Here is a 54692-nt window from a genome sequence, read left to right on the forward strand (position 1 = left end):
TGAATCCTTTGAAGTTGAAAAAACGGTTGAGGAATTTATAAAACTTGAAATTGAGGTTATTGGCATTCCATGTGATATGACCCGTAAAGAGGAAATCGAAAATTTGATATCAGAATGTAAAACAAAATTTGGTACAATTGATATTTTAGTTAATTGTGTTGGAGCAGCACCAATTGGGGGATTTCTGGACATCACAAAAGAAGATTTCGAAAAAACAATGGGTTTAAATCTGCAAGCCGCCATCTATTTGACCAAATGGGTTATACCAGAAATGCAATCCCAAAAAGATGGCGTTATCATATATTTAGCAAGTATAGCTGGAGTTCGAGGCAATAAAAATCTAGGGCTATATGGGGTTTCGAAAGCTGGCTTAATAGAAATGGCACGAAATCTAGCAGTTGAATTTGGTCCTGATAACATAAGAGTAAACGCTATTTCCCCTGGAATGATAAATACGCCTTTTTCTGAATCTTTGATACAAAACGAAGAATTTATGAAAAAGAGATTGCTGCAAACACCCCTTCGAAGGGTTGGAGAAGTAAATGAAATTGCAGGAGTTGCGGTAATGCTCGCTTCAAAAGCAGGAGGATTTATCACAGGTCAAAATATCATAGTGGATGGTGGAACGACGATAAGCGATGGGAATTAGATATTCTTTATTGGTTGTCCCGATAGCTATCGCGAGGTTACTGGTTTATTTGTAAAAGTTTAGGTCTATTCTCCATGAAGAAGTTCTCTAATAACCAGTTCACAAATAACAAATAATCAAATTATGAAAAGATTCGAAAATAAAGTTTGCTACGTAACTGGAGCGGGTTCTGGAATTGGAAAAGCTACTGCAATATCATTTGCAAAAGAAGGTGGAAAAGTGGTTTGTTGTGACATAAACAAACAAAATGCCGAAGCAACAGTCTCAGAAATAGTAGGTTTGAATGGTATCGCTATGGCCATAGAGGTAAATATTGCTAATCGAGAACAAGTAGAAAATTCAATTACTAAAACTGTGGAGGTTTTCGGACGATTAGACTGTGCGGCAAATTGTGCTGGAATTGCAGGCCCTGTTTCCTTAAAAATACATGAATACCCAGAAGAGTATTGGATGCAACAAATTGCCGTGAACTTAACAGGAAATTGGTATTTACTTAAATATCAAATAGCTCAAATGCTTAAAAATGGGGGTGGAAACATAGCTATCCTTTCTTCTGCCGCTGGATTGATAGGTCAACCCGCAAACTCACCCTATGCTGCATCAAAGCACGGAATTGAAGGTTTGATGAAGACAGCTGCCATAGAATATGCAACCCAAAACATTAGAATTAATTCTATCTGCCCGACTGCCATCGAAACGCCAATGATTATGCAAGGCAGACGTAAGTTGGCTGAAAATGAAGAAGCCAAACAACAAGCCATTAATTTTCAAAGAATGAAGCGTATGGGGACTCCTCAAGAAGTTGCAGATGTTGCTCTTTGGTTATGTTCTGACCAATCAAGCTTTATTACTGGAAGTTCTATTAAGGCAGATGGTGGAGCTTTAGCTTAAAGTAGATTTAGTGTAATTCAGAATATTTTTTTCTGGTTATTGACTTCATAATTAAAAATATTGATTGATAATGAATACTAATGGATTATTTTCGATTAATATCATTGCTTTCTGACTATTAGTTTTGTACTATTAAATAAAAGTATTTTTACAAAAAAACTTGTAACATGGCAAAGAATCCTCATTTTCTTTCTCAGATGGCTCACGTAGAGGTTCTGACTACAGATTTGGATAAATCTGTTGAATTTTTCCGTGACGTAGTTGGTATGGACGAAACAGGAAGAGAAGAAAATTCAGTTTACCTTAGAGCATGGGGTGACTATTTTCATCATACATTGAAACTAACTAAAAACGAAAAATCAGGACTAGGACACATAGGTTGGCGTTCAGATAGCCCAGAGGCTTTGGAAGATTGTGTAGCATATTTGGAGCATATCGGTGCAGGTCGTGGCTGGGTGGAAGGAGATTTAGGTCATGGAAAGGCATATCGTTTTCAGTCGCCAGACGGACATACGCACGAAGTATTTTGGGATGTTGTTTGGTTGCGTGAACAAGGAGAACGAGGCAGCGTGTATGCTGATCGTTACGCAAGTAACCGTAAGTTGGGAGCTAATCCACGCCGTTTCGACCACGTTACCTATATGGTTGCGAAAGGAAAGTATGCCGCCGAAAAGGAATTTTGGAAAAATATGGGACTTAAAAATCCCGATGAGATCAGAATTTCTGACGACATGCCGCCTATAGGTGGATTGCACACTATTGCCAATCTTTCTCATGATATCGCAGTATTTACTGACCCAAACATCGGTGAAAATGAAGGTGTGTTGAATCATATCTGTTGGAATGTAGATAGTAGAGAAGAAGTATTGATAGCTCTCGATTATTTCATTGAGAAAGGCTACAAGAGCGTGATGGGTGCTCCAACGCGTCACAAAGCAGATGAAGGTTTCTTTATTTATATCATCGACCCAGGTAGCGGAGTTTTGTTTGAATATTATGCTTGTGCAAGGTTGGTTTTTGCTCCTGATCATTTGGACGTTCATTATCTAAAAGATAATCCAAACGATGCTTGGGGTAGTGCAAATCCATTTGCAGAGATGGGGAAAGGTAAAAAAATGGGCCTTTCGGAAGACGGAACGGTGAAGCCGGCGGACGTTTAGTTGATTAGTTATTTGTGGATTAGTATATTGGTCGATTAGTAAAGTAATATTAGTTTTTTAGTTTTATTTATTTGTTAGTTTGTGTTTCGAAACTTTCAAAATATTCTTTAATTTTCGTCAGGCGGATTTGCGGATTTTTTGAGGTAATTGATATACCCGTTAAGCAATTTCCCGCAATTTTCAATATGTAGTTTAAATGAGTCTAATTGAGTTTCAGAGATATAACCTTCGTCAAATGCAGTGATTAAGTGTTCTAATGTTTCGGATAATGAACCTCGGGAAATACGACAAAACTGAATGTTCTCTTTGAAATAATATCGACCATACCCTTCGGAAATATTGGCAGTTATACTTCTAGTACTTCGAATAATTTGGTCTGAAAGCCTATATTTTTCAATGTCCGGGAAATGTTTTTTGACTAGTTGCGATATATGTTTTCTAAGCAACCGACATTCTTTATAAACGTTCAATTCTGTAAAAGATAAATTGGCCATTTGAAGAAAAAAAGTTTAAGTTATGGCAATAAATCTATTAACAAAAAACCATTTTACAAATACACAAATTATTAAAATATAAATTGAATAATAAAAAGGACAAATAAACCAATGACAAAAATACTAATAACAAATAATCAGTAACAAATACACTAATAACCAAATAAATGTGGCATTTTTATCCTGGGCAGTACATGCCCTCATATCAAGTAAATAGAGCATTGAGCCAAGCCCATTATGGGGGTGGTGAATTTGCCGAAATTATAGAAGTTGCTCAAAAAATTGATCCTGAAAATAGGGAGAGTTTTAATGTTGCTTGGCTCGAAAAAGGCAACCAAGTTTTTGGTTGGGCGGAAGATTTTGAGAAAAACAATGCTCCTGTTTCAGCAAGAAGAACCTATTTGAGGGCATTTAACTATTTGCGGACTGCCGAGTTTTTTATGAATCTGCAAGACAGCCGAAAACTCGATACTTACACCAAAGCTCGTGAAGCTTTCATTAGAGCTATACAATATTTCGACGAAAAACCGTTGCGAATCGAAGTTCCGTTTGAAAATTCATTCTTGCCTGCTTATTTATTCAAACCAGCAGGAGTGAAAAATCCACCCGTTATGGTGATGTTTGGCGGATTGGATAGTCTGGCTGAAGAACTTTATTTTGGAATCGGAAATCACTTAAACGAAAGAGGAATCGCACTTTTGGCGGTCGATGGGCCTGGGCAAGGAGCTGCATTACGCTTGAATCACATTCATTCTCGTCACGATTATAATGTAGCTGGAACGGCTGTATATGAGTATGTTGTAGAAAACCTTCAAAGTGAAGTTGATATAACTAGAATAGGAATAGCAGGCGTTTCTATGGGTGGCTACATGGCTGCTCGCTGTGCGGCTTTTGAGCCTCGTTTCAAGGTTTGTATGGTTTATGGTGCTGTTTGGTCATATTATGCAGTTTGGGCTGGTCGCACGGCTAAACATCCTTTGGCAGAGATAGTAATGCACATCATGGATGCCAATAGCTATGAGGAAGTGCTTGAAAAATTAAAAGGTTTTACCCTAGAAAATGGCGTAGCCGAACAAATTTCGATGCCTACTTTTATTATGCACGGTGGAGATGACAAACAAAATTTTGTAGAACACGCTATCACACTTGAAAAGCATTTGACTTGTGAACATAAAATGAAAATTGTTCCGTCAGGCGAAAGTGGTGCTCAGCATTGCCAAGTAGATGATTTTATGCCGACTTTGGAAATGTACGATTGGATAGCAGAAAAAATAAAAGCATAACCCATTTAATTTTCAACCCTAAATAAAAATGAGTAGTATAAAAAAAATCTTAGTAGTCGGAGCCGGCATAGGCGGCCAATCTGCAGCCATAGGTTTAAAAAAAGCTGGTTTTGAGGTAGATGTAGTAGAAATACATTCTGAATTTAATGTTTATGGTGTTGGTATCATCCAGCAAGCCAATGCACTTAGGGCATTAGATGCCATTGGGGTGGCCGACGAGGCTATGCGGAGAGGGTCGCCCTACGGAAAAGTGAAATTATGCTTGCCACATGGGGTACAAATAGGGGAGGCAGGAACACCGCCCATTGGTAGGTTTCCAAGTCACAATGGTATTTCCAGAAAAATATTACACGATGTTTTGTTTGAAGAAGCTCAAAAAGTGGGATTAAAATACCGTATGGGTGTTTCAGTAGAAACTATTGATAATCAGCCTGATATTGTAAATGTTACGTTTACGGATGGTACGACAGGTAGCTACGATATAGTTATAGCAGCTGATGGGGTAAACTCAAAAGTTCGGAAACTGATTTTTGGAGAATTCAAAACTACTTATGTAGGACTTTCAGTTTGGCGGTATGCATTCAAACGCCCAGCTGATTTGGATACGGGCTATATTTTCTTTAATAAAAAACACAAAATGGGGGTTATTCCAATGACTGCAGACTTGTGTTATATTTTTTTAAACTCTGCTGAAGGCGATCATCCTATTATTCCAGAAGACCAACTGGTGGAAAAACTTAAAACCTACATGTCGGCTTACCCAATACCGTTGGTTCAAGAGTTAATACCTCAAGTGACTGATGCCAAATTGGTAAATTATAGAATACTAGAGACGCTCAAAATGCCGGCACCTTGGTATAAAAACCGCGTGGTAGTTTTGGGTGATGCCGCTCATACTACCATTCCGCAGTTGGGTTCTGGAGCGGCCTTAGCCATCGAAGATGCCGTGGTCCTTATAGAGGAATTGCAGAAAGCAGGTGAGGTGAATGAGATATTCGATAGATATATGACTCGACGATACGATCGCTGTAAGATGGTAGTAGATGTATCAGAAACTTTAGGCTCTTGGGAATTACTAGAATACAACGATCAACCGCTTCCAGAAGGTGCAAATATGGGTATGTTGATGGGTAAGACTGGGATGGCTTTAACGGAGGAAATATAGTTGATTAGTTACTGGTAAACTGGTTATTAGGAAAGCGAATTAAAGAATTATCTCTCAAACCAGTAACCAATTCTCCAATCAACCATTAACCGATTTCCCAATAACAAATAACCAAATATGAAATTAGTAACATTCTTAAATAAAGACCAAGAAAGCCGAATTGGCTGGTTGCAGGGTGATAGTGTGATAGATATGCATTTGGCAAGTGAAAAACTGCCGACTGATATGCTCACTTTTATAGATCATCATGAAGATTACTTTCAGATTATCAAATCATTGGGTGCTGTAGAGCCACATTATACTTTAGGAGAAGTAAAACTTTTGGCACCTTTGCCCAATCCTCGAAGTATTAGAGATTATATAGGTTTCGAAATGCACATGCTCAATGCTTCTAAGTCATTTGGACATACGGTAGGGGAGGCTTGGTACGAATTGCCCATCTTTTATTTTACGAACCACCACAATGTGTTTGGACCAAATGATCAAATCAAAAGACCAGCAAATGAATCTAAGCTGGATATCGAGTTGGAAATAGCTTGCATAATCGGCAAAACAGGCTCTGATATAAAGAAGGAAGAAGCCAAGAATTACATTTTTGGTTATACCATTTTCAACGACTGGACAGCAAGAGCAACCCAAAAAGTGGAAATGACAATCCCACTCGGACCGCATAAAGGAAAAGATTTTGCAAATGCTTTTGGTCCTTGTATCGTTACTGCTGACGAATTTGAACAACATGAAGTACCTTTTTCTGAAAGCTATTTTGAAGCACCTTTAAAAGTTCCAAATGTGCAAGATGCAAGGTTTGATGTGAAAATGACTTCAAGAATCAATGGTGTAACCATCTGCCAAGGAAATTATAAAACTGTTCACCATACTTTTGGGCAAATGCTCGAAAGAGCTTCTGAAAATGGGGTAAACATAATGCCGGGAGATATTTTAGGCTCAGGAACTGTAGGTTGGGGGAGTTTGATTGAGAATAATTTCTCGGTTCATAGACCACTAGAGCCTGGCGATGTAGTGGAACTAGAAATTGAAGGGATTGGAATATTGAGAAATACGGTCGTTTAGAGATTTGAAGAAAATAAAAAACCACCCTAATCTAAGGTGGAATTTTTTAATTAACCCTATTAACCACTATAAAATATACGCTTTTTAATAAAAATAGATACGTGTAATTAGTACTTTTGAATCGCATTATTTCTTAATTCCCTTTCAAAAACCTTTAAACTATTTATAGATTTCTTCCAAAATAAAGACAAATCTTTCTCTGATTTGGGCTGAAAACTTAATGTAATTATTTCGTAAATTCCAATCATTAACAATAAGGCCAGTAATATCAATTGAATGTTCATGTCTTTATTTTTTTGATTATTATAAAATTCTAAATCCTATGGTTGCTTGGGTCCACGCATTTTTGTATCGTGGATTGGTTGATGTACCATCGCCATTGTTGTTTTGTATGTCCCAGCCAGCTCTAGCTCCAATTACCAATTTATTGATATTGATATCTAAGCCTCCTGTAAATCCGAAAATATTCTTGCGGATATTGTCGTTCTTAAATTCATTTTCCTGCTCTATTGTCGCAAGTGGATTTGTAAATACGTCTTTTTGTTTCACCAAATAAGAAAACTGTGGCCCAGCTTGAATGGTAAGGAATTTTACTGGCTTTATAGAAACCAGTAGCGGAACATCAATGTAATCCGTAGTTCTGGTCAAGTCGTAGGTGCTACCAAGAAACTGTCCGGTTTCTTTATATCCTTTTTGAGAATAGAGCAATTCAGGTTGTATCCCTAAAAACTTGCCAATTGGTATTCCTAAGAATATTCCTCCTGCAAAACCGACTTTACTTTCTGAAACAAATTCCTCTCCTTCAGAATCGTAATTGTTGGAGTAATTTATGCCTCCTTTTAGTCCGAATTTTACCTTACCTCTATCGTCTTCTAGTGTTTCTTGAGAAAAAGCTGTGTAACTTAATAGCGTTATTATCGCTAAAAATATGTGTGATTTATGCATTGTGAATTTATTTTTATTAGTTAAATGGACACTTAGAAGTATTATTTGACATTTTTAACAGTCAAGTCTTTGAACGCAGCTCCTAACTCGTCCATGTCACGAGAAAACTCAACTTTGAATTTTTCCCAGTTTTCTTTACTGTCGGCTTTGTAATTGTCCATTTTCATTTTGAGGTCTGAGTTTTTTGCTTCTAGCTCAGCAATTTTCTTTTTATATTCCTCTCTTGCTTCTTTCTTTTCGCTGGCAACTCTAAGATTAAACTCTTTAATTGACTTTTCATTCTCAGCGATTTTTTCAGCAGTTTCTATTCTGTACTTGTCCACTTCTACTTGATAATCAGTATTGGCTTCTTCCAAATCTTTACCGGCTTCTACCACATCAGCTGTTGCTTCTTCTACTTTTTCTGTTTCGCTTTTACAATTTGTTGCTGTAAAAAGGATGGCGATAGCCGCCAATGTTAAATATGTTTGTTTCATTTTGTATTTGTTTTGTAATTTTTTATAAACTTGAAATAAGCGTATGAATTTCTTCTTTTGTTTTTCCTAGCTTGACTTGTAATCTTCCCAAAAGCTCATCTTGTTTTCCTTCTGCAAGCATCAGGTCATCATCCGTCAACATCGCAAATTGTTGCTTTAACTTTCCTTTTGTTTCGTTCCAATTCCCTTTAAATTCCGTAAGATTTGCCATAATTAGTGTTTGTAATATTGTTCTTAATTGATAATCAAAGGTCACCTTTTTTATGCTAAGGAGTATTACAAAATTTATACTAAAGTTTATGAAATTCCCACATTCTAGAAATATAATTTGGAGATTAATGAGTTGATTTAAAATCCGTTATCTAATTTATTTTATTGTGATATTTTGAATGTAGCATGATTGAACGGACTATTCATCAATTACTGCTGTTCTATCTTTTGAAAATCTAGATCCAATTTTCCTAATTAAAACATCTCCAATGGCTTCTATTCTTCCAGATTGATTCGATACGAATTTTGCAACAATAAACTGGAACATTGAACCCATAACTTTTTTGACAGGATTGCTAGAAGATCCAAACATCAATCTTTTTGTGATATATCCCGAAGAAATTCCTATGGCATCATTTAGAATATTTTGACCTATGTTTTCTGGTGATATTTCGCTGCCGCCAATTACCTTTTTAATGAGATTCATTGGTGTCAAATTTTCAACAATTTCTTGTAAATCTTCTTTAAGTAAAAGTAGATTTTCTTTTTGTTGGACTTCGAGTTCCGAAATTCTAAACTCTAACTGTTCTCTCAGATTTTTCATATTTTTTCTCCCTTTAGAATTTTGATAAGAAAGAAATTATTGATTTTGTATTCGATGTTACGGTAAAGAAATGTTTTGATGATTAAGGCAGCGATTGCATAGAATCCAGCCAATGCAAAGAATCCATAGTAGGTTTCGCCCAAGATTTCGCCCAGCCATATGGACAGGCCAATGTTTAAAAATAAAACAAACAAACCTACCACAACAAACATGATTATTTTCATAACCAGAAAAGTAGCCATATCTGCAGATTTACTGTAAACTTTCAGTTTTATTATTTCTTGTTGATTGCTAACCAGGTCCTCAATTTTTGCGTAAACCATCTCAATTTTCCCTTCTTTAAAATCCATCGTTTAAGTATTTACAAAGAAATAGCCGATCCAATGAATCGGCCATTTCCTTAATGATTATCAAGAATTTTGATTTTTTGTATCATCCAATTTGTTCTTTCCGTTTGCCATAGCTTGGTCTACTTCCAGCATTGCTTGGTTGTACTTATTTTTTCCTTTTGCTACTAGTGCATCCACTTCCTGCATCGCATTGTTGTATTTTTTGGATAGTACTGCTGTCATTTCATCATATTTTTCTTTTAGACCATCGGCATAATCTTCACCTTTGTCCACGATTTGCTTTCTTGTTCTAGAACCCTTATCTGGGGCGAACAATATTCCGGCTATAGCTCCAACGGCCGCTCCAGCCAACACCCCTAATAATACTTTTCCTGATTTCATTATCTTGATTTTAAATTGTTTATTGATCTTTATTTAATTATGCTTTTGCCTTGAATGATTCTCAAGATGATGGCTATTACTGCTATAACCAGTAGAACATGGATGATGGCACCAAAACTATATGCGAAAAACCCAATGGCCCAAATAATGATTAATATCACGGCTACTAAATATAGTAAATTGCTCATTTTATTAGTTTTTAAAGGTTATCAAAACTGAATTTTCTCTTTGCAAAGGTCGCGTCCTTAGGTAAGAATTGTCTTACACAATTTGCCCTAAAACTTACAAGATTCACACTAAAGTGTTTCTGCAACTTCGTATTTGATAGCGATTTTCTTTGGTTCTTTTGGCTGTATAATGTTTTCTAAAATCCCTTTTTCCATGGTCAATCGAGCCATCAGATAGCTCACAGTAGACTCCGCTCCTTGGTTGATGTTGATGTAAGTATCTTCTAAACCATCATAACAACCACCAGTACTTGGGTTGTAAATGATTTGATGCAAATGATTGTTACCCAAAAACCAGCTAAAAGCAATTTCCATTTTAAGTTGATATTGTTCGTCTTCAAATACATTCGTGAATTTTTCCAAAGCCATTATAGTGTAAGCAATATCAATAGCCTGCTCGCCACCTACAGTTACACGTTTGGTTTCTTCACCTCTATGGAGCCATCCATTGTTTGAGATGACATTGATGGTGTTTTTTGTAAAAATTTTCGAAAGTAGAAAATCGAAGCTTGTTTTCGCAATTTCTCTATAAATCGGTTCATCAGTGATCAAATAAGCACACAATAAAGCCTCTGGCAAAATGCTGTTTCCATAGGTGAGATATCCCTCAAACCAGTTCCATTGTGGTTCTGACTCATGCAAAAACATCTGAACAAGTCTGTTGGATAGTTGAGAAATCAATATTATGTCTGAAAGGTTTTTGTTTTTTTTGTTTCTGTAGTAAAGCCCTTTTATAGTAAAAGCCATCGCCCTTGATGAGTAAATTTCCAGAACATTAGAGATGGCAAACTCCAGTGCGTTTTCTGCCTCTAAAACCAATTCTTGAGGCAGTATATCTGAATGAGAAGTCAAATAGCCCAATGCCCAAATGGCTCTGCCATTGGAATCTTCTAAATTAGTTTCTTGATTTTGCTCTGTAAACTGCTTACTTTCATCTACATAGTTTAAAAACCTTGAGTTGGATTGTAAGCAAAAGGTAATAAAATTGAGATAAGTTTTTATGTAAGCTAAATCAGCATGATTATTTGTTTTTTCATAATGCATACACATGGCTACCATAGCTCTGGCGTTGTCGTCGAGCGTATAGCCTGAGTTTATGTCAGGTTCATTGATGATCGAAAACTGAATCATGCCAAATTCAGTCGTCAATTTTTTTAAATAATTGAGATTTATTTCTGGCATTTTATATTCTAAATCAATACTTTTTGCCGCTACTTTTTGAAACAATCTGGCGTGTCCTATGGCTGCATTTTCCCAAGCTGTGGGTGCCATGCTGTGGAGTCCAACTGAACTTATGTTTTTTCTCAAAGTTTTGCTTTTTAGTAATTTATTGATTGCTTTAGATAACTGCGGAGGGTTTCCAAAATCAACAATTACGCCCGCTCCATCTTTTAATACTTCCATGGCGTGCGGAATAGGTGTGGACACAATAGGGCAGCCACAACTAATGGCATATGAAAACGTACCGCTTACGGCCTGATTGGGGTCTTTCGATGTAAAAAGGTAAATATCAGTCAATTGTAAATACTCCAACAGGTCTGGCAAAGGCAAAAAATAATTGACAAACCTCACATTTTCTTTCAAACCTAAGGCAGTTACTTTTTCTTGTAGCATATTTCTATACTTTTCTCCTTCCTGATTAAAAACCGACGGATGTGTTTTGCCAATAATCAAAAACATGACGTTTTTGTTTACCTTGATAATTGCAGGAAGTGCATTTATGGTGGTTTCGATGCTTTTTCCCGAACTCAACAGTCCGAAAGTAGAAAGGACTTTCTTTCCTTTTAAATCATATTTTAATTTGAGAAGGTCTTTGTCTAAGTGTTCAACCAAATGCGTCCCATGAGGTATTATTACTATTTTTTCTTCCGAAATGCCATAGTCTTGCACCAAAATCTTCATGGAGGATTTGGTCATTACCACGATAGATTTACTTTCAGCCGCTATTTTGTTTACATTGAATCTCAACGAAATGTTTGGATTTGGCAAAACGGTGTGGAAGCCTAAAACGATGGGTTTTTCCAAAGCCACCAAAAACTGTTGGAATTCGAATTCTCTTTTCGCAAAGAAACCGAATTCGTGCTGAATCATCACGGTTGCGATGTTTTTGTCCAAGTTTATCTCTTTAGCCAAATTTGCAAAAGCACCCGATAAGTCGGTATTGAGTTTAAATTTTATTTCTTCCTGATATTTATGTTTTTCATTATCAGACTCCAAAGCACAAATACTTATATTAAAAGAGTTTAAGAATTTGTTCTTCAGCGATTTAATTAAATCTTGCGAGTAAGTAGCGATGCCGCACTCACGCGGTGGAAATGAGGTAACAAATAAAATTTCAGGTAGATCATGTTTTAGTTCTATTTCGTTTTTTCCAAAATCAAATGTATGTCCCCCTTGTAAGTTTTGGTATTTAAAATTATGCAATTTGTTTTTTCTCATTTTGAATTGTGTTTTGTTTGAGTTCTTGTAATAGTGAAAATATGCTGACTGATGCATAGGCAATTCTTTCGTCTGCCGCACCATAATAAATATAAAGGTTGTCGCCGAAAAGGGCAGTGCCTGTAGGGAAACACACATTGTTTACCTCGCCGTTTACTTCCCAATCTCTTGTCGGTTCAAACAAAGGATAGGGTAGACGAGCGATTTCAATATGCGGATTTTCTAGGTCCAAAAGTGCTGCACATGCCGAGTAAACATAACCGTTTATCGAATCTCGTACACCATGGTAAATTACAAGCCATCCATCAGAAGTTTCTATGGGAGGGCAACCACTTCCCACATAACTTACTTCGTGGTCATATTTGGGAGATAAAACAATATTGTCTTCAAAGCTCAAAAAATACCTTTTCCAAAAGTCATCTGTGATTTCTGCTAATTTCTCCACGCCAACCAAAATCTGGATATGTGGTTTTATTCTATGCAGAAACAAAAACTTACCGTTTATTTTTCTGGGGAAAAAGATCAAATTCTTGTCCCACAACAGCACTTTTTTGTTTGAATCTGTCTGAAGGTGATGTTGGTCGTTGAATCTTTGGTATTTTTCGTTTAGAATATTTTTTTGCTCTGTAAGCGTATTGAATTCTTCGTAAGTCAACTGTGGGACAATTATTCCTTTCTTTTCCCAATGTATCAAATCAGAAGAAATAGCCAATGCTCCAAGTGCATTTATGCCGTCAAAAGCGGTGTAGCTTAAATAGTATAACTCGTCTATTTTTACAATTCGTGGGTCTTCCACACCGTGTGATTCATATTCGTATTCTGGTACTATTATGGGGGCTTTGTTTCGTTTTATAATCTTTGAAGGCCCCTCCAATTGGCAGTACCCGATGGTGGAATAATTGTTAAAACTGACTGCTCTATAAAAAACATGTAGCACGTTTCCTTCTTGAATAACACCAGGGTTTAGAACACCGCTACTTTCAAATTCGATGGGTGTTTTTTCAAAAAGAATCCCTTGTTTAATTACCTGTACCATAATATTTTATTTAGAATATCATGTGGAGGTTTGATTACTTTTTTCTGCACGCTTGGCAACTTTTGCAAATCGCTTTTCTTTTAAGTTTTTGGCAGGAGACTTCTTGCCGGATTTATCTTTCGTATCTTTTTCGTTTGACATATGGAATATTTTTAATACTCCAAAGGTCAAATATTTATAACCAAAATGTGTTACAAGACTCTAATGGATTTTTATATGATTCACACATTGTGTTTGGCAAATATTAGCTATATATCTTTGTTTGAAATTGTGCGGGTTTCAGCTTTTGCGATTTCGGTCGGTGGCACTTTTCCCGAATATTTTTTTGCATAGGCGGCAGTGAATTCAGCTCCAAAAAATAGAATCATAGAAGAATAAGAAACCCATAAAAGTATCAGAATGATGGTGCCTGCAGCACCGTAAACCGAAGCTGGGTCTGCTTGGCTGAAGTAAAAGGCGAGTGTAGTTTTGCCCATCGTGAATAACAGGCCAGTCAAGATAGAACCCATCCATACATGTTTCCAAAGAATTTTGGCATCAGGTAAAATTTTAAAAATCAAGGCAAAAAGCATGGAAATAACTGCCAATGAAAAGACGAAGTTGATGATATTAAAAAATAGGATGGTGAAACTTGAAGTGTATTCCTTGAATAATTCTCCCACAGCCACTATGGCAGTGGAGGTAACAAGTGAAACGATTAGCAGAAACGCTGTGGCCAAAATTAAGCCAAATGAAAAAAGTCTTGCTCTAAGAATGGGCAAAATGCCTTTTTTTGTGATTACTTTAACTTGCCAGATGGCGTTTAGGGTAATTTGTAATTCAACAAATACTCCAGTAGCTCCTACGAGGATGGTTACCATACCCACCACCGAACCCCAGGTGGTAGATTTTGTTTTACTAGCGTTTATCAACATTTCTTGTATTTGTAAAGCAGTTTCTGGTCCCATAGTACTTGAGACTTGAGCTAGGATATTTTGATTTACGGTATCTTTACCAAAAAAATAACCCGCTATGGCAATCACTAAAACCAGTAATCCTGGAATACTAAAAATAGCATAATAGGCAATAACTGCACTTTGCCGGAATGGATCTTTGGCTACCCACTCTATAAAAGTAGTCTTAAATATTTCACTTAAATGTTGAGTTTTGAATGGCATAATTTGTCGATATATTTTTACCCACAATATTGGAAATGGACTTTCCTCAAGGTTGTTAGTTTTTAGATGGATAGTAAAATCTCCAAATACATGGCTAGTGCCAATACGCGACAAAAAAACACTGTCTATAATCAATTCCTAAGCTCTCACTTTGGAGAATTTCACAAAACCAATAACAATATTTGCTTAGGTAGGTTTTATGGTGTTTTGTCTCTCAGTTGATTTTTTACCATATTTTTCAATCAACTATTTGCAATCGGAGAAAAAACAAGTGTAATTATCATCACTACTAAGGATGCGATAGCAAAAAATAAAACGTTTTTTTGAATTTCTGCATCAATCATTTTATGATTTAAAATATTTTGCTTCCAAATTTTCTATTGAATGCTGTCTTTAGGAGTCAATAAACGCTTAGTAGAATCACTTTTTATGATTGTGGTATTTTTCTTCTTTAAAGCATTCGCTTTTTTGATTTCGATCTGCTTAGCTGCTTTCTCTTTTTTCTTAAAATAACCTTTCAGCAAAATACTATTTTGGGCTGCGTCAATCGTCTCGTTTAATCCTTTAGTACCTGTTTTTAGATTCATCATAGTTGAATCAAGTGTCTTTCCAAATTTTTCGTCGGTCACAAGTTTTGATAATGCACCTTTTCCGCTGTTCATACTTTCGGTAAATTTTGCAAATTCATTGGAGCTATTTTGAAGGTTAACTAAAGTGGATTGTAAGGTGCTCGAAAATTGCTCATCTGAAATCATCTTGGAAAGAGCACCATCGCCATTGTTTACCTTATAGCTAAATTGAGCTAGATTATCAGATATGAGGGCAACGTTGTCTATGCTTTTTTTCATACTCAACATCAAATCTTCCATTTCAATAGCGTTTTTTGAGGTCAAAATGTCGTTGTCTTTTACTGATTTGAAAGTAAAGGTGCCTGGAGAAATGACCAAGACTTTTTCGCCCATTAATCCATCCGAACTGATACCTACTTTGGCGTCAGTTTTAATAAATGGCTGTGCACTTTTTTCTATTATTAAGTCAACCATTACCGAAGTGTCAGAAATCATTTCAATGGCATCTACCGTACCAATATTTATACCTGAAAATCTAACGTTATTGCCTATTTTTAAACCGCTTACGGTTTTAAAGTGTGATTTTAAATGGAATGTAGAACCAAAAAGGTTTTTCTGTTTGCCTACAAAATAAATGGTGACTGCGAAAAAGAGAATTCCTGCAGTTACAAACATGCCCAGTTTCCATCTAAACCCTACGTCTTTTTTCATTTGTTTTAATATTTATTATGATATTTCAGCATATCCTATAGTTGATTTCATATAAAGAATGATCTAACCCATTCATCTTCGCTTTTCTCCAATGTTTCGTAGGTGCCTTCTGTATACACCAATCCATCTCTCAAAATCACGATTCTGTTACTTGTAAATTTGGCACATGCCATGTCGTGGGTGATAATAATTGAGGTTGTTTTGTATTTCTTTTGAATAGAAATAATCAGCTCGCTAATTTCTCTCGAGGTGATCGTATCTAAGCCAGTTGTGGGTTCGTCGTAGAGGAGGATTTCAGGTTTCAAAATTAATGTTCTTGCCAAACCCACACGTTTTCTCATTCCTCCCGAAAGTTCTGAGGGCATTTTGTCGATAGCTTCTGACAAGCCAACACTTTCTAATGTTTCTTCAATTGCCAAATTCACTTGAGATTCTGTAAATTCTGCTCGATGCCTTTGTAAAGGAAATCCCAAGTTTTCTCTGACCGTCATGGAGTCATATAAAGCACCATTTTGAAACAGAAAACCGATTCGAAGTCTGATTACATTCAGTTCATCATTGTCTAATTTTGACAAGTCAGTTCCAAAAACCTTAATTTCTCCTCTATCTGCTTCTACCAATCTCACCAAACATTTAATAGTAATTGACTTTCCCGATCCTGATTTCCCCAATATAACCAAATTCTCTCCTTTTTTAACGTGGATATTAACGCCCTTTAAGACGTCTTTATCTTTGCCAAAAGATTTATAAAGGCCTTTGATTTCTATAATTGGAGATTTATTTTCCACTTTATTGTTTAATTTTTATTTAATCTGAAAACCTCATAGTTTTTAAGAAATTCTTTTTGAAAGTATTAAGGTTGTTTATGAAATTATTTTTTAGAATCTGTCAATCAAAAAATTAAATCCGTCAATTGAACGGCTAACATGTCTATGATAAAAATGGCCAATGAGGCATAAACAACGGCTGAATTGGCAGCTTTACCAACACTTTCGGTGCCATTGGAAGCAGTAAATCCCATGAAACATCCAATGGTGCCTATAAAGAATCCAAAAAAGAAGGTTTTGATGGTTGCTGGAAAAATATCCACAAAACCCAAGGTTTCAAATACCAATGAGTTGTACCTGACGATATTCAGCTCACTATGAATATTGTACCCAACGAAACCACCTAATATGCCAATTCCATCTGCAAAAACAACCAATAAGGGTATCATCAATGTAGAGGCCAGAATTCGGGTGACCACCAAATATTTGAAAGGATTGATGGCCGAAACCTCCATGGCGTCGATCTGTTCGGTAACTTTCATAGAACCTAACTCAGCACCTATTCCCGACGACACTTTGCCAGCACATATAAGGGCAGTTATTACAGGAGCGATTTCTCTTATTAGAGAAAGTGCTACCATACCAGGTAACCAAGACTCTGCTCCAAATTCTGCCAATGTAGGCCGCGACTGCAAAGTAAGCACCAATCCCATGATGAAACCTGTGATGGCTACCAAGGGAAGTGATTTGTAACCAATTACATAGCATTGTTTTACGAACTCTCTTAGTTCCAATGGCGGTTTGAATAGCTCTTTAAAAAACCTGAAAATGAACAATACAAATTCTCCTATTCCATCGAAAGTATTTTTTATTTCTATCACCATATTTTTCTTTTTTTGAAGGTTTTGCTGAAGAATTTTAAAATAAAAAGTCTGCTATAAAACCAATTATAACAGACTTTTTCGATTGATCTCTCAAGCTTATTTTATTGGAAAACTAACTCCAACGTTTAAGCCGAAAGCTTGATTTTTAAATTTGGCTATTGGTGATTCGTTTACGTCAGCAAAGCCTTGGCTAAAACCAGCGTCTACATTTAACCATGTACGATCCTGAATACGGTAATTAAATCCAGCTCCAATCACTGCACCGAAGTCTAATTTCTTATAAACCGGTCCACCATTTGCTTCTGTGATTTTGGTTCCATCCTTTAACGTTGCACTTAAAAGTGTACCCACATATGGTCCACCATAAATTTTTGGTCTGAATTTGTCACCACCTTCGCCAAAATAATAGATGGCAGTGATAGGCATTTGTAGATAGTGCAATCTGTTGATGTAGTCTACATTTTTATAATCAGTTCCCAACTGCGAGTACATAAACTTAGCACCGATACCTACGTTTTCATTAACACTGTAGTTTGCGAAAGCTCCTAAAGTAATACCAGGCAATGCTTTGGTATTGGTTGGGCCAGAAAGGGAAGAGATATTAAATCCCACCATAGGACCAACAGAAAGCGTTTGAGCTTTTACCATTCCTATATGAATGAAAAATATTGCAAAAAGAATAATTGTAAATTTTGACATTTTCTTAGTATTTAAATTCGAAATAATTATAATACAAAGGTGCGACGATTTATGGTGTTACATGTTATAGAATACTATCAAACACTTACATAATTCACACATGGCACAATATTTTTTGTTTACTTTTCTTCTGTATTTTCTATTTTTTCTGCCAATTCGGCATATTCTTTCTGTAGCTCGTATATTTCTATTTCAGTTTTTGATTCTACGTTTATCACCGAATTACTTGCTGTTTCTGTAGATGCCACCAGTTCATTTACTTTTAGATGAAGTGAACCTGAAAACCTGCTGAATTCTTTTTGAATGACAAATAAGCTCAAAAATGTTACACCGTGAATTAAATCTCTGATGACTTCATTGATGTCATGGTTGCTATATTGGCGGTTGAAAAACCAAAAAACCACCATTACGAAAGCCAAAAAAAAAGTGATGGAGCTACCCAATATAGTGGTAATGAGATAAGTGATTTTTTCAAAAAACTTTTCGATTTTAATATAAATAGTTTTCATTATTAGATTCTTTTCAAATGCTTAATAGTTTCTGATTTTCAATATAATCTTTCAATAAGATTTTTAAAGATTCATAATAATCTGAAAGTGAGGAGATATTGATTTTTGGAGAAGAAACATTCGGTATGGTCACTGGCATTTCAGTTAAATACACCGATATTTCTGGATATTCAGTTTGAATCTTCAGTGTTATTTTTAGAATATCATCATTCAATTTATCTATTGCTTTCATGATTTTTCTTTTTTAAAAATCAACATAGGGATTTTAGATTCTTCCACAAAATGTTTGGTTATGCTGCTATTGAACAAGTTACTAAAAATAGTTTTTTCGTAAACTGCCAAGGCTAATACATCTGGTTTTTGGTTTTTAGAATAGGTTTCTATTCCCTTCACAACTTCTTTTCTATTCAAATCCTTAAAAGTTATGTTATTTCCTTCAAATTCTTTGCTCAAATCTGCCATAGTTTCTCCTGATTTCAGCATAACTTCATTGTCAAAATACGCTTGAATATGAATGACTTTGCAACTAGCTCCTAACGGAACAGAAAATTCTAAAAGAGTTTTTGTCGCAGATACTTCGTCTTCCTGAAGATCTGCTGCATAAATAAATACTTGAGGAACAGTTAATGGAGAGTTTATCGGCACAATCCAAACTGGACATTCCGCAGATTTAACCACGTTTTCGGCGTTTGAACCCATCCACTTGTCGAAGACATTGGAGACACCTTTGGTACCCATCACAATCATATCCACTTTGAATCTTTTTGATACCTCAACAATACACTCCGTTACAAATCCATATTCCAATAGATGTTCTATTTGAACCTCAGGAAGTTCTGTGCTTAGAAATACTTTTTCACTGAAAATTTCTAAATTTTGCAATGCGTTCTTTTGAAGCTGCATCTCCAATATACTGGTATCATTCATAGTTTGAGGCTCCAAACTCAAAGAAATGATGTTGGTAAAAACATGTAGAATAATGAGTTTAGCATCAAATCTTCTTGCAAGCATACCCGCATATAGAGCAGCATGCATCGAGTTGTCACTAAAATCTGTTGGAAAAAGAATCGTTTTCATAGTGTTAATATTTGATTGATTTGTGCTGAAAAAGAGGTAATTAGATTGAAAATCAGAGAGATTGTCTATCATTAACAGAATTTTCCAATTCCATTATTAGGTCTTTAAAGCCTACATTGGTCAGTTCAATTTCACAAGAAATGTGAACATCATCACCCACCATAATACCACCAGCTTCTAGATTCGAATTCCAGATTAAACCCCAGTCTGCTCTTTTTATTTTTCCTGAAACAGAAAAACCCGCCCTTTCATTTCCCCAAGGATCTTTCACAATTCCGCCGAATTCTACTTCTAATTTTATATTTTGCTTTATACCAACCATCGTTAGTTCGCCCCACAATTCATGTTTTTGTTCATCATCTATTTTGCCTATGGTGCTGGATACAAATGAGATTTGCTTATGGTTTTGAACATCTAAAAAATCCATGGCTTTAAGGTGTTCATCCCGTTTTTCGTCACCAGTGGTTATGGAAGAGGCATCTATCCAAACGTCAATTTCAGCTGTACTGAAATCTTGTCCATAGGTGTAAATGTTGGCATCAAATGTTTTAAATGAGCCCTTTACGTGGGCAATCATCAAATGTCTGATTTTAAAAGTAATATCGCTGTGAGCTTGGTCAATTGACCATTTGATTTGATTTGTCATCGCATATTTTTTCATAAATGTGAATGTATTTTCACACTATAAAGGTCATGCAAAGCTGAAATAGAATGTTATATAAAAAGTGAGAAATGTTTCAAAATTCACACTTTTTTTGGGCTTTTGGGTGCTTATAGTTTGTTTTTTGCTTTTTTCTTAAAAAATCTTCTCAGCAAAAAGTTGTGTTGCAAAGCTTCTAAATCCTCATCGAGTTTTTTGCTTCCTGCTTCTAGATTTTTTAAGGTGGTTTTCATGGCGGCCGCAGTTTCTGAGTCATTAAGCAATACACCTACGGCATTGTCTTTTTGACCGAATTTTTCACTTGCGGTTTTTAGGTTCTCAGTAAACTTGGTAACAGATTTCGAAGCGTCATTTAGCTCTGCCAATGTGGCCTTGAGGCTTTTATAAATGATGGTATCGCTGGCTATATCATTCACAGAATTGCCTGGCAGGACTAACTTTTTAGAAAATCCTTCTAAATTTGCAAGAACCTTTTTGCTACCTTCCGATACAGTCTTCAGGTTGGTCAAAGTAGATTGTAGATTACTAGTTGATGCTCGAAGTTGATTGGCTATGGCTGGATCATTTAACAAAGTTGCTAAGGCTCCTTCTCCATTGTCTATTTTTTTGCTGATACTTTTGAAATCATGGGTTATTTGAAGAATATTCTTGTTGTTTTCTTGTAAAGTAGCCATCATATCGTCTGTACTTATTCCATTTTCTACTTTCAAAACATCTCCCTTTACTACCTGAGGCACGGACTTGTCGCCTCCATAAATGATGACAATCTTGTTGCCAATCAGGCCGTCAGACCCTATTTTTGCTTTGGCGTTTTTATGAATGTATGCCTCTGCTTCTTGCTCAATACTCATTGTAACTATTACTTTAGAATCTCCATAAAAGCTGATTCTCTTTATGGTGCCAATTTTTACACCCGATAACCAAACATTGCCACCTTTGAGCAACCCTCCAACATTATCAAATACGGCGTACAACGTAAAAGTTTTTACAAAGGTTTTCTTTTGATTGCCTAAGGTAAAAACTGTCATTACTAAAATCAATAAACCTAATAATATAAACATACCGACTATCACTGGTCGATTATTTTTTAATGCTTTCATTTGTCATTTATAAAATTGTATTCATAAAAAGTTCTGGCAATTTCGTTCTCAGACTTAAAAACTTCATCAAAACTTCCAGATTTCAAAAATTTTCCTTGAACCAAAATGGCCACATTGTCAGCAGTGTTTTTGGCACAAGTAAGGTCGTGGGTGATAATTATAGAACTGGTTTTATATTGTGCCTGAACTTTCTTAATCAAACTGTTGATTTCGCTACTGGTGATGGGATCTAACCCAGCCGTGGGTTCGTCGTAAAGCATTATTTCAGGCTTCAATATAAGTGTTCGGGCTATTCCTATTCTTTTGCGTTGTCCACCAGACAATTCTGAAGGCATTTGATCAATAGTTTGTGGTAATCCTACTTCGTTTAATACCTCCTCAATGGCATGTTGTATTTCTGTTTTAGACAAATTAGTTTTATTCCTTATGAGTGGAAAAGCCAAGTTTTCTCTAACGGTCATACTATCATATAGAGCACTGTTTTGAAAAGAAAAGCCGATTTTTGACCGTAAAGCTCTGAGTTCAACAGGACTGATTTTATCTACTTCTAAGCCGAGGACGGTTACCGTACCTTCATCGGGTTTTAACAATCCAGATATTATTTTTATCAGTACAGATTTACCACTTCCTGATTTGCCCAACACTGCCAAATTTTCTCCTAATTTGATATTTAGGTTCACCCCATCTAAGACTTTCAAACTGCCGAAAGACTTTTTTAGGTTATTTATGCTTATCACCGATTTTTTTTCAGTTACATCATTATTTTTCATAAATTTTATCTAATAGAATTTACAAATTGAACAATGATCATTTCTTCAATAAAAATCAGAAACATAGCTACAACTACTGCTGTATTAGCTGCTTTACCGACTCCCTGTGTGCCGTTTTCAGCATAATAGCCTTGGTAGCAGCCCGCTACGCCAATGGTAAAACCATAGCAAACTGCCTTGAAAATGGAGGAATTGATATCTAAAAAAGATATGGTACTAAATGCATTTTTTATAAAGGCCGCAAAACTCGTTTGTTCGTTTTGATGGATATTCATAAAGGAGCCCAGCATGCCAACCAATCCGGAATATAGAACCAGGACAGGCATCATAAATGTGGTTGCCATCACACGGGTAACTACTAAATATTTGAAAGGATTGGTGGCTGATACCTCCATGGCGTCAATTTGTTCGGTAACTTTCATTGAACCGAGTTCGGCACCGATGTTAGAACCTACTTTACCTGCAGCTATAAGAGCTGTTACCAATGGAGCCAAGGCTCGAATAATAGCTATAGAAATCAGAGAAGGCAACCAAGAACTGGCACCAAAAGTAGAGAGTGATGGTCGAGATTGTTTGGTAAATACGATGCCAATAATAAATCCAGTCAAAGAAACCAAAGGGAGCGATTTGAAACCTACATTAAAACATTGATTGATAATTTCTTTCCACTCAAAAGGTGCTGTAAAAGCCTCTTTGAAAATCAAACCGATAAATTTGAAAACATTGTTTACGGCCAGAAAAACGGTATCTAAACTTTTTGAAAATAGATATTTTTTCCCGTTATTATCTGTTTCTGCTTTCATATTTCTATTAGGCTAGTTTAAATATCGTCTTAAAATCCAAGCGGTGGTTTCGTGATATTCTAGAATTCCAGTTAGAAAATCTGTAGTTCCTGCATCGCCGTTGGTTTCTGAACTTGCGATATCTTTTCGCAGTTCTACAATGACCATTTGATGATCATTTACCAAATCCATCAACATGCCTTTTTGTGCAGCATAAACACCTGGGTTTTCTTTCAGTCTGGTGTTTTCCAGAAATTCTTTCATTGTGCCAATGGCTTTTCCACCTAGTTTCCCTATCCTTTCAGCAACGGTGTCTATGGTTTCTTCCAATGCTGAATATTGATTTTGAAAAAGTTTGTGGAGTTCCATAAAACTTTCACCAGCCACATTCCAATGGAAATTTCGGGTTTTGGTATAAAGTATAACTTCATCAGATAATAGTACCGTGAGCATTTGAATACTCTTGCTCAAGCTTTTTTCAGTAAGACCAATTGCTGGTTGCATAATTTTTGTTTTTGTATAGTTTTTATTTCCATCTTCCAGGTACCCAGTGGCTTCCATTTTTGTTGGTTTTCCAGTAGCCTTGTTGATAGTTTTTTTTGGATTTAGGTATTGCCCAATAACCTTGGCGTCGCGTGTAGGTTTGATTTTTTCTATTAAATACCCAATTGTCGTTTAGCCAAACATAATTTTGACCTGGCCTAACAGGCCTTTTCATTTCTACAACTAAAGGTTTGTCTTTAACATATTTTGTTTTGCAACTTCCAATTATGAATGTTAAAGCCAAAAGAATAAATACAATTTTGAGATTTTTCATCATTTGTTTTATAGGTAAAACCAAAAGTTGAATCTCAATTTGGTTTTTCTATGCCTCTAAGAAATTTTCAAGATTCGTCTTTGGTTGTTTTGATGAGTCCAATGCCCGATACAAAGAATATTACTCCGATGATGCCGTAGGTAACAAGGGTCTTTATGTTTCTAGTGCCTGTTGAACTATTGACAAATAAAAATGCGGCATAAATAAGTCCGACGATACCTAAAAGAGTCAGTATGGCTCCAAAAATTCGTTTTAAATTCATGATATATATTTAAAAGGGTTATTTGTAAATTTTTAATTTTTTAAAAAAAGCTGCATGGATGTTATATAGCGTAGTGCTGATGAAAATGGATTAAATGCTGATAATCGAGAATACTTTAAGCAACCAAATGATGACACCAATGACTACTACGAAATTTAGTATTTTCTTTATTTTGCCGTCCATTGGTAAATAATTATTGACCAACCAAAGCACGAAACCGATTACAATTATTACGATAAGAATATTTAGAATAGGCATGATAAAAATGGGGTTTATGATAGGTCAAAGGTAGTGTTCTGGACTTGCTTGCCTGTTATATAATTCCAAACATCCTTTATAAGATTCACACATTTACACTAAGTTTTTATCTGCTTTTATACACCAAAATAGCTCCTTTATGAAGGCTTCTGTAAGTGGTTCGCTGATTTTTTTATGCAGGCTATTGCCTTCCTCGTCGTAGTTTTTCTCTACATCTGGCACTGCGAATTGCTCGGTGATGGTCCAGGCTTTCATTTTCCAAAGAGAAAACTGGAACGAGACCAATACCTGGGAGCCTGCAAAAGGTCCACTCGAAACCGTAACTATTCCTACGGGTTTATGTCGCCATTCTTCATAGAGAAGATCAACGGCATTTTTGAGACTGGCTGGATAGCCACCATTGTACTCCGGAGTCACTATGATAACGCCATCTGATGCCGCTATTTTTTCTGCAAAATCCATAACCTTTTTGATTGGATTTTTTTGTTTTTTAAAGGTTTGGCTAAATATTGGGAAATCATATTCTTTCAAATCTAGAATATGGGCATTGGCAAGAAAATTTTCATTCAGATATTTCATAAAATATAATGCCAAACGATGACTTTTCCTGTCGGGTCTTATACTGGACGAGATGATGGCTATATTGTGCATTTTGTTTGAAGATTTGTGAGGTTTTTTATAGAATTTACCCTTGGAGAATGTTTTAAAGAAAAGCAAACACATATTTTCAAGAATCTTTTCAAGAAAGCTTGTACTATGTGTCTACATTTTCAAATTAGTGTGTGTGGCTAGTAGCCTTAAAAAATCTTAAGACACGTAATCATTATCAAATATTACTGCTAATTGATTGTCAACGGCCCAAACTCCGGGAGCACTCCATGCCATGCGTGAAGCTTCGTCTTTTTGGTGCCACGACGACACATTTCCCGTTAGTGTTACTCTGTGGTCCATTACTGCCACATCTATATTTTCACTTTTTACGGACCAATTTCGTTTGATGGCCGCCTCAATATCATTTTTTTCTATCTTATTTTCTACTTCCAACTTAATGGTTATGTTATTGGTCACACCCTTTATTCCTGTCATGTTTTTGATCGAATTTTTTGCTTCTTCGCGTTGGTAGTTCCAGTTGGTTTCGCCATCCAAGGTTATCCAGCCATTTTCCACTTTTACATGAATTTTGTCATTGGGTAGTTGCCAATTCCATTTGTAGGCGTTTACTATTTCTTTCGCTATGTCGTTGTCATCGTGTTTTGCCCAATCGGTGTTGAATTTCACCTCGATTTTCTCTACCACCGCCTTTACACCCATGATGTGCTTGGTTGCATCTTCGGCTTGTATTTTTTTCGCGTAATTGTCCACTGTACCTGATAGGGTCACAATTCCATCATGTACTACTACGCCAATTTCGGCCGCATGAAGTTTTGGTTCCCATTTGAAAGCATCTTGTACTTCTTTTTGAAGTTCCTCGTTAGATTTCATTTTTGTGTTTTTTATTGTGATACTATTTCCTTCACAAAGGTGGAATTAATGGCTAAGAGGTCGTTGTAAAATATTGATTTCTATTTGTAAAATTCACACATTAGGAAAAGTTTAAATTGTAAATGGCTCTCTTAGCTCTCATCTGGGCGATTTTCTCTTTGGACGCTAGCCATTTAGACCCCATGGCTTTGCCCATCATTTTATCAAATGGCATTCTTAGTGCAATATTCATTAATCCTTTTAGATTGGTTTGTAATGAAGGAGAGAGTTTTCTGTAACTGACTGACATACTGCCTTCTAGATAAGTCATATAGTGCCAATATCCGCTCGGCATAAAAATAGAATCACCGTGCTCCAGCGTGCATTCATAGGCTTTTATAAATATTAATCCTGGGTATTTTACAAAATCCAGGTCGTCGAGGTTGATGAGCGAATAGGTGCAGTAGGGTAGGCGATAGAGCAAATCAGTGTATTCAGGTGCTATCAGAACCACTTTTTTCTTACCTCCAAAGTGAGTCAGCAGCACATTAGACATGTCTATGTCATAATGAATCCTTACCGTGGTGTTTTTTCCGCCAAAAAACATCAGACCTAGGTTGCCGAGCATGCCTTGGAAGATTTTCGGACAAGGAAAATCTTTCTTGAGCTTGGGTAATTGTTTGGACATATTCATTCCAAAAATTCTCAAATCGGTTTTTTCATCTTTTTGAATAATAGAGAGGTAATCTCCAAAATTCATTTTAAAATCAGGCCTCGTATAGGTTGATTTTGAACGCTTTAGATTTGAATTATCGAAAACACTGATTTCTAAATCGCCGGCTTTGTCCATAAAGTATTTTATATTCCAACTTTGTCCAGCCACTTTTTCATTTGCCAGGCCTTTCAAAACCACAGGTTTTTGGGTCATGAAATAGTTCTCTTTGAATTTATCTAGTTCTGAGATTTCCAATACATCGATTTTTTGTTTTAATTCCATGTTGTTGTTATTAATAGTTTATATGAACGATTACTTCGTTTCTTCTCCTAAAGAACTGAAATCGAGAGTTATAGCCTACATATTGGAAGTTGCCAAAATGACGAATATTTGACTTTTTCAAGGCCAAAACCATGGTTTTTGCGTAGGACTTTATATCACTTTCCAATGCGAATCCATCGAAGGTGATTACGGCTAAATAGAGATTATTATTTTTTGTCACAGAACTATGAGCTTTTGAATTGCTATTTAAGTTTTGGGTAATGAGCGACCCAGAGAGCTTGGCGGAGTTAGTGGCATTTAATTGCGGACTATAGGAGATTCCGAATCTGTCCAAGTTTTTGATTCCATTTCTGCTGTATTCTTTAAATCGAAAGGCCTTAGAATTTATTTCTTCCACTGCTATCGGATTGTACATACGTATTTCAAAGTTTTTGTGGGTATGTATCACTATATAAGAGCTTCTGTCTTCTATTCGGTTGCTAGAAACGGCCAAATAAAACTGATAAATCAATAAAAAAGCGAACAAATTAACGAGGATAACTATACGAATTTTCATAAAATCTAATGGTAGGATTGTAGGCTCATTTAATAATACAAATATTGTTTTTACTCCTTTTAATAACTTATACAATTCAGAATTTAACTTTCATCATTCACACATAATTTATTGATTTTGAATAAATTATGTTTTTCCGTGACTAAAATTGTATATTAAGTTGAAAATAAGAGCCCCAAATCATGATTCTTGATAGTTTGTTTAAAACTATATGAACAATTTACTTGGAAACCCGCCAAATAGACTACCTTCGTTGTCAAACAGCACTTAGCCATGAAAACACTTTTGCCACCCATAAGAAAGCTCACATCTCCTTTAGAATTGTCATCTAAAAGCTCCACTGCTACCCGAAAGAACATTAAAATAGATACCATAGAAGTTTCAAATAAAGAACTGGATAATCATGGCTTTACAGTTGTTTCCATTGGTGCGTCTGCTGGCGGATTGGAGGCTTTCATTCAATTTCTTCAAAATCTGAAGTCTGACACAGGTATGGCGTTTATTGTGGTGCAGCATCTGAGTCCAGATCACAAAAGCATGCTCCCAGCGATTTTATCTAAGTCGACCAGCATGTTGGTGCAAGAGATAGACGAAATGGAAGAAATGAAACCTAATAATGTGTATGTTATACCATCTAACAAAGGTATTGAGGTAATTGATGGACATATAAAGTTGATTCCTAGAACAAAAAGCGGAATCGCTATTTCCATAGATGTTTTGTTTTCTTCCTTAGCCGAAACGCACAAAGAAAACACGATAGGTATAGTGCTATCCGGATGTGCAAATGATGGTACAAAGGGTTTAAAAGATATCAAGTTGGCTGGCGGGATAACTTTTGCACAAGACGAATCTGCCAAATATCAAAGTATGCCCCAATCTGCAATTACCGAGGGAATCGTAGATTTTGTAATGTCGCCCAAGGAAATAGCAGAGGAAATAAACTGGATAAGTAAACACCCATTGGTAATCAGAAATTCAAAGAAAATAAATCCAGAAGACGAAATTGACAACGAAAATCCTGATTTGGTCAAAATTCTGAATCTAATTTTGATAAAAAAAAATGTAGACTTTTTTCATTATAAAATGAATACCATCAAACGGCGTTTGTTACGACGGATGATGAATCTCAAATTGGCCTCTATTAAAATATATGCAGACTATCTGTTGGAGAATCCTAACGAAATAGATTTGCTTTATCAAGATTTACTGATAAACGTAACCGAGTTTTTTAGAGATCCTGAGACGTTTTTGTTACTTAAGAAAACGATTTTGCCAAGAATTATAAAGTCAAAGAAAGAAGGTGAAACGATTAGGATTTGGGTGGCTGCTTGTGCTACAGGTGAAGAAGTATATTCTATTGCCATTACATTACTTGAAATTCAACAAAGTAGCTCTGTAAATATCCCTTTCCAGATTTTTGCATCTGACTTGAGTGCTGAGGCCATAGCTTTAGCGAGAAATGGTGAGTACACAGAGAGTCAAATGAAAAATGTGTCAACAAAACGACTCAGACAGTTTTTTACAAAATCAAAAGATAAGTACCGAATCGTTAAGTCGCTTCGAGATGTTTGCGTATTTGCACAACACAACATTCTCAACGATCCGCCTTTTTCAAGGATGGACTTGATCAGTTGCAGAAACTTCTTAATTTATTTGGATGCATTTAACCAAAAAAAGTGTGTTAGCACATTCAATTATGCTCTTAATGACAACGGATATTTGATGTTGGGCAAATCTGAAACCATCGGTTCGTCTGTAAAGTTGTTTTCAATAGTAAACAAAAAAAGCAAATTTTATTCTCCTAAAAAGAACTCAGGATTGGCAAAAAAAACAGATATAACCATCCGTTTGCCACACACCATTAGTTCTGAACTGAACAAATTTACTCCACCAAATATAAAAAAAATCATCAACAGCCTTCCTAGTTCAAACCTTGGAAGTGCCTTAGATGCGGTGCTTTTGGCACAGTATGTGCCTGCAAGCGTTGTCATAAACTATGAGTTAGAGATTTTACACTTTAAAGGGCCAACAGCTACTTTTCTTCAAAATTCGTCAGGAAAAGCTTCCTTTAATATTTTGAAAATGGCTCATGAAGGAATCACCTTTGAGTTGAGGAATGCTATTCATCATGCCATCAAAACTAAGCAGACCATAAAGAAAACTGGAATTGAAATGGATCGTGGTCTTCTGCAAAATATAGTGAGAATAGTCAATATTGAAGTAGCTCCGCTTAAATTAGAAAATGAAGAGCCGCTTTTAATAGTGATTTTTACTGAACAGCTCTTGGAAATACCAGAAAGTTCGGCAAATGGCACCAAAAACAATTCGTTGGCCAAAGACCGCAGGATTAGAAAACTGGAGGAAGAGTTGACAGCCGCAAGATCAGACATGGGCTCGATAACCCATGACCAAGAAGCTGCAAACGAAGAACTTCAAAGTGCAAACGAGGAGATCATATCGAGCAACGAAGAACTACAAAGCCTCAACGAAGAGTTAGAAACCTCGAAAGAAGAAATAGAATCGACCAACGAAGAACTTACAACCAGCAATCAGGAACTGAATGCCCGAATTTTACAAATAGAAGAATTGTATTCCTATTATGAAGGCATTATTTCTACTGTACATGAACCTGTTTTGATTTTGGATAAAAATATCCGAATAAAATCTGCCAATGGGTCATTTTGTAAAATGTTTAAAGTTTCAGAAGACGATCTCTTGGGCGTTTCTATTTATAAAATCAATAATGGAGAATGGAGCATTCCGGCCTTGAGGGAGCTTTTGGAAGATATTATACCTAAAAATCTTAGATTTCAAGACTTTGAGATTGAACAGACTTTTGAGCAGATAGGCATTAAAAACTTGTTGCTCAATGCCCATAGGATTCAACAAAAAAGTCAGAATGAAGACCTCATTGTGCTAACCATTGCCGATATAACGGAAGTTAAAAGACTAGCCGTTGAGCAGCAAATCAGGCAAAAGCTGGAGTTGGAGGTTCAATTAAACCTTGAAAAAGAAGCCCATAAAGCTATTGAAAATAGTAATAGCCGATACAACAGGTTGCTCATGCAGTCTCCTTTTGCTTTCGCTATTTTGATTGGAGAAGAATTGAAAATTTCACTTGCCAATGATACCATAAAGGAAATTTGGGGAAAGGGAAACGTAATTGAAGGAAAACTTCTGGTGGAAGTATTACCAGAACTGTTGAATAGTGATTTACCCGATATAATATTAGAAGTATTAAAAACAGGCAAACCATTTGAAGGGTATGAATATCTCGTTTCAATTCAAAGAAACGGAAAACTGGAGAAAGTATATTTTAATTTCGTGTATCAGCCTTATTATGAAGCAGATGATACAATTTCTGGTGTGGTAGTTATTGCTTATGAAGTGACATCGCAGATTCATACGAAAGCGGAGCTCATAGAAGCTAAAAACCATGCTGACCATAAAACAAGAATAGCCGAGTCTGCCGTGAAAGCCAAACAGCAGTTTTTGGCCAACATGAGCCATGAGATACGTACACCCATGAACGCCATTTTGGGTTTTACCAATGTTGTTCTCAAAACTACGCTTGATACCGCCCAAAGAGAATATCTCAATGCCATAAAAATTTCAGCCGATGCCTTGGTGGTTTTGATTAATGATATTCTAGACTTAGCCAAAATAGATGCTGGCAAAATGTCTTTTGAAGAAATTAAGTTTGATTTGGATTTAACGTTAGACACCATGGTGCAGTTATTTGATCTTAAAATCAAAGAGAAAAATCTAGAATTTGTAAAAGATTATGATCAAAATATTCCGAAATTTCTAATAGGAGACCCACTACGATTGAGACAAATAATTTTAAATTTGATAGGCAATGCAGTTAAATTTACCAGTCAAGGCAAAATAATTTTCGCTGTAAAAAAGCTAAAAGAATCAGAGCTAAAAGTGACTTTAGAATTCAGTGTAACAGATACAGGTATAGGAATAGAGCAAAATAAGTTGAAACAGGTATTTAATAATTTTGAGCAGGCTAATAAAGAAACCACCAGTTCATATGGTGGCACTGGGCTTGGTTTGGCCATAGTAAAACAATTGGTAGAACTCCAAAACGGAGAGGTATTTATCAAGAGTGAATTAGGTGTGGGCTCAACTTTTGGCTTTATATTGGATTTTGAAATACCGAGTCAGGACGTCATGGAGGAGCCTTCAAAGATAGAAGAACTTCAAAATGAAAACTCAAATGGGATTAATTTGAGAAAAAAAATATTGGTGGTGGAAGACATGCCTCTGAATCAATTTCTGATAAAAATCATCTTGATGGATTTTGATTTTGATGTTGAAATGGCCAATAATGGCAAAATAGCCTTAGAAATACTTGAAAATGACACATTTGACGTTATTTTGATGGATTTGCAAATGCCCATCATGAACGGTTTTGATACCACTGAATACATCAGACAAGTGATGAAATCGGATATTCCGATCATTGCACTAACGGCGGATGTAACTTCGGTGGATGTAGAAAAATGTAAAACACTGGGCATGAATGATTATATCTCAAAACCAATAGATGAAAAATTGCTTTTGACCAAAATAAATGCCTTTTTGGCAAAGTAAAACCTTTCATGGTGTCAAACGTCCACGAGTTTCCAAATCCATTGAGCGGTATTTCGGTCAAGGGATGTCATTTGAGTAACCATAAGATTAACAGCTTTTTTGCTCATTTTCCAGTCAATGGCGAGGGTGTGACCAACTGCATCGTATACAAATACTTTTTTAAAATGGCACGCACTGTTTACTCCAGCCAACTGACACACTTGGATGGACTTGAGCAGAGCTTCTTGGATTAATTCTTCCGTAATTTTTTCTGAAAAAGGCAAATGACGGAATGAATATTTGCATAAAGAATCATAAAAGGCATTTTCGAAATTTTCCACTGATTTTTGGTTGATTTGAGGAGAATACCTAATAATTACATTTTTTTCCATGGTTGTATTTGTTTATAAAATAGCTTTTAATTCTTCAAATTTTGCTTTTTGCTCTAAACTCAAGTTTTCTGGAATCTTTACTTGTAATGTTGCATACAAATCACCAAACTGGTTGGTTTTGTCATAAATAGGCATTCCTTTTCCTTTTAATCGAATGACCTTCGCATTTTGCGTGCCCGCTTGCAAGTTTATTTTTACCTGACCAGTAAACGTATGAATGAGGATATCACCTCCAAGAATTACCGTAAACAAATCTACTGACTGAGAAATATACAAATCATTCTGCTTTCTCTCGAATTCGGAATCCGATTTTACCTTAATTTTTACATACAAATCGCCCCTTTCTCCACTTGCTCTGGGAGCGGCTCCTTTGTTCTTAACTCTGAGGATTTGACCTGAGAAGGTTCCAGGCTTTGTAGTAATTCTTAGTTTCTCTTTATCAACTTGTAATATGCGACTTGTTCCATGATAGGCTTCTTGAAGCGTAATCTCCATTTCTGTTTCATAATCTCCCCCTTTGGCGTTTTTTGCAGTCTTGGTATTTCCATTTTTTGAAGAGAAAAACTGCTCAAATAAATCGGAAAAATCTGCTTGATCTCCAAAGTCTTGATACCTGCCTTGTGAAGTATTTTGTCCTTTATAATTTTGTGGATCTTGTCCTGGATTTTCCCAATATTGCCCAAACTCATCGTACTTGGCTCTTTTTTCAGGATTACTCAGAACGCCATTGGCTTCGTTGATAGATTTGAAATTCTCTTCAGCTTCTTTATTACCAGCGTTTTTATCTGGGTGATACTTTACGGCCAAACTTCTAAAAGCTTTTTTGATTTCGTCCTGTGTAGCTTTTTTTTCGACGCCTAGTATTTTGTAGTAATCTTTGAAATCCATAATGCTTTACGTTACTTCATTTTCTGAGCTTACACCATTTTCAAAATCTGTAAAGTTTTTTAAGGTTATTTTTACGATTTGCTCCAAAGCTTCTTCTGTAAAAAATCCCAAGTGGGGCGTTATCAAAACATTGTGAAACGACATGAGTCGCTCTATCAAATCGTCCTGGATAAGAGACTCGGACAAGTCTTTAAAAAATATTTTTTCTTCTTGTTCATAAACATCAATGCCTAAATAGCCTAATTTCCCTTTCTTTAATGCCACAATAGCATGTGAAGTATTGATGATGGCTCCTCGACTGGTGTTGATCAGCATGGCTCCACTTTTCATTTTTTCAAAGGCCAAACTGTCAAATAAATGTTTAGTTTCGTGGGTAAGCGGACAATGGATAGATACAATGTCAGAGTTGGCTAAAACCTCATCAAAAGTCAAGTATTTTACGCCTTTGGCCTTAAGGTCATCAGATTCAACGGTATCGTTTACCCTTATTTTACAACCGAAACCCAACATGATTTTAGCAAATGCAGTACCTATTTTTCCAGTTCCTATGATGCCGACGGTTTTCTCATAAAGGTTAAAACCCATGAGTTTTTCAACAGAGAAATTGCCTTCTCGCACTCTGTTGTAGGCTTTGTGGGTTTTGCGATTTAACGTAAGTATAAGTGCCACTGCATGTTCGGCCACGGCTTGAGGGGAATAGGCGGGCACTCGCAGTACTTTTATATGATGTTTTTTAGTGGCTGTAAGATCTACATTGTTGAAGCCAGCACTTCGCAAATCTATAAGTTTGACACCCTGATTGGCTAGTTTCTCAATGGTATTCTCGTCTAAAATATCACTAACAAAAACGCAAACTGCCTCGAATCCCTTTGCCAAGTCAGTAGTAGCAGCATTTAAAGAAGCTTCAAAAAACACCAGCTCATGCTTGGCATCAGCATTGTATTTTTCAAGGTAAATTTTTTCATAGGGCTTGGTACTGAATACGGCTACTTTCATGGTATTTAATTAAATCTTATAAACAGAATTAATAAGAAGCTAATGGACTCAGAACTTTATTTAATCAGATATTTAAGTTAATATAGAATTTGCTAGAATACCCAAAGAAATCAAAGTGCCGATGCTTAAAAGAATTAGCAGTGTAGAATCGTTGTAGGTATTTTCATGCGAAATATAATAATCGTTATCATCATCTTCTGGATTTAAGTTTTTCAGGTTAAAATCCGAATCTTTAAAAAGAAAGGGAAACTCATCTTTATTTTTTTTTGAGTTTTCCGATTTGGAAGATTTTACTTCTTGATATTCTTCATTTTTGGACTTTACAATAATGTCCTCAACTTCTGGAAAGTCGATGTAATCTGGCATTGCAATGAAAATTAAGTTGTGTTATTTTAATTATTGATTTAAAGGTACTAATATTCATTGTCTGAATTATGCCATTTTACCTGAAAATTTTTCGAGGAATTTAACTAGAATTTGTGTAACATTTTGATTCAAAATATCAACTTACCTAGCTGTTATTTGATCTTAGTCTTTAAAATCCAGTTGATTTTTAAGATTTGGAACGGTTAGTTTTGAATAAAAAGAATTTGGACTCTCAATCATCATGGTTGTCTCCACCCAAGCTGTAGTAGTTATTTTCCTCATCTTCAGAACCAATATTTTCTTGGTTGTTGTCCAATTCAGAGCCAGGTACATCCAGTGCATCACCCATGCGGTCTGGGCTTAGAGCTGTTAGCGGACTGTCTTTTTTATCCCTTTTATTTTCTACTTTTTTGGATTTTACAAAGATGTCTTCACCCGGTGGGTAAGGGATATAGCCAGGCAATTCAATTTTCTTTTCGTTGGATTTATTGTCTTTGCTTTTCATTTTATTGGGATTTAAAATTCAATAAATGTATTGTTTTGAGAAATATTCTTTTACGTAAGCATGTTGCTGGTTTTCCGTCATTTTAAAGGCTTGCTGAACCTCGATTTTTATCTTATTGAAATGGTGGTCCTCTTTCAGAATATTTGACAATTCCAATTTCGCGGTGGTGGGTCCAAACAAAAGTACACCTTCATAATTTTGGATCACTTTGCTTATTTCCTTGTAATATTCAGCTTTTAGCTGCTTTTCTTTGGTGTGCATGCCACTTTCTCCATGAGATAGACTCTCTTCTTTTACTTCTTGCGTAAATTTGGATTTGATAGTAGTGGTCACCATATCTTCGTTGGAATATACCATGAAGTTTGCTTCTGTATGATCCATCCAAATGCCGATTAGGGTTGCTTTGGTCATTTTTGTTAGTAGTTTAAGGTTATTTACATTGTCCGAGTACTACCCAGATAATTATGAAAACTATGATCGTTCCGAAGCATCCGCCTCCCAGTTTTTTAGCTCCGTATCCAGCTATTAAACCTTTAAAAATATTGTTCATAATAATTGTTTTTTGTTAGGTGTAATATACAAAAAAGAATCAAGAAGGGCATTAAGCTCTTCGGGATTCTTTTTAAAATTGCATTAGAACTTATAGCCCAAAGATAATTGACCTACGGCGTTTTTTCCGCTTCCTAGAAATACCCTGGCGTTGTCTTCGGTAACATCTATAAACCCTTGGTTATATCGAACCCCAATCATCATTTTATTGAAATTATATCCCAATCCTGCCGATAAGCCTGCATCAAATTTTTTGAATGCATCCACCAAAACGGAGTTATTGTTGTAGTAGGTATAATCTGGCGTAGAAATCAGATAAGAGGCAAATGGGCCTACGTTTATGTTGAAATCGCTCATTTTAAACGAGACTGGCAAAATCAAATCTACATAATTCATATTGATGGATTGCTTCTCGCTCAAAACCTTAAACGAAGTTCCCTTGGTAGAGTAGCTAACTTCTGGCTGTATCGACATAAAGTCTTCTACAAGAGGCACATCTGCAAATACACCAGCGTGAAAGCCTATCTTTTCAGATTTGTTGGGTAGATTTGGAAATGATACCGTGGAGGCATTCAGTCCAGCCCTTACTCCAAATTTCACTTGAGCCTTAATTCCAAAAGAAATCAAGAACAAAGCAAAAGCTATAATTATTTTTTTATGGTTATTTTTCATTTTAAATGGCTTCTTTATTAGCTTCTGTTTTCATTTTATTATTGGCGTAAATCGCAATTTCTACCCTTCTGTTTTGAGTCCTTCCTGCGTCAGAATCATTGGTTTCTGTAGGTTGATTTTCACCTTTGCCTTTTATTTTTAATCTATTTCTACTTATACCCGAAGAAGTTAATTCATTGGAGACTGCATTGGCTCTTTTTTTAGATAAAGTTTGATTAAATGATTCAGAACCTACATTGTCGGTATGGCCCACAATGAGTAAATCGGTATCAGGATATTGCTTAAGCGTGTTGGCCAGTTTCCACAAATCGTCTTTGTTAGATTCTTTTAAAGTTGCCTTCCCAAAATCAAACAGCAATTGACTATCAAAAGTGAGTTTTATGCCTTCGCCCACTCGCTCTACTTTCGCAGCATTGCCCAATTCATCTTGAATTTTCTTGGCTTGTTTGTCCATTTTGTTTCCAATCACTACACCCACAGCACCGCCTACAGTAGCTCCCAATATAGCTCCAAGAGCCGTATTGTTTTTCTTATTGCCAATTATTCCCCCTATTACAGCCCCAGACGAAGTACCAATTATGGCTCCCTTTTCGGTTTTGTTTAAATTTGATTTTTTCTGACTTTGTGAGGTTTTGCAACCTGCAATCACCGTCATAAGTACCAGAATTGGTATTATTATTTTCTTCATTTCAGTATTTTTTAAAACAATCTTTTTTACAAAAATTAGTGTGGACTTAGCGTGTTTACTTATAACAACAGAATCAATATCAAAAGTATGATGATGATACCACCAGCAGATAGATAAACGCCTGAACCTAAATCAGCCAAATTTGACTTGATAGTTCTCACCTCTTTTCTCAATTCTTTCTTTTGATCTCTGGTCATATCTGATTTGTCCAAAGCCTTAATAGCATCTAATCTTGCCAATAATACTTTTGCCTCTTCAGATTCTACTTTTTTAGTTTTTTCTTTTAAAATGGCAGTAGGTTCAGCTTTTGAGTTAAGCGGTGCCAAACTCAATAACATAAAAAATGTCAGGAAAAACATGGTATATTTTTTCATTATCGTAATTTATTTCCCACTATTGGCGGGGCAATTGTGAAATGATTTTCACCATACAAAGGTCGAAATCCTAGCGTAGGGATGTGTTATATAAATTCTTATATAACTTACAATATTCACACATTTTTAGAAAAAGCAAAGGTAATTTGCGGAGGATAAGTTGTGTATGTACTTAACAATGAATAAGTTACGAAGATTTCAAAGTCTGTATGGTTAATCCCGCATTAATCAATAACCGCTTCAATATCGCTCAGTATCCGAAAATTCCAATAACCAATTACTAATCAACCAATAACCAATAACCAGTAAACCAATAACCAGCAACCCACTTCGAGATCTATCGATCGCAATTTCCATCAGATTAACATCTAAATATCATTGTGCTCAGTGGGCGATTAACCAGTAACCCACTTCGAGATCTATCGATCGCAATTTCATTCAGATTATCATCTGAATATCATTGTGCTCAGTGGCCGATTAACCAGCAACCCACTTCGAGATCTATCGATCGCAATTTCCATCAGATTAACATCTATATATCATTGTCCTCAGTGGACGAGTCTTTAGTAACCAATAACCAGTAACTAATACACTAATAACCAATAACTAATCAACCAATAACCAGTAAACCAATCAACCAATACCTACTCACATCCTATCCATATACCAACTGAGTTCTTTTTGGATTTTTTGTAGTTGAAATACTGAATCAATGGCTTTTCTTAGTCTCACGAAGGCTGTTTCGCTTTTTACAACGTAATCGAAAGCATTGTTGTGCATACAGTTGATGGCCACCTCTATTTTATCTTGAGAAGAAAGTATAATGACAGGAATGTCCTTCTTGATTTTCTTAATTTGTTGCAGTGTTTCTAATCCATTCATGGCAGCGGGGTTGATACCGTCCAGATGATAATCCAAAATTATAATGTCAGGATTCTTGAACAAATTTTCTATACAAAGTTCCCCAGAAATAAATGTTTCTATTTCAAAATCGCCGTTGCTCATGAATTCTATTTCTAAAGATTTCAAAAATAAGGCATCGTCGTCGACTAAAAACAGTTTAATTTTATTCATTGTCTGTGTTAATTAATTTTTTTAGCTCTTCTTCTAATTCTTTACAGGCTTGCAGACAAACATTTTCGAGTTCGGTTACCATACCCAATACATGTTCTGAATTTTCTTGTAGAGCTGCATACTCTTGAATTTTTTTGGCAATATTTTCAAAGTTATTGTCCATGCCCATGATCGAAAATGATGGAATCATCTTGTGCACGGCCGATTTTAATAAATTCCAGTCATTGGTTTGAAATCCAAGTTTCATGGCCTCTATCAAAGGGGGAGTTTGCTCCAAATACAACTTTATCATTTCGGACATCAACTTGGGATTAGATTTTGTTCTCTCCAATAGATAGCTTAAATCTATACATCTCGCCTTCACGATTAATTCTTCCGTTTTTAATATTTCATCTTTCATGGTGGGTCTCTTTACCAGTTCAATGATTTTTGTATATAATAGTTTTTCGTCTACAGGCTTAGCAATATAACCATTCATGCCGACAGCCCTGCATTTTTCTAAATCCACAGTGGTCACATCTGCAGTAAGAGCCATTATGGGTACTTCCAATTTGAGAATATTCCTAATATACTTGGTGGCATCAAATCCATTCATCTCTGGCATTTGGAGATCCATCAAAATAATGTCATATTTTTTTTCACCCAATCGCTCTACAGCCAATCGTCCGTTGGACACTATATCGCATTCAAACTTAAAATCCTCCAGTAAGGTTTTCATCAATAATTGATTCAGTTCGATATCCTCAACAACCAATATTTTTATTCCAATTACCTCATTTTCAGTCTCTAGTATATCTTTGGAGCTTAATGCCTGTTTAATCGTTTTTTTGAATGGTAACTGAAAACTAAAAGTAGATCCTACTTCTAATTCACTCTCTGCCTCTATCGTTCCCCCTTGTTTTTCTACTAATTGTTTGACTATCGCTAAGCCCAGGCCAGTACCTCCATAAAGCCTGGATGTTCCGCTGGTTGCCTGCTGAAAATTATCAAAAATATTTTGTATTTTATCTTTTGAAATTCCAATTCCGGTGTCGGAGATATTGAATTTTATATTTACATTTTCTGCGTCTTCTGAGAACAATTTTACTTTTACTTTTATATGTCCAGTTGAAGTAAACTTTACCGCATTGCTTACCAAATTGAGTATAATTTGATGCAACCTGACCGAATCTCCTACCAAAACCTCTGGAATATTTTTGTCATATTCAACCAAAAGTTTCAGGTTCTTTTCTTGAATTTTGGTTTCAAATAAATGCAACATGGCATGAATAGAAGAGGCCATTTTAAATGGAATTTCTTCGAAAGTCATTTTGCCTGCATCTACTTTAGCCAAATCTAAAATGTCATTTATAAGTACGATAAGGGCATCTCCGCTAATTTTTATGGCTGATAGGTACTCTCTTTGTTTTGGTGTCAATTCAGTTTTTAAAACCACTTTGGTGAAACCAATGATGGCATTCATCGGGGTTCTGATTTCATGACTCATGTTGGACAGAAACTGCTGCTTTGATTTCACAGCATTTTCAGCTGTGTGCATCGCAAATTCCGCACGTTTCTGTGTTTCTTCTGCTATTTCGGTGGCCAATTCAGCAAATATTCTAGCCTCTATCAGTTCATTTTCAATCCGTTTTTGCTCTGTGATGTCTCTGGCCACTACCACCACGCCCAGCACATTTCCAGACTCATCTTTGAAAACCGACCCATTAAACAGGACATCTGTTAATTTGTGATCTCGGATAGTCAATGGATAATCTGTAACAAAACCCTTAGAAAATACCTCTTTATAAACCTCTCTTGCTTTATGAGGTTCGGTAAAGTAGTCGAAAAAATCGGTACCAATTAATTTATCTCTGCTCAGCCCAGTAATGATAGCTGAAGCGTTATTTAAATCCGTTATTTTCCCTTTGGTATTAATCGTAAAAAGTGGATCGTGGCTGGCCTCAATAAGAATTCTCGCTAAATTGGCTATGGTCAATTCTGCGGCACGTTTTTCTTTTTCAAGGTTTTGGAAAACCAATTCTTTGTTGGCGATGAGCAATTCCTCGGCACGCTTTCCTTTTTCATGGTTTTGAAATACCAATTCTTTATTGGCCAAAACCAATTCTTCAGCACGCTTACCTTTCTCATTCGTTTGAAAGGCCAATTCTAAGTTTGCCAAAGCCAGTTCTTTTTCTCTTTTGCCTTTCTCCCTGTTTTGAAAAGCCAATTCTTTGTTGGCAATAATCAATTCTTGGGCACGTTTTTCCTTTTCTATGTTCTGAAATGCAAGCTCTTTTTTAGCTATGGTCAGTTCACTAATTTGTTCTTTTTCCAATTCTTTTTCCAATGATTATATCACTGTTTTTAAATTTTTAGTAATTTAAGTTGTTGCGTTTTTTATCTTTAATTTTATTCAAGCCTACCTATGTCCTCAATAGGGTTTCTTTTTTTATCCTTGAGTTGCTTAAAATGGGTAGGCGTTAGGCCGGTGACTTTTTTAAACTGACTTGACAAATGAGCCACACTGCTGTAGTTCATTTTATAAGCAATTTCAGTAATGTTCATTTCGTCGTAAATGATTAATTCTTTGATACGTTCAACCTTGTGGGCAATAATAAATTGCTCAATAGTAGTACCTTGAACTTCAGAAAATAAATTAGCGAGATAAGTATAGTCATGGTCTAGCTTATCGCTTATAAAATCTGAGAAGTTTGACTTGGGTAATTCATCAGAGTGATGCACCATTTCTATGATCACAGTCTTGATTCTTTCAATCAGCATGGCTCTTTTATCGTCCATGAGCTCCAGTCCGCTTTCGTTGAGAACAGCTTTGAGGGATTCTAATTGAGTTTTGGTAAGGGTTTCCATGATTTCAACTACGCCGAGTTCAACCACAATAAAATGCAAGCCAAGATCTTTTAAAGATTCCTTAACTAGGATTTTGCAACGATTGCTCACCATATATTTAATGTAGAGCTTCATCGAGTTGCAATTTTATATTTAATCAAAGCTAGGTATAATAAACCGCATTAGCGAGGTTTAATTATTGATTGGCAGGAATTTGTACTTATTTTAGCATTTATCAAGGTTATAGTGGTTGATATATTTTAAATGGCTTGTTTAAAACTAAATATATATCGCAAATTGATTTTATGTTCATAAAGAGAATCCTGACCTTATTCAAAACAAATTGCTTTTTATTCCACAATTTAACCCTGAAATAATATTTGTGGAATTAACCTAATTTATTATTGGAAAAATACACTAATTTTAAGTTTTAGAAATATTTAACCCTACCATAATTTTAAGAATGGAATTCTCTTCAAAAGCTCTGATTGACTCAAATCCGCTTTCAAAACTACAGTTTGCTACCATCATAATTTGTTTTTTAATGAATATGCTTGACGGCATGGATGTTTTGGTGATATCCTATACCGCACCGGCCATTGCTAAAGCATGGTCTATAGGTCCAGAGGTGCTGGGTACGGTGTTTAGTTCTGGACTCATCGGTATGACCTTAGGTACTTTATTTATTGCTCCATATGCCGACAAAATTGGCAGGAAAAACCTTATTCTGATCAGTGCTGTTGTGATGGGCACTTGCATCTATTTGACTTCTTACGCCACCAGTGTCAACATGCTTTTGGCTTATAGATTTTTGAGTGGACTGGGGATAGGTTGTATGCTGGCTAGTACTGCCGCACTTACAGCTGAGTTTACGCCCAACAAAACCCGGGATTTCTGGGTAAGTTTTGTGATTTCAGGATATCCCATCGGGGCAGTGATATCAGGTCTTGTGGCCGCTAAAGTAATTCCTGCTGAAGGCTGGGAACAGATGTTTAAGTATGCGGGCATAGCTTCATTGCTGGCTATTCCATTGATTATCTTGTTCTTGTCTGAATCGATTGATTTTTATGTTAAAGCCCAACCCAAGAATGCTTTGGAAAAAATCAATGCCCTATTAAAAAAAATGGGATTTGAGGCTATCACTGTTCTTCCTTCAAAGGCCGAGCGACAATCAGCCATTCCGGTGGGTAAATTATTGTCTGGCAAATACAAAAAGCCTTCCATAGAACTTTGGGTAGCACTTTTTATGGCTTTTGCAGCTCTGTATTTTATGACAAGCTGGATACCGAAATTGGCCTCAGATGCTGGATTATCCTTAAGTTTGGCCATCTACGCAGGTACCGTGTTTAATATTGGAGCATTTTTTGGGATTGTAACGCAAGGATATTTTTCGAGTAAATATGGTTTGAAAAAAACAATTGGGGTCATTCTAATTCTTACAGCTATACTGATGGCTTGCTTTAAGTTTTTCATAGGTTCAGATGTTATTTTATTGGTGTTCGCATTTTTAGGATTCGGTATTCAAGGCGGTTTTGTGGGATTATACGCCTTCGCTGCCCGCATGTATCCCAGCGAATTTAAAACCACTGGTATAGGCTGGGCAATGGGAGCGGGGCGAATAGGAGGAATAGTAGGTCCAAAACTTGGCGGTTTGTTGATAGGCATGGGCTTATCCATTGGAGCCAACTTCATGATTTTTGCCATTCCTGCCTTAATCGCCGGCATTATGACCTGGAGAAATAGCTCGGAAGATGTGAGTTAAGGGTCATTAGCTTTCATCCTTTTGCTTAAAAGTTGCTTTGGTATTCGCTAGAGCGATTGGTTTGTGCATTTTTAACGCTCTATGAAATCGTAGTATTAAGCGTTTGTTTGCCAATTTATGCCTTACAGGAAACTATAGGCAAACGGTTCAATTTAAAAGGAATATCCATCCTAAAAGTGCAGTATATCATTTTGGAAAAGGCCTGATTGATTTATTATTTCTCCATAAAGAATTCATCCATTTACACAGGTATTCTATCTATCAGAAAAATAATATCTATGAAAGTTAGGTCCATTTTCTTGAACCATATCGGACTTCGTTAAGGACCATTAGGTGAGTTTAAATTCTAAAAAAAAGGTCTTTAAGTACAGTTTTCATTCTTTTAAAAATTATATTTTTTTAAGGTGTTCAAAACCTTTAAAATCCGCTTATGGGTCATACATGTAATTACCTTCCCATTAGAAAAAACAAAAAAATGTCGTTTTGTCTTTAAACATCCCCGCATATTTTTGTATCCGTTAAATAAAAAAAAATCAATTTTTTGAAAAATTATTATCTGGTATTAAAAAATGCCTATTAACTTGAATAAGAAATACTTAAATGTTTATAAATCAATTGATATATATCAATTTTAACCATGTTCACGTTTTAAAATTCAATTTTTGTGCTTTAGCTTTGCAATTGATTTAAATCAATTCTATTCTTTTTCGATTAACAAAATGAGTGAGTCAAGTAAAAACATGAAAGCAAATCAAACATCCAACAATAATTCAATTTTCCTTTCTGTATTTAAATCAGAGGGGCATCTTTCGTTAAAAAATCTTTTTACTTCAAGAAATCAAAAAGCTATAATTTTGATTTTATTTTGTCTAATTCCCCTAGCAGGTTTTTCGAACAATCCAATAAAAAAAGCCAAAAGAACCAAAACCGTTAAAACTGTTAAAAGAAACATTTTAGAGGTAGAGTTTGGTACTTTTAATTACAATAGTCCTGTTCTTACAAAGAAGATTAATTTTTTGGGCTGATTTTAGTTTTTGATTTTTCTGGCAAAAAACAACACTTGCCTGTTCAATAAGTTAAGCATTAACCTCTTCCCACAATACAAGCAAGTCCCCAAAACTATCGGGTGAAGATTTACGACCCTACAAAAAGTAATGGTATTCAAGGCAATGGATTTTTACAAGTACCTTTGAGGAAATAGAGAATTACAAATCCTGAACCTGCTCGCTTCGACAATGCTTTCGTTCTATAGGTTCCTACTCTTTTGACTATCCAAATGCTTCCAAGATCGTAATTTTTAGACAGCAAGGTGAGCAACGAATTTTTCTGGCTCGTCGGGTGTCAAAATAATTTTCTTGTTGTCCAGGGTCACAATCAATACCGTTTTGTTTCGTCTTGTGGCGTACCAAGTCATACTTCCGAGTTTTGTATTGGCGAATTTTCCATAATAGCCAAATAGTCCTCCCACGCCAAAAGTCCTGATTACCCACGCCAGTTTTTCTTTGTCTAACAGTTCTACACTTTTGATTTGGTTTCGGTCAATATTTACGTCTATTAATAGCCTATGAATGCTTAGATGTTGAGTGGAGACTTCATAATTAATTGGGCTAAAGGCAAATGTGATAAAATATATTAAAAACAAGGTGACGGTTGTAATGATTGGAACGGCCCATCCTGTGTCTTTGATGATTGAAAACTGCCCTATAAGGATGGCTACAAATAAAATAGTCACACCAATGGTTATTCCTTTTGCTAAATTGTCTAAGGAGGTTGTATAGGTCATAATCGTTATATTTAAAATGTATAATTTACTATTGGCCAAAGGTTTTAAAGCTTGGTGAACTTTTAAAAATCACCACAAATGTGGATAGGGATTGAATAGTGTATTTATCCTAAAATGTTTTTTGAGCTTCACCTAACTGGCGTTTTTTCTATATCCAGAATGGCGTTGATTTTACTATTTAAAACAGGCAATCTTGATAATACACTGCAATATTACTAAAAATTAGACTGCTCTGTTCTTAATCTATTTGCTACGCCTAACTCTATATTTATCAATAATAGGATAATAAGAATTTCAACAATAAAATATGTCAATCCTAAAAGGGTTAAGCTGAGAAAATAAGCATTTAGCATTGTAATGGTCAAAATACAATACAACAAATTACCTATTCCTATTATTCTTAAAAAGGGTGACCAATTGTCTTTAAGTAAAAAGAAACAAGACATAGAATAAGAATATAAAACCAAACCAATTACTGATAAGTATTTCAAAATGTTTGTGGGCATACCAAAATAATCAAAGTTAGGTCTTAAAACAAAATATAAAGAAAATGTGGTCAATGCTGCACCCAAACCATCAACTAAGAAAAGTGCCCTTGGTTTTCTTGAAAAATAATCTATTGTGAATTTGCTGATGAAACACTCCATTTCCTTTTTCAAAATATTTATCTCTGTGAAAGAAAGATTTTAGCTGTTTAGCGAATCCTCCATAATAAAAATTGCATTCTTGTTGAGGTCAAAAAAACCAAACTCATTGGTTTTCCAAGGTGTATTGATTTTCAAACTGTCTTGTGCAACCGTTCCTCTATTAACGAGTTCGGTAAAAAGTGGCTGTATGTTTTTTACATAAATTCTTATTACCGAACCACCCAGTAATGGGTCCTCAGATGTGTCAGCGTGCCATTGCAGGTGCAAACAAATGTTTTCTCTATAAAGTACGGCATACATGCTATCAGAAAAATAAATTTCAAAACCTACTTTTTCCTTGTACCATACAATGTCCCTTTCAATGTTTGCAGATGGCAGTACTGGAATGATGCTTAACAATTCGGTGGTCATTATTTATAGGTCTATTATCTAAATGCTTTAAAGTTAGACGTTAGCTTTACGCACAATGCTTCTCAGTTTAGTTATGACGGTTTATTTCAAAACTCAACTTCACTTAGTGCACAACATTCGAATTTAGCGGTTCATTTTCTTAAAAGCAAGAAATCCCCGCTTTTGCAAAGATGATATAAAAACGATTTTTACCTTATGGAGACTTACAAATCCTAAACTATCTCGATTAGATATTCTTAATTAAAACATGTGGTAGATTGGATTATATTGTCTGCCCGTTACATGATTGCGGTTATTCCGAAAAATTAGTGAAAGTTTTTCCATCAAAGCGGTGCAATATTGTTTCTCTCGTACCCACCCAAAGAACTCCTGATCTATCTTCCAAAATTGACCAAACATCATTATTTATTAGTCCATCTTTTGTTGAAAAACAAGTAATGGTTTTACCATCATAACTGCAAATTCCACGACCACCTCCTCCAAACCAAATATTCCCTTTTTTATCTTCTATAATTCGTGTAATAGGACCATCAGATAAGCCTTCAATTTTTTCAAATAATCTTCCGTCATATCGGTAAGCTCCTTTCCAACTACTGAACCATATATTTCCTTTTTTGTCCTGCAAAACAGGCCAAGCCCAATCATCGCCATTTGGTTTAAGATTGGTTATGGTTTTACCATCGTAGCGAAACACTCCTATATTGCACCGTCCACCAAACCAAATATTTCCTGCATTATCTTCTAAAATATATTCCATTTTAAAAATACAATCTGATGTGTCATCAGTTACTTTGAAAAAGTTAAATGATTTGTCATCTGCCCTGAGCTCAGTCGAATCGGACCGCCGAGCGGGGTCATAAATATAAACACCATCAATAGTGGCGAACCATAGCTTACCGCTTTTGTCTTGCATGATACTCCATACTTCGTACCTATTATCTGGTCTATTTTTTCGAAAAGGGATTTGAATTTTAACAAAAGTTTTACCATCGTAAAGTACAAGTCCAGCGGAGGTACCTATCCAAATTTTGCCATCTTTATCTTCCAAAATATGATTGACCGAATTATGATTAAGTCCGTTTGACGTTGTGTATTGCGTGAAGAGTTTACCGTCATATTTAAAAAGACCATCTCCTGTGGTGCCAAACCATAGGTTACCCGCTTTGTCTTGAAGACTGCAATGCACGTTGTTGCCTTTATCATTTAGTGAACCCAAATTTTTTATAAGTTTGGGTTGTCCCTGAGATATTGTATTTGATTCACTTATCTTTTCATTTGGTAAGTCTTTTTTTACTTGTCCGTTACAAGAAATACAAAGAATCAAAAGAAAGATATAAATCATTTTTCCTAAAAATGGAAATATTAGCTTTTGCATGAAGGTTGTTGAGTTTTTCATAAAATTAAATGGTGTTTTACCCCATTTTCATACTATTTTCTATTATCGTCCGACTAAATATTAAAAATCAAATTTAAAAATCATAAGCGACTGATAGCCCGAAGGGGTAATATGATAATAATAAAAATGACCGTCTCTGAATTAGAAACCCTGTAAGGGTTTAATTTACAAATAGATATATTGAATTACAATTATTTAGTCGGACACAGTAATTATTTCCTCATCAGTTTCAATGTGTAATTCTTTATAGCATCCACTTTGTTTAAATACTCATCTATACTTTGTGACACATAAAAATCAGGAAGAATCCCTATTTCATCTGGAAACTTTGCGGCTGTTGATATATGCGTATTATTTGCTATTGAAATTACTAATTTTGTATTCTTTAAGCGACATAAGGTTTGTCCTGCCGTACAGAATTGATTTGAGCCCAACTCCTCCCCAATGATAGTTCCTAAATGGTGTGCTTTTACTAAACTCATGAAATGCCCAGTGGTAGAATTTCCATTTCCATCCATCAGAAAATAAACTTTTCCTTTAAATCGATTTTCAAGTGGATAAATAATTTCTTCACCATAAATCTTATCTGTTTTCCCTTCAAATTCTGCCTTGGCGTAATAGGTAAATGGTTTATCCATGAGATGTTGAAGTAAGTAAATACTGGGATATTGAGAACCGCCTCGGTTGTGTCTCACATCAATAATTAGGTTTTTTATTTTTTTATTATTGAGAATAGCCATACTACTGTCGAGGAAAGATTTAAAAACAGGATAATTGTTCCATTCATAATAATTGAATGACGAGATAGTTAAAGTAGCTATTTTTTCATCTAAAATTTCTAAACACAAATCGGTTAAACAACTGGTAATGGAAGGGTCATATAATTCCCTTGCCATTTTTTGGGCTTTATGCAATTTGATTGATCCACTATTTTCTTTAACAACAATTTCAAAAGTTTCGGGCAATCCCAATGCGTAGGGAATTAAGGAAGCAAAACTGGTATTGAAATGTTGTGCTTTATAGGTTTGAATATTGGCTTGTGCAGGCATGTGTTCGTAAATATCAGCAATGAGATTGGCAGTTTCAACGCCGTTGATGCTCAAGATTTCGTCTTTTACTTTTACCTTATCTGCATTATTCATCGGATTTACCACAAATAATTGCTTGTTTACCCACCTCACTTGCAATGGAAAACTATTCTCCAAAGGCAACATGGAAAACTCATGGTAATCATTTTGCATGTTAGAAGAAGCTGTATGCGAACAACCAATGCTTGCAATGATAGCATTACAATGCCAAGCGAATTCAGCATAGGTAGTTTTTTCAGTAATCAATGATTTTTTACTTTCAATATTTTTCCAAAACTGTTCTTTTGTAATAAATTTAAGTGCATGCGGATGAACCGCCAATAGTTTTTGACCCAATTGGTCTAAATCTGATATATAATCTTTTTTGGAATAGACCGTTGAAAATTTTTCTTTAGCTGTTAAGGCTTTAAGGCTGGTGAATTTAATTCGTTGAATAACATCTTCAGCAAGAAAGTTATCGGGGTTCATCAGCAATGCTTTCTCATAATTTTGAAGTGCTTTAGTACTGTCTTTTGCTTGAAGATATGCCTCACCCATACTGTCATAAGCATTGGCCGAATTAGGAAATTCAGAAATAATGAGTTCAAAAATGGCAATGGCTTCGATTAAGTTGTTTTCCCATAAAAACGAATAACCGTATAGCGTTAATTCTGTCTCATTGCCAAAATCATACAAATCAAAATTATCTGCTTTGAGCCGATGATAAAGTGCTATCCTTTCCTGAATAGGTAGTTGAGCGTTTTCTTTAAGCTTTCCAACAATAGATATTTTTTTAGCATTTTGCTCTTTGGGAAATTGATTAACAGAAGTCGTTGAAAAAGACTTGTTTCTACAAGAAGCCATCAAACAACAACTTAAAATTGCTAAGCAAAATGTATAAAAATTGGACATATAGGTACGTATATCTTAAAATATTTACTTAGCAACCGCCCTTGCGAGGTGTACGTTTGTAAATTATTTTACCACCGCGTTCTACATAGTCGCCTGATACGATTGGATAGGCATACTTAGGGGCTTTGGATAGGTTATGGCTTTTTATTATTATTTTGTCGTTCACTTTTAGACTACGTAATTGCTCAAATTCACTTTTAAAATTCATGATATTCTTGCCAGGTTGTTCTACACCAAACGCCAGTATATAATCTTCTTTTGCCATCTCTACCATCACGCCGAATCCCAATCTTGCACCCTCAGGTAAAGATAGAGAAGTAACCACAGCCTCCATTTCGGCGAAATCCTTAACCGACTTGCTTATTTTAGCAGTAGCGGCATTTACTTTTACTCCAGCAGGTGAGGCCTCCCATTTTTTGAAAAATATACCATCAGGGCTAGCCTCCCATTTGGTCCTTGCGGCTTTTATTTCTGCTGCAGAGAGCGGAGCACCACCCGCAGGCTTTGGGGTGTTTTTTTTAGAATTTTCTTTTTCTCGATTGGCAAATACCAGCCCACTTACCACCACCAGCGTTAAGATCAGGGCATAAATGATTTTTTTCATTTCTTTAATTCTTAAAATAGTTTAATCTTCTTCTGAATTTATGAAGCAAATGTACTTGGATAGACTTCAGCCTGAAGCATCATAAATGTAAAAAAAAGTGTAAATTATTGTAAATAGCGTTTAATGGTTTCTTTTTCAAGGTCGCTTCGAAGTCTTATCTACACATATTTTTGTATATTTAATAAGGTAAAAATTGTACTAATTTTTAGATGGTTTGGCCTTATTTGCTTAAATTTTAACCATATAACCTATTTCACATCTTGTTAAATATTGAATAAACTTTTGATTATTCGCCATTATAAATATTTGGAATCAGGCTTTTGTGGGAGAAACACACCCATGTTGCAACCTTAAAAAACAACCCCAGATTACGATTGCCAAATTATCTGAAACCTTATTTAGCCAAGCTCCTCAACGCAAGCTCAGGCAAAGCTCGATTAAAAACGGCCAGGCCACCAATTTGGCCTTTGAAAAAATTGCCCATGCCGGCTTTCAGTAATACCGCACCGACCGTAAAGTCTGAACCATTGTTGCCCATTCCGTCAGGAAAATAATAGGGGTTTTTGATTTGGGTTAATCCCTCGGGATAGCCCTCAAAACCTGTGGTATGCTGTATGAGTTCGGGTTCGCGTTTTTCGAAACTGCCATTCATATACGATTTAATGTATTTGCCGTCGTAGGTAAAGGCCACGCAAACCCAGTCTTTGGTGGGTACTTCATGTCTGCTGGCCGAATAATCTATGGAATAAGGAAAAGGTGGGGTAGGTTTGCCTGTCTGTGAGATATGCCCACAAACTTGGTTTTTGCCATTATAATAAGGTAGCGAAACAAAAAGACCATATTGCCTTTTGCCACCTGCTTGGTATTCGTTCCACATACCACCCACAAAGCCCGTTTGTTCGCCCGTCCATTTTACCCATGCCACCACCGTAACGCCTTGCTTTTTACCATGAATATTTAAAGCCCCGGTTTCGGCATGCGGCAAAGAAAGATAGCTACCTGAACCCAATTCCGCCGAAAATCCAGATAAAGGACCTTCCATTTTGCGGGGAACGGTACCCTTCATTTCATTTAGGGCAAATTCGCCTTTTCCCATCGCCTTACGAGTGTGACCCGCTTCCTCCTTGAAATCCCACAAAGCTACGAGGCCTTTGGTAGAAAGGATCCGTTGGACTTTATCTGATGTTTGTCCAAAACTAAATGAGTTGATAAGCGATAAAGCAACACCTATAAAATATTTCATCATTCGATTGATTTTATGAAAATGTCCCCCTCCTAAATACGCATTAATTTAACCTTAGTTTTTTGAGGGTTTTATATGATATTCTTGTCTGTTTATTAATTTTTATGCTAATCAAAAATAGTAAAAATTCCTTTTGCGTATTTATTCTTTAGTTATTTTGAGCATAGGCTTCTTCAAAACTGTCTAATGCAGCAATCACTTTCATAAAGGAAGCAACGGTCTTTTGATTTTCTCCCCCTTCTAGGGATGCATTGAGGGTCATGATGCGTCCTATTTTTGTAACAGGATGGAAAGAGATAAAAGCGAAAACTCCGGGATCACTGCCGGTATGTCTAAGCTCTCCTTTTCTGGCATATGCCCAAAAAATTGCCCTGTTGGGCTCTTTATTATCCATATGGGTAGGCATATTTTTTTCATTAAACTGTTTTGCAAACAAAGTCTGATAAGCACTTTTGCCAATTATCAGGGTATCATTGGAAAAATAGCCTTTTATCATGGCTTTAAGAAATACAGTGAGGTCGCTTGCTGAGGTTTTTAAACTTCCATCTGGGTAGGTTATGCAAGTATAAGGTTTCAAACTTTTATCGGCGTTCAACATTTTTTCCTCTAATGAACTTTCGGGTTGATTTACTTGGTAAAGCGTAGCGTATTTAGCCTCATTTTCTGGATTGTAAAACCAATCTGTACTTTCCATTTTCAAAGGTTGGAAAATATACTTTTGGCAGAATTCAGCAAAAGTTATTTTTGACTTACTCTCAATAATGTAGGCCATTAAAGCGGAAGCGATATTGCTATAAGCATAGTTAGTACCTATTGGATTAAGGTCAAAATTTTTGGGTGAATAGAATTTCCCCTCTTTTGTATAATAGTTTTGGAGGAAAGCCCCCAATGCTACGTTTTGCTCATTGCCCAATTGGTAGGCTTCGTTCAAATATACTTCCTCATTGTCTAAGAGGGATGAGGTGTGCGTAGCCAGATGCCTTACCGTGATGATCCCATAGGGGAAATTGGGATGGATGATCTTAAAAGGCAGAAGATCATTGATATTGCTTTCCAAAGTGAAATATCCGAGTTCGACAGATTTCATTAAAGCCAAGGCAATAAATGTTTTGCTTACCGAACCCACCGGCTGAATAGTTTCTAGGGTATAAGGTGTTTTTTTACTTTTATCTGCAAAGCCATAGCTTTTTGCGAATAAGGTAGTGTCTGCTTTCAGGATGCTGATGGCAAATCCTGGGAAGTTTGATTCTTTATAAATTTTGCTTAGGCTCTTATCCAGATTTTTGTCGGGTGATTGGGCTAAACCGCCTAAGCTTTGAACCACCAAAAAAGCCAAGGCTAAAGAAATATTTCTGCTCATATTAAATTTAATGTCTAAGTGTGATGCCATAGGATAAAAATACAAAAAAAAACACTTTTGAAGAATTATTAGGATTACAAATCCTCTCCCGATAGCTATCGGGCTTGCTTCGACAGAGCTTTCGCTCGCAAAGTTCGTACTCCCGTACTCCTTTGACTATCGGAACATGTCGAAGAGCAAAGAACTAGTTTCAGCTTTTCAATTCATGCTCAAACGATTTGAACCGCCACGCATTTTTCGCTTCTTTTTCCCCAAGGGTGGCGTGGACTCGGGTGGGAGCCTGTGGTGCGTTGCTTGTTCATAGGCGTAGCACAATTTGATGAGTGTTGGCTCACTGAAAGGGCGACCAAAGAACTGCAAACCAGCAGGTAAATTGTGGTAAGTAAAGCCCATGGGCACCGTGAACGCAGGGAAGCCCGTGGGCGGCGATAAGGCGTTGTTATTGGTACCCGACGGTGTATTCAGGTCGCCGATGAGCCTGGGCGGATAACTAAACGAAGGGTAAACCAGCACATCGACCTGGGTCGAATCCATGGCTCTTAGCAAAAGTTGACGTAATTGCTCACGGAGGTCAAGGTTCTTTTGCCATCCCTTGTGCAATTCGGGGGCCAAGGTATCGGCATTGACATCCTGCAGATATTTTTCAAGAAAGGGATGATACTGCTTCGATTTAATGATAGACTCGAGCGTTTTATGCGGGGCATTGGGGCCCAAATTGGCCAGGTATTGATTAAAATCACGTCGCAACTGGGGAATCGTATCCATGGTTTTTTGGATCATATCGAGTTCCATAACACTCACCGAGTCAATGATGGTGGCTCCAGCCAAACGCAACTCGTTGAGGGCATTGTTAAACAAAGCCACCACTTGGGAGTCTGCTTTGGCAGGATCGCAAAGCTGCCTAAAAACGCCAATTCTGGCTCCTTTTAAGCCATTTTTATCTAAATAAGCCCTATAGCTTTCTGGAATTTTACCATTACTTAGCCGTGTTACGGAATCGGCTTTGTCGTAGCCCGCTATGACGTCGAGTACCCGCACGGCATCTTCCACCGTTCGGCAAATGGGGCCACCCATGTCATTGGTCAGAGCGAGGGGGGCAATACCGTTGCGGCTGATTAAGCCGAGTGTACAACGAAACCCTACCAAGCTCTGGTGAGCAGCCGGGCCGCGGATCGAGCTACCTGTGTCGGTCCCCAAGCCAATGGTGCCAAAGTCTGCCGCCACGGCAGCGGCTGTTCCACCGCTTGACCCTGCTGTGGTACGCCGTGTATCATAAGGGTTGCGAGAGTAACCCGGCAGAATGGAACTTACCGAAAAGTTGCCCGATTGGGCAAACTCGGCCAGGTTGGACTTGGCAATGATGATGGCTCCGGCCTCCCTTATTTTTTGAATCACAAAGGCATCGGCGGGCGGGATAGAATTTTTCATGGCCAGCGTACCGTTGGTCGTGGGCATGTCGAAGGTATTGTAATTATCTTTTACGATGATCGGAATGCCGTGAAGCGGACCTATGAATTTACCTGTAACTTTATAAAGCGAATCGAGCCTACGGGCTTCGGTTAAAGCTTTGGGATTCACCATAATAAGGGCGTTGATAAACGGCCCGTCTTTGTCGTATTCTTTAATTCGGTCGAGGTAAAGTTGCACCAGCTCCACGGCGGTAAGTTTACCATTTTGCATAGCCGTATGCAAGCTGGAAATGGTGGCTTCTTGTAATTGTTTGGGCGAAAAATGCTGTGCAACAGCCGATGGTTTAAGCCCCAAAAAAGCCATTGCGATGGCAAGTATAAAAAGAAGTTTGTTTGATTTCATTTTTATTGAAATTTTTAGAATGATGGCTTACAATGGCTGGTTTTAGGCTTACTCGTTTTTAGTTTCCATGGTCTGTGGCATGCTATAGCTGTCAAGCCAAGCTTTTATTTAGTGAATATAAATATTGCTTACTGATAAACACAGATTTGATACAGATTTTTTAGATTTTAAATTTGGAGATGTGTTTGTAATTGGGTACTTCGCCATCTTCCCGATGTCGAAGCAAGTCCTGATAGCTTTCGGGAGAGGATTTACAATCCGACAAAAAGGTTTGTAAATTAAGGTGGTGGAATTTTGAAAATTTAGAAAATGCTTTTGAGGAAATAGAGGATTACAAATGCTAAACTATCTCGCTTCGACATGCCC

The 54692-nt window shown here is 36.2% G+C and carries 59 protein-coding genes (1 of these 59 only partly in view); 8 read left to right on the top strand and 51 right to left on the bottom strand.

What is annotated here, in order from left to right; genetic code table 11:
• The 3 genes from EGI24_RS08820 to EGI24_RS08830 all read left to right on the top strand — a co-directional run.
• Positions 1-649, top strand: partial view of an SDR family NAD(P)-dependent oxidoreductase gene (locus tag EGI24_RS08820; RefSeq protein ID WP_255048006.1) — the 3' portion only. 122 nt of this gene lie to the left of the window's left edge; only the last 649 of its 771 coding nucleotides appear in the window; its start codon lies off the left edge, out of view; the stop codon is at positions 647-649.
• 123 nt (positions 650-772) lie between these two features.
• On the top strand, positions 773-1540 hold the full coding sequence (locus tag EGI24_RS08825; protein WP_255048007.1) for an SDR family NAD(P)-dependent oxidoreductase: 768 nt from the start codon (positions 773-775) through the stop codon (positions 1538-1540).
• 167 nt (positions 1541-1707) lie between these two features.
• Positions 1708-2700 (top strand): VOC family protein, encoded by a 993-nt coding sequence (locus EGI24_RS08830; protein ID WP_255048008.1) that lies wholly within the window; start codon positions 1708-1710, stop codon positions 2698-2700.
• A gap of 107 nt (positions 2701-2807) precedes the next feature.
• On the opposite strand, the gene EGI24_RS08835 is transcribed toward EGI24_RS08830, so the two are convergent.
• Complete coding sequence (locus tag EGI24_RS08835) at positions 2808-3194, bottom strand: four helix bundle protein (protein WP_255048009.1); 387 nt, start codon at positions 3192-3194, stop codon at positions 2808-2810.
• Between the two features lie 167 nt (positions 3195-3361).
• Here EGI24_RS08835 and EGI24_RS08840 point away from each other — a divergent pair, with 167 nt between their 5' ends.
• From EGI24_RS08840 to EGI24_RS08850, 3 genes are all read left to right on the top strand, one after another.
• The gene (locus EGI24_RS08840) at positions 3362-4477 is read left to right on the top strand and encodes a S9 family peptidase (RefSeq protein WP_255048010.1); all 1116 of its coding nucleotides are present in this window, start codon (positions 3362-3364) and stop codon (positions 4475-4477) included.
• A 28-nt stretch (positions 4478-4505) separates the two neighbouring features.
• The gene (locus tag EGI24_RS08845) at positions 4506-5642 is read left to right on the top strand and encodes an FAD-dependent monooxygenase (RefSeq protein WP_255048011.1); all 1137 of its coding nucleotides are present in this window, start codon (positions 4506-4508) and stop codon (positions 5640-5642) included.
• 117 nt (positions 5643-5759) lie between these two features.
• Positions 5760-6713, top strand: a complete 954-nt coding sequence (locus tag EGI24_RS08850) for a fumarylacetoacetate hydrolase family protein (protein ID WP_255048012.1) — start codon at positions 5760-5762, stop codon at positions 6711-6713.
• A 303-nt stretch (positions 6714-7016) separates the two neighbouring features.
• On the opposite strand, the gene EGI24_RS08855 is transcribed toward EGI24_RS08850, so the two are convergent.
• From EGI24_RS08855 to EGI24_RS09000, 30 genes are all read right to left on the bottom strand, one after another.
• Positions 7017-7658 carry a porin family protein gene (locus EGI24_RS08855; protein WP_255048013.1) on the bottom strand — a complete coding sequence of 214 codons (642 nt, stop codon included), beginning with the start codon at positions 7656-7658 and terminating at the stop codon, positions 7017-7019.
• A 41-nt stretch (positions 7659-7699) separates the two neighbouring features.
• Positions 7700-8134, bottom strand: coding sequence for a hypothetical protein (locus EGI24_RS08860; RefSeq protein WP_255048014.1), 435 nt, complete (start codon positions 8132-8134; stop codon positions 7700-7702).
• Between the two features lie 22 nt (positions 8135-8156).
• On the bottom strand, positions 8157-8345 hold the full coding sequence (locus EGI24_RS08865; protein WP_255048015.1) for a CsbD family protein: 189 nt from the start codon (positions 8343-8345) through the stop codon (positions 8157-8159).
• Positions 8346-8543: 198 nt separating this feature from the next.
• Entirely contained in the window at positions 8544-8948 is a 405-nt protein-coding gene (locus EGI24_RS08870; protein ID WP_255048016.1) for a hypothetical protein, read from the bottom strand.
• Complete coding sequence (locus EGI24_RS08875) at positions 8945-9298, bottom strand: hypothetical protein (RefSeq protein WP_255048017.1); 354 nt, start codon at positions 9296-9298, stop codon at positions 8945-8947. Before EGI24_RS08875 ends, EGI24_RS08870 begins: the two co-directional genes overlap by 4 nt.
• 60 nt (positions 9299-9358) lie before the next feature.
• A complete protein-coding gene (locus EGI24_RS08880; protein ID WP_255048018.1) occupies positions 9359-9679 on the bottom strand; it encodes a YtxH domain-containing protein in 321 nt (106 codons plus the stop codon).
• 29 nt (positions 9680-9708) lie between these two features.
• Entirely contained in the window at positions 9709-9867 is a 159-nt protein-coding gene (locus EGI24_RS08885; RefSeq protein ID WP_255048019.1) for a lmo0937 family membrane protein, read from the bottom strand.
• A gap of 108 nt (positions 9868-9975) precedes the next feature.
• Positions 9976-12345: a glycosyltransferase gene (locus EGI24_RS08890; RefSeq protein ID WP_255048020.1), complete on the bottom strand. Its 2370-nt coding sequence runs from the start codon at positions 12343-12345 to the stop codon at positions 9976-9978.
• Positions 12323-13381, bottom strand: a complete 1059-nt coding sequence (locus EGI24_RS08895) for a hypothetical protein (RefSeq protein WP_255048021.1) — start codon at positions 13379-13381, stop codon at positions 12323-12325. Before EGI24_RS08895 ends, EGI24_RS08890 begins: the two co-directional genes overlap by 23 nt.
• 18 nt (positions 13382-13399) lie before the next feature.
• Positions 13400-13522: a hypothetical protein gene (locus EGI24_RS08900; RefSeq protein ID WP_255048022.1), complete on the bottom strand. Its 123-nt coding sequence runs from the start codon at positions 13520-13522 to the stop codon at positions 13400-13402.
• 107 nt (positions 13523-13629) lie between these two features.
• A complete protein-coding gene (locus EGI24_RS08905) occupies positions 13630-14538 on the bottom strand; it encodes a YihY/virulence factor BrkB family protein (protein WP_255048023.1) in 909 nt (302 codons plus the stop codon).
• 377 nt (positions 14539-14915) lie between these two features.
• Complete coding sequence (locus EGI24_RS08910; protein WP_255048024.1) at positions 14916-15818, bottom strand: MlaD family protein; 903 nt, start codon at positions 15816-15818, stop codon at positions 14916-14918.
• 47 nt (positions 15819-15865) lie between these two features.
• Positions 15866-16606, bottom strand: a complete 741-nt coding sequence (locus EGI24_RS08915) for an ABC transporter ATP-binding protein (RefSeq protein WP_255048026.1) — start codon at positions 16604-16606, stop codon at positions 15866-15868.
• A 104-nt stretch (positions 16607-16710) separates the two neighbouring features.
• Complete coding sequence (locus tag EGI24_RS08920; protein ID WP_255048027.1) at positions 16711-17469, bottom strand: ABC transporter permease; 759 nt, start codon at positions 17467-17469, stop codon at positions 16711-16713.
• 96 nt (positions 17470-17565) lie between these two features.
• Positions 17566-18168, bottom strand: coding sequence for a porin family protein (locus EGI24_RS08925; protein WP_255048028.1), 603 nt, complete (start codon positions 18166-18168; stop codon positions 17566-17568).
• Positions 18169-18287: 119 nt separating this feature from the next.
• On the bottom strand, positions 18288-18677 hold the full coding sequence (locus EGI24_RS08930; RefSeq protein WP_255048029.1) for a low affinity iron permease family protein: 390 nt from the start codon (positions 18675-18677) through the stop codon (positions 18288-18290).
• A gap of 13 nt (positions 18678-18690) precedes the next feature.
• Entirely contained in the window at positions 18691-18909 is a 219-nt protein-coding gene (locus EGI24_RS08935) for a hypothetical protein (protein ID WP_255048030.1), read from the bottom strand.
• Positions 18906-19754 (bottom strand): universal stress protein, encoded by an 849-nt coding sequence (locus EGI24_RS08940; RefSeq protein WP_255048031.1) that lies wholly within the window; start codon positions 19752-19754, stop codon positions 18906-18908. Before EGI24_RS08940 ends, EGI24_RS08935 begins: the two co-directional genes overlap by 4 nt.
• Positions 19755-19806: 52 nt before the next feature.
• Positions 19807-20400 (bottom strand): YceI family protein, encoded by a 594-nt coding sequence (locus tag EGI24_RS08945; RefSeq protein WP_255048032.1) that lies wholly within the window; start codon positions 20398-20400, stop codon positions 19807-19809.
• 125 nt (positions 20401-20525) lie between these two features.
• Positions 20526-21515, bottom strand: a complete 990-nt coding sequence (locus EGI24_RS08950; protein WP_255048033.1) for an MlaD family protein — start codon at positions 21513-21515, stop codon at positions 20526-20528.
• Positions 21512-22285 (bottom strand): ABC transporter ATP-binding protein, encoded by a 774-nt coding sequence (locus EGI24_RS08955; RefSeq protein ID WP_255048034.1) that lies wholly within the window; start codon positions 22283-22285, stop codon positions 21512-21514. The genes EGI24_RS08950 and EGI24_RS08955 overlap by 4 nt, the downstream gene beginning before the upstream one ends.
• A gap of 5 nt (positions 22286-22290) precedes the next feature.
• On the bottom strand, positions 22291-23088 hold the full coding sequence (locus EGI24_RS08960; protein WP_255048035.1) for an ABC transporter permease: 798 nt from the start codon (positions 23086-23088) through the stop codon (positions 22291-22293).
• Between the two features lie 12 nt (positions 23089-23100).
• The gene (locus EGI24_RS08965; RefSeq protein WP_255048036.1) at positions 23101-23571 is read right to left on the bottom strand and encodes a Dps family protein; all 471 of its coding nucleotides are present in this window, start codon (positions 23569-23571) and stop codon (positions 23101-23103) included.
• A gap of 22 nt (positions 23572-23593) precedes the next feature.
• A complete protein-coding gene (locus EGI24_RS08970) occupies positions 23594-23887 on the bottom strand; it encodes a hypothetical protein (protein WP_255048037.1) in 294 nt (97 codons plus the stop codon).
• 64 nt (positions 23888-23951) lie between these two features.
• Positions 23952-24146, bottom strand: coding sequence for a hypothetical protein (locus tag EGI24_RS08975; protein WP_255048038.1), 195 nt, complete (start codon positions 24144-24146; stop codon positions 23952-23954).
• Positions 24147-24236: 90 nt separating this feature from the next.
• On the bottom strand, positions 24237-24404 hold the full coding sequence (locus EGI24_RS08980) for a Thivi_2564 family membrane protein (protein ID WP_255048039.1): 168 nt from the start codon (positions 24402-24404) through the stop codon (positions 24237-24239).
• Positions 24405-24497: 93 nt separating this feature from the next.
• Positions 24498-25055, bottom strand: coding sequence for an NADPH-dependent FMN reductase (locus EGI24_RS08985; RefSeq protein WP_255048040.1), 558 nt, complete (start codon positions 25053-25055; stop codon positions 24498-24500).
• Between the two features lie 156 nt (positions 25056-25211).
• Positions 25212-25886, bottom strand: coding sequence for a BON domain-containing protein (locus EGI24_RS08990; RefSeq protein ID WP_255048041.1), 675 nt, complete (start codon positions 25884-25886; stop codon positions 25212-25214).
• A gap of 100 nt (positions 25887-25986) precedes the next feature.
• On the bottom strand, positions 25987-26862 hold the full coding sequence (locus tag EGI24_RS08995; protein ID WP_255048042.1) for a cupin-like domain-containing protein: 876 nt from the start codon (positions 26860-26862) through the stop codon (positions 25987-25989).
• Positions 26863-26872: 10 nt separating this feature from the next.
• Entirely contained in the window at positions 26873-27418 is a 546-nt protein-coding gene (locus EGI24_RS09000; RefSeq protein WP_255048043.1) for a heme-binding protein, read from the bottom strand.
• 273 nt (positions 27419-27691) lie between these two features.
• Here EGI24_RS09000 and EGI24_RS09005 point away from each other — a divergent pair, with 273 nt between their 5' ends.
• Entirely contained in the window at positions 27692-32020 is a 4329-nt protein-coding gene (locus EGI24_RS09005; protein ID WP_255048044.1) for a CheR family methyltransferase, read from the top strand.
• A 14-nt stretch (positions 32021-32034) separates the two neighbouring features.
• Here the strand turns inward: EGI24_RS09005 and EGI24_RS09010 are convergent, their stop codons facing one another.
• The 12 genes from EGI24_RS09010 to EGI24_RS09065 all read right to left on the bottom strand — a co-directional run bounded on the left by EGI24_RS09010 (position 32035) and on the right by EGI24_RS09065 (position 41464).
• Positions 32035-32391 (bottom strand): hypothetical protein, encoded by a 357-nt coding sequence (locus EGI24_RS09010; RefSeq protein WP_255048045.1) that lies wholly within the window; start codon positions 32389-32391, stop codon positions 32035-32037.
• A 12-nt stretch (positions 32392-32403) separates the two neighbouring features.
• A complete protein-coding gene (locus EGI24_RS09015; RefSeq protein WP_255048046.1) occupies positions 32404-33279 on the bottom strand; it encodes a DnaJ C-terminal domain-containing protein in 876 nt (291 codons plus the stop codon).
• Positions 33280-33285: 6 nt separating this feature from the next.
• Positions 33286-34275, bottom strand: a complete 990-nt coding sequence (locus tag EGI24_RS09020) for a 2-hydroxyacid dehydrogenase (RefSeq protein ID WP_255048047.1) — start codon at positions 34273-34275, stop codon at positions 33286-33288.
• Between the two features lie 72 nt (positions 34276-34347).
• Entirely contained in the window at positions 34348-34641 is a 294-nt protein-coding gene (locus EGI24_RS09025; RefSeq protein ID WP_255048048.1) for a hypothetical protein, read from the bottom strand.
• 232 nt (positions 34642-34873) lie between these two features.
• Complete coding sequence (locus EGI24_RS09030; RefSeq protein ID WP_255048049.1) at positions 34874-35146, bottom strand: hypothetical protein; 273 nt, start codon at positions 35144-35146, stop codon at positions 34874-34876.
• Positions 35147-35164: 18 nt separating this feature from the next.
• Positions 35165-35557: a hypothetical protein gene (locus tag EGI24_RS09035; RefSeq protein WP_255048050.1), complete on the bottom strand. Its 393-nt coding sequence runs from the start codon at positions 35555-35557 to the stop codon at positions 35165-35167.
• 222 nt (positions 35558-35779) lie between these two features.
• Positions 35780-36367, bottom strand: a complete 588-nt coding sequence (locus EGI24_RS09040) for a porin family protein (protein ID WP_255048051.1) — start codon at positions 36365-36367, stop codon at positions 35780-35782.
• A 1-nt stretch (position 36368) separates the two neighbouring features.
• Positions 36369-37055: an OmpA family protein gene (locus EGI24_RS09045; RefSeq protein ID WP_255048052.1), complete on the bottom strand. Its 687-nt coding sequence runs from the start codon at positions 37053-37055 to the stop codon at positions 36369-36371.
• Between the two features lie 59 nt (positions 37056-37114).
• Positions 37115-37429: a hypothetical protein gene (locus EGI24_RS09050; RefSeq protein WP_255048053.1), complete on the bottom strand. Its 315-nt coding sequence runs from the start codon at positions 37427-37429 to the stop codon at positions 37115-37117.
• A 648-nt stretch (positions 37430-38077) separates the two neighbouring features.
• Entirely contained in the window at positions 38078-38503 is a 426-nt protein-coding gene (locus EGI24_RS09055) for a response regulator (RefSeq protein WP_255048054.1), read from the bottom strand.
• Positions 38496-40829: an ATP-binding protein gene (locus tag EGI24_RS09060; RefSeq protein ID WP_255048055.1), complete on the bottom strand. Its 2334-nt coding sequence runs from the start codon at positions 40827-40829 to the stop codon at positions 38496-38498. Before EGI24_RS09060 ends, EGI24_RS09055 begins: the two co-directional genes overlap by 8 nt.
• 62 nt (positions 40830-40891) lie before the next feature.
• Positions 40892-41464: an AraC family transcriptional regulator gene (locus EGI24_RS09065; RefSeq protein ID WP_255048056.1), complete on the bottom strand. Its 573-nt coding sequence runs from the start codon at positions 41462-41464 to the stop codon at positions 40892-40894.
• A 328-nt stretch (positions 41465-41792) separates the two neighbouring features.
• Here EGI24_RS09065 and EGI24_RS09070 point away from each other — a divergent pair, with 328 nt between their 5' ends.
• Positions 41793-43091 carry an MFS transporter gene (locus EGI24_RS09070; protein WP_255048057.1) on the top strand — a complete coding sequence of 433 codons (1299 nt, stop codon included), beginning with the start codon at positions 41793-41795 and terminating at the stop codon, positions 43089-43091.
• Between the two features lie 1297 nt (positions 43092-44388).
• Here EGI24_RS09070 and EGI24_RS09075 read toward each other — a convergent pair.
• The 8 genes from EGI24_RS09075 to EGI24_RS09110 all read right to left on the bottom strand — a co-directional run bounded on the left by EGI24_RS09075 (position 44389) and on the right by EGI24_RS09110 (position 54326).
• Positions 44389-44874, bottom strand: coding sequence for a PH domain-containing protein (locus EGI24_RS09075; RefSeq protein WP_255048058.1), 486 nt, complete (start codon positions 44872-44874; stop codon positions 44389-44391).
• A 686-nt stretch (positions 44875-45560) separates the two neighbouring features.
• Positions 45561-45932 (bottom strand): glyoxalase/bleomycin resistance/extradiol dioxygenase family protein, encoded by a 372-nt coding sequence (locus tag EGI24_RS09080; protein WP_255048059.1) that lies wholly within the window; start codon positions 45930-45932, stop codon positions 45561-45563.
• Positions 45933-46224: 292 nt separating this feature from the next.
• Entirely contained in the window at positions 46225-47328 is a 1104-nt protein-coding gene (locus tag EGI24_RS09085) for a two-component regulator propeller domain-containing protein (protein WP_255048060.1), read from the bottom strand.
• Between the two features lie 212 nt (positions 47329-47540).
• Entirely contained in the window at positions 47541-49259 is a 1719-nt protein-coding gene (locus tag EGI24_RS09090; protein WP_255048061.1) for a S41 family peptidase, read from the bottom strand.
• Between the two features lie 76 nt (positions 49260-49335).
• On the bottom strand, positions 49336-49911 hold the full coding sequence (locus tag EGI24_RS09095) for a hypothetical protein (protein ID WP_255048062.1): 576 nt from the start codon (positions 49909-49911) through the stop codon (positions 49336-49338).
• A gap of 394 nt (positions 49912-50305) precedes the next feature.
• Positions 50306-51157 carry a LamG domain-containing protein gene (locus EGI24_RS09100; RefSeq protein WP_255048063.1) on the bottom strand — a complete coding sequence of 284 codons (852 nt, stop codon included), beginning with the start codon at positions 51155-51157 and terminating at the stop codon, positions 50306-50308.
• Between the two features lie 145 nt (positions 51158-51302).
• Complete coding sequence (locus EGI24_RS09105; RefSeq protein ID WP_255048064.1) at positions 51303-52514, bottom strand: serine hydrolase; 1212 nt, start codon at positions 52512-52514, stop codon at positions 51303-51305.
• Positions 52515-52712: 198 nt separating this feature from the next.
• Positions 52713-54326, bottom strand: coding sequence for an amidase family protein (locus EGI24_RS09110; RefSeq protein ID WP_255048065.1), 1614 nt, complete (start codon positions 54324-54326; stop codon positions 52713-52715).
• Positions 54327-54692 lie beyond the last annotated feature (366 nt).

Origin of the sequence: Lacihabitans sp. CS3-21, from assembly GCF_024343675.1 — a bacterium.
In the GTDB taxonomy this organism is placed as follows: Bacteria; Bacteroidota; Bacteroidia; order Cytophagales; family Spirosomataceae; genus Leadbetterella.

Bases quoted from the DNA above. Each gene is read 5' to 3' on its own strand.
- EGI24_RS08970 (WP_255048037.1), bottom strand. From the start codon at position 23,887: ATGATGAAAAATCTCAAAATTGTATTTATTCTTTTGGCTTTAACATTC.
- EGI24_RS09050 (WP_255048053.1), bottom strand. From the start codon at position 37,429: ATGAAAAAATATACCATGTTTTTCCTGACATTTTTTATGTTATTGAGT.
- EGI24_RS09100 (WP_255048063.1), bottom strand. From the start codon at position 51,157: ATGATGAAATATTTTATAGGTGTTGCTTTATCGCTTATCAACTCATTT.
- EGI24_RS09045 (WP_255048052.1), bottom strand. From the start codon at position 37,055: ATGAAGAAAATAATAATACCAATTCTGGTACTTATGACGGTGATTGCA.
- EGI24_RS08995 (WP_255048042.1), bottom strand. From the start codon at position 26,862: ATGGAATTAAAACAAAAAATCGATGTATTGGAAATCTCAGAACTAGAT.
- EGI24_RS08930 (WP_255048029.1), bottom strand. From the start codon at position 18,677: ATGAAAACTATTTATATTAAAATCGAAAAGTTTTTTGAAAAAATCACT.
- EGI24_RS08910 (WP_255048024.1), bottom strand. From the start codon at position 15,818: ATGAAAAAAGACGTAGGGTTTAGATGGAAACTGGGCATGTTTGTAACT.
- EGI24_RS09010 (WP_255048045.1), bottom strand. From the start codon at position 32,391: ATGGAAAAAAATGTAATTATTAGGTATTCTCCTCAAATCAACCAAAAA.
- EGI24_RS08835 (WP_255048009.1), bottom strand. From the start codon at position 3,194: ATGGCCAATTTATCTTTTACAGAATTGAACGTTTATAAAGAATGTCGG.
- EGI24_RS09030 (WP_255048049.1), bottom strand. From the start codon at position 35,146: ATGAAAAGCAAAGACAATAAATCCAACGAAAAGAAAATTGAATTGCCT.
- EGI24_RS08825 (WP_255048007.1), top strand. From the start codon at position 773: ATGAAAAGATTCGAAAATAAAGTTTGCTACGTAACTGGAGCGGGTTCT.
- EGI24_RS08885 (WP_255048019.1), bottom strand. From the start codon at position 9,867: ATGAGCAATTTACTATATTTAGTAGCCGTGATATTAATCATTATTTGG.
- EGI24_RS08860 (WP_255048014.1), bottom strand. From the start codon at position 8,134: ATGAAACAAACATATTTAACATTGGCGGCTATCGCCATCCTTTTTACA.
- EGI24_RS08920 (WP_255048027.1), bottom strand. From the start codon at position 17,469: ATGGTGATAGAAATAAAAAATACTTTCGATGGAATAGGAGAATTTGTA.
- EGI24_RS09095 (WP_255048062.1), bottom strand. From the start codon at position 49,911: ATGAAAAAAATCATTTATGCCCTGATCTTAACGCTGGTGGTGGTAAGT.
- EGI24_RS08990 (WP_255048041.1), bottom strand. From the start codon at position 25,886: ATGAAATCTAACGAGGAACTTCAAAAAGAAGTACAAGATGCTTTCAAA.
- EGI24_RS08850 (WP_255048012.1), top strand. From the start codon at position 5,760: ATGAAATTAGTAACATTCTTAAATAAAGACCAAGAAAGCCGAATTGGC.
- EGI24_RS08905 (WP_255048023.1), bottom strand. From the start codon at position 14,538: ATGCCATTCAAAACTCAACATTTAAGTGAAATATTTAAGACTACTTTT.
- EGI24_RS09000 (WP_255048043.1), bottom strand. From the start codon at position 27,418: ATGAAAATTCGTATAGTTATCCTCGTTAATTTGTTCGCTTTTTTATTG.
- EGI24_RS08865 (WP_255048015.1), bottom strand. From the start codon at position 8,345: ATGGCAAATCTTACGGAATTTAAAGGGAATTGGAACGAAACAAAAGGA.
- EGI24_RS09105 (WP_255048064.1), bottom strand. From the start codon at position 52,514: ATGAGCAGAAATATTTCTTTAGCCTTGGCTTTTTTGGTGGTTCAAAGC.
- EGI24_RS09015 (WP_255048046.1), bottom strand. From the start codon at position 33,279: ATGGATTTCAAAGATTACTACAAAATACTAGGCGTCGAAAAAAAAGCT.
- EGI24_RS08880 (WP_255048018.1), bottom strand. From the start codon at position 9,679: ATGAAATCAGGAAAAGTATTATTAGGGGTGTTGGCTGGAGCGGCCGTT.
- EGI24_RS09065 (WP_255048056.1), bottom strand. From the start codon at position 41,464: ATGAAGCTCTACATTAAATATATGGTGAGCAATCGTTGCAAAATCCTA.
- EGI24_RS09020 (WP_255048047.1), bottom strand. From the start codon at position 34,275: ATGAAAGTAGCCGTATTCAGTACCAAGCCCTATGAAAAAATTTACCTT.
- EGI24_RS09025 (WP_255048048.1), bottom strand. From the start codon at position 34,641: ATGCCAGATTACATCGACTTTCCAGAAGTTGAGGACATTATTGTAAAG.
- EGI24_RS09080 (WP_255048059.1), bottom strand. From the start codon at position 45,932: ATGACCACCGAATTGTTAAGCATCATTCCAGTACTGCCATCTGCAAAC.
- EGI24_RS08890 (WP_255048020.1), bottom strand. From the start codon at position 12,345: ATGAGAAAAAACAAATTGCATAATTTTAAATACCAAAACTTACAAGGG.
- EGI24_RS08950 (WP_255048033.1), bottom strand. From the start codon at position 21,515: ATGAAAGCATTAAAAAATAATCGACCAGTGATAGTCGGTATGTTTATA.
- EGI24_RS08960 (WP_255048035.1), bottom strand. From the start codon at position 23,088: ATGAAAGCAGAAACAGATAATAACGGGAAAAAATATCTATTTTCAAAA.
- EGI24_RS09085 (WP_255048060.1), bottom strand. From the start codon at position 47,328: ATGAAAAACTCAACAACCTTCATGCAAAAGCTAATATTTCCATTTTTA.
- EGI24_RS08945 (WP_255048032.1), bottom strand. From the start codon at position 20,400: ATGACAAATCAAATCAAATGGTCAATTGACCAAGCTCACAGCGATATT.
- EGI24_RS09075 (WP_255048058.1), bottom strand. From the start codon at position 44,874: ATGACCTATACAACCTCCTTAGACAATTTAGCAAAAGGAATAACCATT.
- EGI24_RS08870 (WP_255048016.1), bottom strand. From the start codon at position 8,948: ATGAAAAATCTGAGAGAACAGTTAGAGTTTAGAATTTCGGAACTCGAA.
- EGI24_RS08965 (WP_255048036.1), bottom strand. From the start codon at position 23,571: ATGCAACCAGCAATTGGTCTTACTGAAAAAAGCTTGAGCAAGAGTATT.
- EGI24_RS09090 (WP_255048061.1), bottom strand. From the start codon at position 49,259: ATGGCTTCTTGTAGAAACAAGTCTTTTTCAACGACTTCTGTTAATCAA.
- EGI24_RS08875 (WP_255048017.1), bottom strand. From the start codon at position 9,298: ATGGATTTTAAAGAAGGGAAAATTGAGATGGTTTACGCAAAAATTGAG.
- EGI24_RS09055 (WP_255048054.1), bottom strand. From the start codon at position 38,503: ATGAATAAAATTAAACTGTTTTTAGTCGACGACGATGCCTTATTTTTG.
- EGI24_RS09110 (WP_255048065.1), bottom strand. From the start codon at position 54,326: ATGAAATCAAACAAACTTCTTTTTATACTTGCCATCGCAATGGCTTTT.
- EGI24_RS08895 (WP_255048021.1), bottom strand. From the start codon at position 13,381: ATGGTACAGGTAATTAAACAAGGGATTCTTTTTGAAAAAACACCCATC.
- EGI24_RS08900 (WP_255048022.1), bottom strand. From the start codon at position 13,522: ATGTCAAACGAAAAAGATACGAAAGATAAATCCGGCAAGAAGTCTCCT.
- EGI24_RS08935 (WP_255048030.1), bottom strand. From the start codon at position 18,909: ATGAAAGCAATAGATAAATTGAATGATGATATTCTAAAAATAACACTG.
- EGI24_RS08955 (WP_255048034.1), bottom strand. From the start codon at position 22,285: ATGAAAAATAATGATGTAACTGAAAAAAAATCGGTGATAAGCATAAAT.
- EGI24_RS08980 (WP_255048039.1), bottom strand. From the start codon at position 24,404: ATGCCTATTCTAAATATTCTTATCGTAATAATTGTAATCGGTTTCGTG.
- EGI24_RS08975 (WP_255048038.1), bottom strand. From the start codon at position 24,146: ATGAATTTAAAACGAATTTTTGGAGCCATACTGACTCTTTTAGGTATC.
- EGI24_RS08840 (WP_255048010.1), top strand. From the start codon at position 3,362: ATGTGGCATTTTTATCCTGGGCAGTACATGCCCTCATATCAAGTAAAT.
- EGI24_RS09070 (WP_255048057.1), top strand. From the start codon at position 41,793: ATGGAATTCTCTTCAAAAGCTCTGATTGACTCAAATCCGCTTTCAAAA.
- EGI24_RS08830 (WP_255048008.1), top strand. From the start codon at position 1,708: ATGGCAAAGAATCCTCATTTTCTTTCTCAGATGGCTCACGTAGAGGTT.
- EGI24_RS09005 (WP_255048044.1), top strand. From the start codon at position 27,692: ATGAAAACACTTTTGCCACCCATAAGAAAGCTCACATCTCCTTTAGAA.
- EGI24_RS08855 (WP_255048013.1), bottom strand. From the start codon at position 7,658: ATGCATAAATCACACATATTTTTAGCGATAATAACGCTATTAAGTTAC.
- EGI24_RS08940 (WP_255048031.1), bottom strand. From the start codon at position 19,754: ATGAAAACGATTCTTTTTCCAACAGATTTTAGTGACAACTCGATGCAT.
- EGI24_RS09040 (WP_255048051.1), bottom strand. From the start codon at position 36,367: ATGAAAAATAACCATAAAAAAATAATTATAGCTTTTGCTTTGTTCTTG.
- EGI24_RS08985 (WP_255048040.1), bottom strand. From the start codon at position 25,055: ATGCACAATATAGCCATCATCTCGTCCAGTATAAGACCCGACAGGAAA.
- EGI24_RS08845 (WP_255048011.1), top strand. From the start codon at position 4,506: ATGAGTAGTATAAAAAAAATCTTAGTAGTCGGAGCCGGCATAGGCGGC.
- EGI24_RS08925 (WP_255048028.1), bottom strand. From the start codon at position 18,168: ATGTCAAAATTTACAATTATTCTTTTTGCAATATTTTTCATTCATATA.
- EGI24_RS09035 (WP_255048050.1), bottom strand. From the start codon at position 35,557: ATGACCAAAGCAACCCTAATCGGCATTTGGATGGATCATACAGAAGCA.